This is a genomic window from Aeromonas intestinalis, from assembly GCF_054052485.1.
In genome coordinates, this window is record NZ_JBSTYK010000019.1 from 1 (window position 1) to 56,729 (window position 56,729).

A 56,729-nucleotide genomic window follows, 5' to 3' on the forward strand; every position below is an offset into this window, starting at 1 on the left:
CCGGCCCCCCCCGCGCCCCCGCCGCCCGGGCCGCGCCGCCCCCCCCCGCGGCGGTGACCGACTGCTGCAGGGCCAGCAGGCTCAGTTCGTCCGAGTAGGCGAAGCCGGTCTTCTCGCCGCTGACGGCGCGCACCCCGACCCCCTGATCGATGTTGTAGCTGCCATCCTTGACGATGCCGTCTTCCAGCATCCAGGACTCGTGCCAGCTGCGCTGGAAATAGAGGTCACCGAATTCCACCTGGTGGCTCATCAGGCTGCCGAGCAGTTGTTGCAGGCGTCCCTCATCGAGATCGTTCGGGGCCAACAGGGAGGCACTAACCTGGCTCAATAGACTCAATCTTCTTCTCCAATCTCGATATGAGATGTCATGACGATTCATTCATGGGGACCACAAGGTCAATCAGCCCATGGGGATCACCGCACGCAGGCATGGCTCGGTACCGGCAGGCGGCTGCGTTGCAATTCGCTTTATCCATCACAGCAGTCGGGCGTGGCTCGGTACCGGCAGACGGCTGCGTTGCAATTCGCTTTATACCCATCACAGCAGCCGGGCATGACTCAGCACCGGCATGGTGCGTTTCAGCTCCTCGACCAGTCCGCCATCCATCTGCGCCAGCACGGTGGCATTGCTCGATGGCTGGCAGGCCAGCACCCGGCCCCAGGGGTCGATCACCATGCTGTGGCCCCAGGTCTGGCGCCCCGTCTCATGGGTCCCCCCCTGATTGGCCGCCACCACGTAACACTGGTTCTCGATGGCGCGGGCCCGCAACAGTGGCTCCCAGTGCGCCTCGCCAGTCACGGCGGTGAAGGCGGCGGGCACCAGCAACACCCGGGCGCCGGCGAGGGCCAGCTGGCGATAGAGCTCGGGAAAACGCAGATCATAACAGATAGAGAGGCCGAGTGGACCAAAGGGGGAATCCACCAGGGCGGGCTCGTGGCCCGGGCTGAAGGTTTCCGACTCCCGGTATCGGCCGTGGTTATCCGCCACATCCACGTCGAACAGATGGATCTTGTGGTAATGCCCCTTGCACTCCCCATCGGGGGCGAACACCAGCGAGCTGGTGTGGATATGGCTCGAACCCGGGATCCGGGTCGGCATGGCGCCAGCCACCAGCCAGATCCCGTGAGTGCTGGCCCAGTCGGCCAGCTGTCTTTGAATGGGGCCATCACCGAGGGACTCGGCACCGTCCAGATAACCCTGCCGCTCGCCAAAGAGGGCGAAGTTTTCCGGCAGCAGGGCCAGCAGAGGGCGCTGCGCCGGCAAGGCTGCCAGCTCGGCTTCGATCCGTGCCTGGTTGTCCTGCCAGTGACGGCCTGAAATCAACTGAATGGCGGCTAACCACATGACGCGCTCCTTGTCGTTGGGCAAGCCATGGGATGGGGCTCCCTGTCGCTTGCCGGGGTCATTGCACTATGAGGGCTTTGGGGGCTTGGCGAAAGGGAAATGCATGCTCGGCCCTTGAGACTTTGCTCAACGCTGGCCCGAGCCCTGGTGCTTGGGATTGAGCAGGAAGGGGGTCACCTCTTGCGCCGGCAGACTGGGGGCCACCGCATCCACCGCCTCTTTCTGCTGCTGGTTGAGCTTGATGCGGGCGCGATCCCGCCCCGCCTCGATGAGTTTGGGATCGTCCAGCGGGCCCGAGACCCGAAAATCGATGCGGGTCACCACATCCACCACGGGTTCCAGCAGCTTGGAGAGCGCCAGCACATAGAGCCCGGTGATGGGGGTCAGGGAGAAGGCCGCCACCACCGGCAAGGTACCGCCGAGGTTGGGGGAGAAGCTCAGTTCGTAATCGAGGCGCCAGCGCACCAGGTCGGCGATGCCCTCCCCGCGCAGATTGCCCGCCGCCCCCTTCATGTAGAAGTCCTTGTTCTCGGCCACCCCCTGCTTGATCCGGGCCGAGGCGGACATGGACTCAAAATAGAAGCCCTTGTCGAACACATCACGAAAATCGAGGCGCAGCTTGCGCATCAGCGAGTCCAGACTGAGCAGGGAGAGCAGACGCGCCCCCTTGTCGTTGACCTCCCGCAATGTGCCCCCTTCCAGCTGATAGTCAGCCGTACCGGCCAGGGTCGGCAGGTTCAGGCGATAGGGTACGTCCTGCCAGTTCAGATCCAGCGCCAGCTTGCCCGGGGCGTCGCCGATGGGGGAGGTAAAGCCGAGGCGCTTGAGCAGCAGCTCGCTGTTCTGGGTGCTGATCCTGGCGCTGGCCCGTGTCTGCATCTGACCGGATTGTGACAGCCACTGCGCATTGCCCTTGAGGGTGCTGCCAGCGAGCTTCATCTCCAGTCCCTTGAGCGACAGGCTATTGGTGCCGGGGACCAGCTCCCCTTTGAGTTCCCCGAGGGGCAGTTTGCCGAAACGGCAATCCACGCAGCTGAAGCTGAGCCAGGGGATGGCATCCATGATGGCCTGATCCTGGCGGGGATCGGCCTTGGGGCTGAGATCCGACCCCTTGCCGGACCAATAGATGCGGGCAAACTTGGCATCGATGGGCTGCTTGTCGGTGACCGGCACCCGCACCACCCCCATCACGTCCGGGCTGTCGATCATCACCTCGGTGGCCTGGCTGACCGGCCCCACGGTAAAATGCACCGCCTTGAGGTTGGCACTGCCGATGTCGGCGCGGGCCAGCTGACCATCCACCCACCACTCTTCCGGCAGGAAGGAGGGGCCGACCACGGCGTTGCCGCCCGGGCCCTGCTCTGGCAGCCACTGATGGAGTCGCGCCAACCAGCCGGCCACGTCAGCCTGCTGCTGGTTGATGGCAAGCAGCATGGGCTTGTCTTGCAGCACCCTGGCCCCTGGCTGGCCGACATCCACCCGAACCCGGCTCAGATAAGGGGTCCCCTCGCCGTACACCAGGCGGCTTTGCATGTCCACGTCAGCCCCCAGCACGCCGCGGATGTCGGCGCTGCCGTCCCGTCCTCGTACCGTGACCTTGAGCGGCAACCGGCTGTCGGCGGCCTTGGTCAGCGGAGACGGCAGATCCAGCCCCATACCCTGCAGGTTGGAGTCCAATGCCAGCTGGAAGCTGAACGGCTTGTCATGGGGCAAGGTCAGCCCCAGGGTGCCGCTCCAGTTACTACGGCCCTTGAGCAGATCGAGCGCCGGGATATCCCGGCGCTGCTGGCTGCTGTCCCAGATCCCCTTGAGTTTGAGGTCGACCTGATAGTGATTCGGAAACTGCTTGCCCTGATAGTCCAGGGCCAGCGGCTGGTTCCAGAGACTGGCCTTGAGATTGCTGAAACGGGTGTGTTCGTTGTCATACTCGAGCTTGCCCTCGACCCCCTCCAGCGGCATGTCCAGGGTGGCAATCCTGACCTTGTTGTTGTGGAAGCTGGCATCCCCGCTGGCCTTCACCTTCCCCTCGCCATCGAGGGGAATATCCAGCTTGACGGTCCCCTTCATGGGCCCACGGATTTCGATCTCCCGCAAGGCCTGTCCGACCGAGTCCTTCAGCGGGGAGTCTTGCAGATAATCGCTGATGGCCTTGCCCTCGCCCGCCACCTTGGCATCCACGTAGAGATGGGCGCCGGGGGAGAGATCCGGGATCCAGGCATGCACCGAGTCCGAGCTCGCCTTGCCGAGGCGTGTGGAGCGGCTGTTCATGTCCAACCCCGCATTCTGGAACAGTAGGTCGATCTGCAGATCGGTGAGGGGTTGCCAACCGGGGAAGAATTCGTAGGTGGCCTTCTCGAGCGGCACCGCCACCTGGAAGATCCCCTGACCCTTGTCATAGGGGAAATCCCTGAACTCCCCGTACCAGAGCAGGTCTGCACTCTTTGCCTGCCCCCCCTTGATGGCGCCGCTCAGATAGTCCACCAAACCGTCGCTCATCACCGCCAGGGGATAGTAGCGATCCGCATGGGCCGCCGTCTTGACGTCGATGCGACCGGTGAGGGCGAGGAAGGGATGCTCGAACAGCTCGAGCCGGAAGCGGCTGGCCAGATGCAGATCCGGGTTGTCCAGCACGATATCCTGGCCATAGAGCACCCAGCCCTGTGGCGCCTGCCACCAGTCGAGCCGAGCCCCCAGACTGTCTACCGGGATGGGTTCCTTGAAGTGGCGGGCGGGATCCACCACGCCCTTGCCGAGGGTCAGGCGAGTGCTGCCCCCCGTCGGTGTCAGCCAGAACTCGCCGTTCAAGTCCTGCAGACCCGGAACATCCTGCCAGGCCTGGGTACCCAGCCCGACGAAACGCCCGCTGAGGGAGAGTCCCTGCCAATCCCCGCCCGCCTGCAGCTCCAGCTCCTGCAACTGGCCGGTGGGCTGGGTACGCTTGAGGGTCTCGGTCAGCTTGGGGTAGAGGCCGGAGACCAGCTGGCTCAGACTCGCCACCTGGTTGAGATCGATGGCAGGCACATAGCCCTGGATGCGATCCTTTACCCGCTCGAGCTGCAGCCGGCTGTGCAGCCAGGTCGTACCGTCGAGCTTGAAGATGACATCGTGACTGGCGAGCTGCCACCCCTCCCCCTCGCGGCGCAGCTGGATCTTGCCACCGCGCAGCTCGAGGCGATGGAGAGCCCCCTTGCGCTCGTCCCGCCAGACGAGGTGATTGTCACCAAACGCCAGCAGGGAGTTGCCCAGCTGACCACCGGCAAATTCGCTCCAGAGCTGGAAGTCGAGCTGGCCGGCCACCTTGGGCGCACCGGCGTGGATCTTGGCCAGCATGGGGCTGATATCGAGCTCGCTGGCCCCCAGGTAGAGCTGTCCCTTCAATCTGTCGAGGCGCACCTCGGGGGCATCCACATCCAGGATGAGATCGATGGTGCTCTCGCCGATGCCGTTGATGAGGTAGGCCTTGCCCACCCCCTGATGACGCTTGCCCCGGTTCTGCCAACGGAGCTGGGCGATGTTGAGGGCTCGCACTTCTCCCAGCGCCGTGGTGATGCTGAGGCGAGTGTCGTGGATGTCGAAGGTGGAGAGCTGGGTCAGCAGGAAACGCAGCAGCGCCTCCTGCTGGTCCGGGTTCTTGTCGCTACTCGGCGTCGTCGGCCGGGTCAGATCCAGCGCCATGTCCCCATCGCTCAGCATCAGCTGGCCAAAGACGGGTTTCCATTCGTTGAGGGAGCGCCAGAAGTCGAGGTGGGCCCAGACCTTGCCAAGGCGAACGGAGAAGCGGCCGGAGTCCGGGGAGATGGCGAGCCCTTGCAGCTCGATGGCGGGCCCGCGCTGGGTCCAGTCCAGGCCGACATGCTCGACGCTGATGTCGAGCTGGCTGTTGCCGGTCAGGGTCGCAATGAGTGCCTGTCTGTGCTGGTTGAGCAAGGGGCCGCCAAGACGCACCACACTGACCAGGATGGCCAGCAGCACGAAGAAGACCCCGAGGGCTAACCAGCCCCGACTCAACCAGCGATAGACCAATTACATCATCACCACATCGAATTGTTCCTGCCCACAGAGCGGTTCACTCACCACCCTGACCTGTTTGCCGATGAAGACTTCCAGCTCGGCCAGACTGTGGGACTCCTCCCCTCGCAGGTAATCCGCCACGGACGGTGCCGCATAGACGGTGAACTGATCCGCATCGTAGGCGCGGTTGACGCGGATGATCTCCCGCAGGATCTCGAAGCAGACCGACTCCACCGTCTTGACACGACCACGCCCCTTGCACTCGGGACACTCGGAGCAGAGTACATGCTCCAGGCTCTCGCGGGTGCGCTTGCGGGTCATCTCCACCAGGCCAAGCTGGGAGAAGCCATTGACGTTAGTCTTGGCCCTGTCTTTGGCGAGCGCCAGCTCCAGGCTGTGCAGTACCCGACGGCGGTGATCCTCGGACTGCATGTCGATGAAATCGATGATGATGATGCCACCGAGATTGCGCAGCCGCAGGTGGCGGGCAATGGCGGCCGTCGCCTCGACGTTGGTGTTGAAGATGGTCTCTTCCAGATTGCGATGGCCGACGAAGGCGCCGGTGTTGATGTCCACCGTGGTCATGGCTTCGGTCTGATCGATGATGAGGTAGCCACCGGATTTCAGCTCCACCTTGCGCTCCAGCGCACGCTGGATCTCGTTCTCCACGTCGTAGAGATCGAAGATGGGGGAGTCGCCGAGATAATACTCCAGCTTGCCGGCGAGCTCCGGCACGTACTCCTCGGTGAAGCGCTTGAGCTGATCGAAGCTCTGGCGCGAATCGACCCGGATCTTGTCGAGCTCGGTACCGACGAAATCACGCACCACCCGAAACGCCAGACTGGGATCTTCGTAGAGGATCTTGCAGGGGGGATACTTCTGTTTGCGCTCCAGGATCTTGCGCCACAGGCGCTTCAAGAAGGCGGCGTCCTGCTCCAGCTCCTGCTCCCCCACCCCTTCGGCGGCGGTGCGGATGATGTAGCCACCGAGATCGTCCACGTAGCCGGCCACGGTGCGCTTCAACCGCTCACGCTCGGCTTCCGACTCGATGCGCTGGGATACGCCGACGTGGGCGCTGCCCGGCATGAAGACGAGATAACGGGACGGCAGGGTAATGTCGGTGGTGAGGCGGGCACCCTTGGTGCCCAGGGGATCTTTGACCACCTGCACCATGATGTCCTGCCCCTGGCGCACCAGTTCGGCGATGTTGCCGGCCTGGAACTGCTCCTTCTCCTTGATCGCCACGCACTCGGTGTGGGGCACGATATCGGAGGCGTGCAAGAAGGCGGCCTTGTCCATCCCGATGTCGACGAAGGCGGCCTGCATGCCGGGCAGCACCCGGCTGATCTTGCCCTTGTAGATGTTGCCCACGATGCCGCGCTTGGCCTGGCGCTCCACATGCACTTCCTGCAGCAGGCCGTTCTCGACCAGGGCAACCCGGGTCTCCGAGGGGGTGACGTTCACCAGCAGTTCTACTGACATAAGTTACCTTGCCTTTCTAGTTTTGAATTCTGGCTGGCCATCTGGCACATGAATGCACGCAAGTGGTAACGCAGCAGGCGTCGCTGGACGGGTTATCGACCCTGTTCGAGCTGCTGGCGGATCAGCAGATCCGTCTCCAGCAGGGGCAGGCCGACCACGGCGCTGTAGCTCCCCTCGATCCGACTGACAAACTTGCCGGCAATGCCCTGAATGGCGTAAGCGCCGGCCTTGTCGCAGGGCTCACCGGTGCGCCAATAGGCCTCGATCTCGGCCTCATCCAGCTTGCGAAACGCCACATTGGTGGTGACCAGCCGCACGTCGCAGCGCTCCGGGGTGGCCAGCGCCACCGCCGTCATCACCTGATGGACCCGGCCGGAGAGTGCCTCCAGCATATCCTTGGCATCGAGCAGATCGGACGGCTTCTCAAGCACCCGCTCCCCCAGCACCACTATGGTGTCAGCGCCGAGCACGGGCAGCGCCGTCGGTGCCGCCGCCACACCGGCCATCGCCTTGTCACGGGCCAGACGGCAGACGTAGTCCTGGGGTTTCTCACCCTCGCCACGCTGCTCGGGCACATCCAGCCTGAGCACCTCGAAGCGGTAGCCCAGCTGGGTCAGCAGTTCGTGCCGGCGGGGGGAACCCGAGGCGAGATAGAGTTGCAGTTCGTTGTGCTTGTTCATATTCGCTTAGATGAGATGAGGTACGGTTACAATTTATTGTTTTTGCTCACATTCACTTGATATTGAAGTGACGGCGCACCTTGCGCAAGACCATAAAGATCCAGGGCCATATTAGCATCGTCGTCAACGTCGACCAAAAATAGGCGAAGTTGAGGCTGGCGCGGCTGAACAGGTGTTCGGCCCAGAACACGGTGATCTTCCCCACCAGGGAGAGCAGACCGATGATCAGCGCCTGCTGCCAGAGGGAGAAGTTACGGATCTTCTGGAACTGGAAGGCCGCCAGATAGGTGGTGATGGCCATGGCCATGGCGCGCACCCCGAGCGTGCTGCCAAGCAGCACATCCAGCAGCAGACCGGCTACCCAGGCGGTGCCGACGTTGGTTCTGTGGGGTAACGCCAGTGCCCAGTAGATGAGCACCATGGCGAGCCAATCCGGCCGGAAGGGCTCGAACTGAAAAGGAAGCGGCAGGATGGAGAGGCACAGGGCCAGCAGGATCGAGACCCAGATCCAGATCCTGCCGCTGGCAGGTTGCAGCATCAGCGGGTCGCCCCCGCCGCCGAGGTGGCCGAGGCAGCAGACGCTGCCGCGGGTGCATCCAGCGCCTCGTTGTCACGGACTTCCGGCTTCTTGTCGGTCCACAGCAGCAGCAGATAACGCAGCCTGTCCAGTGCCACCAGCGGCTTGGCCTCGATCTGGGCGAAGGGTTTGCCCTCCACATAGTCGGATCGGGTCACAGTCGCCACCGGATAGCCTTCCGGGAAACGGCCGCCGAGGCCCGAGGTGACCAGCAGATCCCCCACCTGCACGTCGGTGTTGCGCGGCAGATTGCGCAGCTCCAGCTTGTCCAGCTCACCACTGCCGGAGGCGATGGCGCGCAGGTCGTTGCGCAGCACCCGCACCGGAATGCCGTGGCTGGAGTCGGTGATAAGCAGCACCCGGCTGGTGGTGGAACCCACGTGCAGCACCTGGCCGACCACCCCCTGATCGTTGATCACCGGCTGGCCGTTGTAGACGCCATCCAGCGCCCCCTTGTTGATCAGCACCTGATGGCTGAAGGGGTCGGAATCCACCGACAGCAGCTCGGCCACCATCTTGCGAGACTCCTTGTGCACCGGCGAACCCAGCAATTCACGCAGGCGCTGGTTCTCGTGCTCCAGCTGATCCAGCTTGAGCAGACGGGAACGCAGGGTAAACAGCTGCTGCTCCTGCAGCTTGGTCTGTTCGATCAGGCTGGAGCGGGTCTGCACCTGGGTCGACATGGTGTCGAGCAGGGTACCTGGCGCGTTGGCAATGTATTGCAGCGGACTGACGAGGGAGCTCAGATAGACGCGGACGTGCGTGAACACACCGAAGCGGGAATCCGCGACGATGGCAGCAACCGAGATGATGACGGCGAGAAACAACCGTAACTGAAGCGAAGGGCCTCTACCAAAGATGGGTTTCATGAGTCGTCAAAAAAGAGCCGGCGCTCGGCCGGCTTTGGGTCTTATTCGTAGTGGAACAGATCGCCACCGTGCATATCGATCAGCTCCAGCGCCTTGCCACCGCCACGGGCGACACAGGTGAGCGGATCCTCAGCCACGACGACCGGGATGCCGGTCTCTTCCATCAGCAGACGGTCGATATCTTTGAGCAGGGCGCCACCACCGGTCAGCACCATGCCGCGCTCGGAGATGTCGGAGGCCAGCTCGGGCGGGGACTGCTCCAGCGCCACCATGACGGCGGAGACGATACCGGACAGCGGCTCTTGCAGTGCTTCCAGGATCTCGTTGGAGTTCAGGGTGAAGCTGCGCGGCACCCCTTCGGCCAGGTTGCGACCACGCACTTCGATCTCGCGCACCTCTTCGCCCGGATAGGCGGAGCCGATCTCGTGCTTGATGCGCTCGGCGGTGGCTTCCCCGATCAGGCTGCCATAGTTGCGGCGCACGTAGCTGATGATGGCTTCGTCGAACTTGTCACCACCGATACGCACGGACTGGGAGTAGACCACACCGTTCAGGGAGATGATGGCCACTTCGGTGGTACCACCACCGATGTCCACCACCATGGAACCGGTCGCTTCGGAGACCGGCAGGCCGGCACCGATGGCGGCGGCCATGGGCTCGTCGATCAGGTACACCTCGCGGGCGCCGGCACCCAGTGCGGACTCCTTGATGGCACGACGCTCAACCTGTGTGGAACCGCAGGGAACGCATACCAGCACACGGGGGCTCGGACGGAAATAGTTGTTGTCGTGAACCTGCTTGATGAAGTGCTGCAGCATCTTCTCGGTCACGTAGAAATCGGCGATGACGCCGTCTTTCATCGGACGAATGGCGGAGATGTTACCAGGGGTACGACCCAGCATCTGCTTGGCGGCATGACCGACAGCAGCGACCGATTTGGCGTTCCCGCGCTCTTGGCGAATGGCGACAACTGAGGGTTCGTTAAGGACGATCCCTTGATCTTTTACGTAGATCAGGGTGTTGGCAGTTCCCAAGTCGATCGACAGATCGTTGGAAAAGACGCCTCTGAGCTTTTTGAACATGGCTACGGGAAATCCTAAGAATTTGGAGGTGCAGAAAACCGGCTAACTTTACCAATGCCCACCCCAATCGGCAAGCGCTCAAACTGTCGCCAATCAATCAGGCGCGACAAAAATGCGAGTCATCACTCACCCGCACAGGCCGACAAAGACTAAGAAACAAGGAGATAAGTCGTCACTCAATATCAAACAGCCTCATTCCCCGTCAGACCCGTCCTATCAGGGCATCACTTCGCGGCGATAAATAATCCGATCATTGCCCCGATCCCGACCAAAAATCGCCTCCCCCTGCAGATGATCCGCCGTAGCGGGATCCGCCAACCAGACGGGTTGGGATGGCTGTTGCTCCAGCACGATCCGATAGGGAATGCGCACCGCCTGATTGGGCGGCGCGAAGTGGAACCGGGTCTCGCCTGCGTCGAAACCGGCCTGAGTGCCACCCGGTGCCACATTGCCGAGACCAAGGCGAATGCGGGTACCGTCTTTGAGGATCAGATCCCCCGTCGCGGCGTCATAGCGTTGCTCCGCATCGGTAAAGACGATGCCGCCACCCGCCAGGGAGATCTGGGTACAGATATCTTGCGAATTGGCTCGCCACAGGCCCCCTTCGAAATACTGCACCTGCAGGGGCAGCGCCAGCGGGGCGCTGTCGACCCCCTGACGGGTGCTGGCAAGCAGCCGGCCATAGTAGGCGATCATGGTATCGTCCGATCCCTTCGGAATGGAGAGCTGCCTGGCGGTGCAGTTCACCCCGCTCTGGCAGCTACCACTGACGGCCGGGTTCATGTCGCGGTTGGCGAGGAAGCTGGTCTCGCTGGCCTCACCATCCCCTACCTTGAGCCCCAGCCGCAGCAGCCGCAGTGGCTCCTCCGGCGCGGTCAGGCTCGGAGAGAGTTCACGCAGGCGCACGAAACGGCTCTGGCCATCGAAGCGGCTCTGCCCGCTCACCCAGTTTTGGCTCAGGGGATCCAGCCGGTTGGATCTGTCGACCCCATCTCGGTTGTTGGAGGCCACCAGGGAAACCACCCCCTTGGCGAAGGCATCCCGGTAGTTCTGGGTCACCCCTCCTTCCTTGTTGCGCGCCTGTACCGTCGTCTGCACCCCAAACGGCTGGCTCATATAGCTAAAGCCGCCGCAGGCCGGGGTGACAGTGCCGCTCACCATGTTGAAGTCCCAGGGCACGAAGCGCCCCATCGGCACGCTACTGGCGGCGGGTATGGTGTAGCCAAAGTAACCTGAGATCTGTGGCGTTGCAGTCATCCGGAAAACCCCAACCTCGTTCACCGACTGGGTGACGGTGTTGAGGTTGTTGCTGCCTTTCGCGTTGGAATGGTCATAACTCAGCTTGCTGACCGCCGCCTCGACACCGGACTTGGGGGCCACCAGCTGGCTGCCGAGGGCAATATTGGCCAAGGCGAAGTTCGGGGTCGTCAAGTTGCCGCTGCAGAAATCGGTATCGTTATCGGCCTGCCAGGCCACGGCTGCTATGGTCAGCGAGAACTCTTCCCCCGTCTTCCTGAACACAGGGCAGCTGGCATTCCCCGCCGTGCAGGCCCCCTGGGTAGGAGTGATGCAGAGCCCGGCCGGGCGGCTGACAAAGAGACCCGAGCCCGTCATCACCAAACCTGCGGTATCCCCGCTGCCATCATGGCGGGCATTGAGCCGCATCTGGCCCGCATCCGGGTAATTCACCGTCAGCGTGGTCTCACCCTTGGCATCGAAGCTCAAATTGCTGGTCACCGCCACCCCCTGCGAGGTGGCAATGGCGCTGCCGTTGACCGTTACCTTGCTGCCGAAGAGGTTGTTCGCCGGGCTGACATAGTCGCTCCAGAAGCTGATCGGCTTGCTCACGCTGGCGAAACTCGGCACACACTGCTGGGTCACGTTGTCCTTCCGGACCGCCTTCATCACCACCCGTTGGGGCTTGTTGGCAATGGTGTCCAGCGCATCGGTATCCGGCACATCGGTAGGCACATCGAACAGGAAGCCACTCTCGGCAAAGCTGAGGGTACAGGCAGCGGCACTCAGGGCCCCGCTGCCCGACCGGCAGAGAGTGGTACTGAGTGGTTTGGTGGAGGGCGTCGAGCCACTCACCCCCACCGTCATGGCGTTCGCCAGATTGTTGCGAAGCTGCAAGGTGGTGGTGCCGCCGCTGAAAGTCACGGTAGCTGTGTTGCCGCTATAGCTCACCTGGTTGCTGGCCACCCAGCCGTTGCTGCCATTTTTAAGCGGCGTCAGGGTGGCGCTGACCTGCTCAGTGACCAGCTGGCTGCAACTGGCGTTGGCACAGGCGCGTATGGTCAGGGTTTCCGGGTTGCAGGTCAGGGCATTGCCGCTGTGCTCGAACTCGAAGTGATCGATCTGGTTCCCCACCGGACTGGAGTTGAGGGCGCAGACCTGGAAGTTGTCTATCTGGTGCGCGTTGGTCGCGGCACCGGTAGATCCCGTCATGGAGAGCAGGAAGTTCTCCGGGATCGCCGCCTGACCGCTTTGGCTGAGCGCATTGAAACTGTCGATCAGGGTGCTGTAGCCGCTGCCGGTGTTGCGTTCCACCTTGACCAGAGACTGGCCACTGGTACGGGAATCCACGGTCAGGCGGTAACGATGGGGGCGGTTGCCGTCCGAGCCGCTGTCTACGGTCGGCGAGAGGCAGTTGCCACTGGTGCTGGTACTGCCGTTGTTGCAGGTACCCCTGAGGTAGTTGTAACCGCTGGTGCCCGAACCCGATCCCCGCACCGCCACGGACTGTTTGCGCCGTCCCTTGTTGGTCGCCCCGCCTTCGCCGGAGAAGTTGCCATACTCGTCTATCCCCACCCCGAGCCAGCCGCCGGCAAAGCCGTTGTTGCCCGCCGTGAAGCCATAGCCCAGCGGCCCGCCCGCGGCCCCTGGCTGGGGCGTTATCTTGGCGTCCGAGAGCACCACCGCCATGCCATCCGCTCCGTTGCCGCCATAGGCGTAGTGGTCGAACTCAATGGTCACCAGGTTGTTAGCGGCGGGGAACAGTCGCTGATAGGTCGTCGACGTGGCCTGGTAGGTACTGGCCTGGGTCATGCCGAGGCGGCCATTGACGATGGAGGGCGTGAAGTTGCCGCTGCTACGAGCCACGACCCAGTTGTTGCTGAGAGAACTGGCGGAGAAGTCGTCGTTGAAGCAGGCGAGCAGAGGCTCCCCGCCGTCATAGATGACCTTGCTGTTCCCCTTCAGATTGACGTTCTTGGCACTCAACTGGCCACGCAAGACCACCTGATTCTCGAAGGTGGCATCCCCTTCTGCATAGTAGGTGCCTGCCAGCTGGTCGCTACCGGTGAGCGTGATGTTGCCGACCACATAGGCCTTGAAACCGGAACCTGTCTGCAGTTGCGAGTCGTTGTGAGCTGCGATGCTGCCCTTGACATAAAACGAGGTCGTCCCGCTGCCGACCAGCTTGATGAAGCTGCCCCCGGTCAGGGTCAGATCCCCTTCGATGATATAGGTCTTGCCTGCGGTCAACGTCATGACGCCGCCGTTTTGCATGGTCAGGCTCTTGATGACATAGGTGCTGTAACTGTCCGAGAAGCTGACATTGCCAGCCCCGCTAGAACCGGTTGAACCGTCGATCATCAGGCTGCCCAGGTCCCAGCGACTGCTGCTGGCGGCCTTGCCGTAATTGGGGGTTGTTCCCAGTACGACGGTGGGGGTGGTCCAGTTGGCAACCGTATAGCTTGCGGAATCCGTCGTCCCCGGAAAGGTGGGCCGGGTCTGCTTCAAGCTGGCCACACCGGTGATCTGACACTTGCCCGCCCCACAGGCCTGCGTGCTCATCTCATTGTCGTAACCGGTGACCTGCCTGAAACAGACCTCCAGGCCATTGTAATTCTCCACCCGGGCACCGGACTGCATGTAAAGGGTGCCCGCCGAATCGTGACTCTGGATGGGGCCAGGGAAGATGCTGTTGCAGTCCAGCGCGGCCTGGGCAGGCAAACCAACCAACAACAAGACAATGACGGCACAGAGGCGGCGGATCATGGGTTCACTCCATCGAAGGCTTGTGCCACCAGAGTGCGGCTGACGGCAAAGTCCGGATTCGGGCCGCTGTTGGTTCCCGGGTCGCCGCAGCGCCCCTCGCTGCTGAAGTCATAGGCTGTCTGGGTGGCGCCAGCGGCACTCACCGACACCTTGTTGCAGGTGACGATGGCCTGACAGCCCGTCAGTCCCGCATCGGTGAAACTGAGACTGGTGCTGGCGGCGCATTGCTGTCCTTGCCACTGGCCGTTGGGATAGAGTCGATAGAGGGCAATTTCCAGCCCGCTCTGGGCCGCCATCAGGGCCCGCACTCCGCGCACCTCCGCCGTGTGCTTCTCAGCGCTGTCCACCAGGAAGCGGCCCATGGTCGCCGCCAGCAGGGCCATGATGACGATGACAAAGAGCGCGATCATGATGGCGCTGCCTCGCTGATGCTTGACAGAGGCGAGTTTAAGGGACATTGAGCACCTCCAGCTTGTGGTTGAAGCTGACGCTCTCGCCGCGCTGCTCAAACACAATCCCGAGCCCCACTTCGCTCTGATTGAAGGCGGCGGGATCCCGATAGAAGTAGCTGGTCGGTCGGATATGCTCGGCCATCAGGGCCGGGGTGCTCCAGAGGGCGCCAGTGCCGATGGCGGCGCTGGCCCGGGTCAGGGTCGTGCCCACCACGCAATAACGTACCTGCTGGTTGGCAAAATAGATGCGCTGGCCCGGGGAATCCTTGGTAACAGCGGCCGCCAGGGTCAGCGACAAGGCCCCTGAGGCAGGGCTCCCCACGGCAGTCACCCTGGCAGTGCAACGCCCCTGCAAACAACCAACATCCAGCGTATTGGTGTTGCCAATCGTGGCATCAGGCAGTGGATAGATGATGGCCAGGTCATTTTTGGCAGGCAATTTAGCGGGTGTGACAATGTTGAGGGCCGTGATCGCCGCCGGCCCCAGATAGCGACTGGTGGTGGCGATGGGCCAGAAGCGCAGGCAAGGCCCCTGCTCCTTCAAGCCGCCAGCGGCGTCCTCCACGCGCACAGAGCCGGGCACCGCATCGCGCAGCTCGCGGTTGAGCCGCTCCATGGCGAAGCGGGCATCACTCATCAGCTGCTCGCGGCTGCTGGCATCCCCGTAAATCTGGGTGCCGATGCCAATAAACTGGCTGGTGAAGGTCGCCATGACCCCGAGCAGCAGGATCACCATGACCAGCTCCACCAGAGTGAAACCCCGCGCCGTCCGCATCAGTAGTTCCCCCGATAGAGGGTAAAGGCCAGTTCGCTGCGATCCGGCAGCCGTACCCACAGCTCGACGCGCTTGCCGGTGAAGCAGGGGCCGCTGCAAGTGGACAAGTCATTCTTGGTCAAATCTGCCCCGCTCACCCGGATCCGGATCCCGAACTGGCGATACTCGCTCGCATCCAGACCAGCACCACTCCTGGCACCGAAGAAATTGGCCGGCACCCAGCCGCCGTCGCAGCTGGCCAACCCCTTGGCGCAGATGGCGCTGGTCTGGTAATCATCCACGTCATTGAACTGGTAGGGACGCGTCTCGCCACTGTCCGGGCTATAGCTGGTGCTGTCGGTGCAGGCCGGGTAGGCCACCGCCGGGCTTCCGGCCGTCTCGCCGCAGCGAAAACGCCCGCCATTGTGATCGGAATGCTCATCGAAGGACTTCTCCAGCACCTCGCTGAAGAGTCGCTGGGCCAGCTGGGCGGCCCGCACCTGCTGCACTGGATCCACCGCCTGGGGGGCCTGGTTGACAAGCAGCCCCAGGATGCCGGTGAGCGCCACCGCCAGCAGCACGATACCGACGATAAACTCGATCAGGGTGAAGCCGCGGCGGGCATTAGGGAAGGGCATGAATATAGCCTTCGGGCTCGATACGCAGACGGGCACTCTCCCCACCATCGCTCACCATCAGGTTACAACCGCTGATGCAGGCTGACGGGGATAGGGGGCGACCGCTGCGCTTGTCGAAAGAAAAGCTGCCCTGAGGCAGGGAGATACTGCCGGAGGCCTTGACCACTCGCCCCCGGACCTGCTCATTCTGCCCCCAGCCCGAGATGGCCTTGGGGGTACAGTTACCAAGCTGGGTCAGATGGCCGAAGTGCTTCGCTTCGACTACCAGCTGGGTGCAACGCGCCGGCCCTTCCTGCATGTTCATGGTCTGCACCAGCCGCAGCCGGGCCACCAGTTCATCGCGCAGGGTATGGGTTTCAAAGCCGCCTTTGCCCAGCCATTTGGGCACGGCAAAGGCGGCCAGAATCCCGAGTAACAGGATCACTATCACCAGTTCTATCAGGGTGAAACCACGACTTATTGTCATCGCAACCTCAGTAGAAAAAAGAAGCGAGGCTCAGAGCCTCGCGTTCTCCAATAATGAATACGTTATTTTCCGCACTCATCATTTACAGTAATGCTAGGCACATCGCCAGAATTCACGATCGCACCTTCATTGTCATACTTCACTTCGCACTTGCTGTTTGGTTCGTTACTCGGTTTGAAGGTCCCCGGAGTACCAGACACTTCACTCCAACCATCCAGTGCGACTGTTTTAGCAGCATCAGCATTTACAGGGTAACCAAAACGTGTGTCGATAGTTTGGCCAGCTACAGAGACAGCACCTGAGGAGCTTTCAATACCCTGAATAGCAGCCTTGCTATATACCAGTTGAGAAGAACTCTGAAGGGATGCTTTCACACCATTAGCTGCAGCCAGACGCGCATCATCCTGCAGATTCAGGAACTTGGGCGCGGCGGTGACCGCCAGAATGCCCAGGATGATGATCACGATCACCAGTTCGATCAGGGTAAAACCCGCCTGCTTTTTCATTACATTTTCCTCGGTTTATCAATTGATATTGGTAATGACCTGGCCGGAGGCCGGGCGATAACTGAAACTCATGAACTCACTCGTGCTCCCTTGCGGGTCTTGATAGCGTCCATCACTGCCTTTGCTCAGGCTGTTGACCAGATAGTAACGGCAAACCGAATCCAGTCCGTTGCTGCTCACCGTTGCATAAAACTTCAGGTCATTGCCGCTACCGCGCACTTCATCGAAGCTGGCAGTCGCCTTGGGAGGATTTTGCAGCAATCCCTCCCAAATATAGAGACAGCGCTGGGCCGTCAGATTGGCCGGATTTACATCGGCATTGCCGCTCGCAGACGTGTCCATAGGATACCCCGGGGAGAGCTCGCCGTTATTGACCTGAGTGTCGGTTGGCGTCGTCAAATAGAAACGCGACCCGTCGTAGAGTACGGTATTGAGACCGTCCTGCTTGGCGCGTCCTTCCGCTTCCCACTGGGCCCGCACCAGCGACACCCCGGTCGCGAAACCGCCGGATACCCCCTCCACGCTGGCCTTCTTCGCCTCGTCGGTGACGTCGAGGAAACGGGGCAATGCGGTGACCGCCAGGATCCCCAGGATCACGATGACGATCACCAGTTCGATCAGGGAAAAACCCGCCATCTGGCCGGGTCCGCGGCCGGATATCACTCTTGTTGCTGCCATGCTGCCTCCGTCATTGTCCGCATTATTTCATGCGGTTAGAAAAAAATCATGTCACAGGTTAAGTGTCATCTGGCTCAGGGCAGCAGTTGCACCCGCCCATCCCCGAACCGGTAGTGCAGCCGTTGGGCTTCCCAGCCGTACTCACAGCCTCCCCCATCCCGGCTGACCAGGGCTTCCAGCGGCGGCAGGTTCTGCCCCCCATCACCGATCAGGGTCAACCACAGCTGACGACAATCATCAGATGGGGATTGCAACGGCAATACCCCGAGGGGCCAGCCCCGCTCATCGAACTGCCAGGCGACCCCCTCGGCATGCAGCACCTCGGGCCGCCGCTCATCGAGCCAGCGCCCGTGCAGACGCTGGACTCGCTCAGCAAATTGCTCCCCCAGCAGCGTCACGCTCACCGCCAGCGCCTGTTCCCGGTGGCTGCGATAGCTCATGGCCAGGGTGGCGATGATGACCAACAGCAGGATCACGGCGGCCATCCGCCGATACCCTCCCAGCCAGCGCTCATCCTGTTCGGACTGTCTGCTCATCCCTGCTCCTACCGACCTTGACCACCCTTAAAACCGCGAAGATGTTCGCTACGCAGGCAACTCATGACTGACCACGCACCGCCCGCATCATGTCCCACATGGGCGTGAAGATACCGAGCGCCAGCACCAGCACCATGACGGCGACGATGCCGATCAGGATGGGTTCGATGCGGGCGGTGAGACTCTTGAGGTCGTAGTCCACCTCCCGCTCGTAGTATTCCGCCGCCTCGTGCAGCAGATCGTCCACCTGGCCCGTCTCCTCCCCCACCGCGATCATCTGCATCACCAATGGGGTAAACAGGCCGCTGCCACCTGCGATGCGCAGCAGGCTTTCCCCCCGCTCGATCCCGGCACGCATGTCGCGGATCCGGTCCGCCATCCAGGCGTTGTCCACCGCATCCGCCACCAGGGTCAGCGCCTGGTTCAGCGGCACCCCGGCCTTGAGCATCATGGAGAAACTGCGGGCGAAGCGCGCCAGCAGGGAGCGCTCTATGATGGTGCCGACGATGGGCAGGCGCAGCTGCCACCTGTGCCAGGTCAGCTTGCCCCGGGTCGTGGCGACCCAGCGCCGCCAGCCGATGACGGCACCCGCTAGGATGGCGAGCAGCAGCCACCAGTAGTGAACGAAGAAGTGGGAGGTAGCGAGCAGGATCCGGGTCGCCAGCGGCAGCTCCACCCCGAACTTGGCAAACATGCCGGCAAACACCGGGATCACCATGATGTTGAGGATCACCATGGCGATGGCGATGGCAGCCATCACGAAGCTGGGATAGCGCATGGCGGTCTTGATCCGCTTGCGGGTCTCCAGCTCCAGATCGAAATAGTTGGCGAGCTGCAGGAAGGCCTCTTCCAGCTGACCCGTGTTCTCCCCCACGTGGATGATGGAGACAAACAGGCTGCTGAACACCTTGGGATGGGATTGCATGGCGCTCGACAGGGGGCGTCCGTTGCCGAGATCTTCCCCCAGCGCGTGCAGCGCCCGCTTCAGCGGCTTGCTGTGGGTGCTATCCTCCAGCCCGGCGATGGCCCGCAGTATGGGGATGCCGGCCCGGGTCAGGGCGTACATCTGGCGACTGAACACCACCAGCTCTTCGAGCTTGACGCTGCCCTCCAGCAGCAGGGACCAGTCGATGCTGGCGGATTTCGCCCTGCCGGGTTTGAGCTCGGTCGGCATCACGCCACGGTGCATCAGCTGCTCGGCGGCCGCCATCTCGCTCGCCGCCTCCAGGCTGCCGCTGACGGCATTGCCCTGACTGTCGCGTCCCTTGTAGTTGAAGCTGCTCATGGCTTAGCCCAGATCCTCCGCGAGCCTGAGCACCTCGTCCACCGAGGTGATCCCCTCGCGGGCGTAGTCCAGTGCCGTCAGGGCCAGGGGCCGGTAGTGCTCGTGTTCGCGCGCCGCCCGGGCGAAGCCCTCCGCATCGTTGCGGCGCAGGGCATCCATCATGGGTTGATCCAGCTCCAGCAGCTCGTAGACCCCGATCCGGCCGGAATAACCGGTGAAGTTGCAACTCTGGCAGCCACGCCCCTTGTGATAGACATGCTGGCCCGGCGCCTCGCCGGAGAGCACGGAGAGCCAGGTGGCCTGCCCCTCGTCCGGCGGGCTCACCTCGACGCAGTGCTCGCACACCCGTCGCACCAGGCGCTGGGCCACCACGGCCCGCAGCGCACTCGCCACCAGATAGCCGGGGGCTCCCATGTCGATGAGGCGCAGGGCACTGGTCACCGCGTCGTTGGTGTGCAGGGTGGTCAGCACCAGGTGACCGGTGATGGCGCCGCGCAGACCGATCTCCACCGTCTCGTTGTCCCGCATCTCCCCCACCAGCAGGATATCCGGATCCTGGCGCAGGGTGGAGCGCAGCACCTGGGAGAAGGTGAGGCCGATCTTGGCGTTGACCTGCACCTGGTTGATGCGTGGCAACCGGTATTCCACCGGGTCTTCCACCGTGATGATCTTGTGGCTGGCCTGATTGAGTTCGGAGAGGGCGCCATACAGGGTGGTGGTCTTGCCGCTCCCCGTGGGGCCCGTCACCAGGATCATGCCGTGGGGGCGTTTGAGCTGACGCCGGAAGCGGGTCAGGATCGCCGGCGGCATGCCGGTATCCGCCAGCGACAAGATGCCGGAGGATTGATCCAGCAGACGCATCACCACGGATTCCCCGTACTGCACCGGCATGGTCGACATCCGCACGTCCACGTCGCGCCCGCGCACCTTCATGTTGAAGCGGCCATCCTGGGGCAGCCGTTTCTCGGAGATGTCGAGCCCGGCCACCAGCTTGAGGCGCAGCACCAGCGCCTGGGCGATGCGCACCTCGTTCAGCACGTTCTCGTGCAAGATGCCGTCGATCCGCTGGCGGATGCGCAGCACCTTCTCGTCCGGCTCGATATGGATGTCCGATGCCCCGACCTGCACCGCGTCCTCGAACAGGGAGCGCAAGAGCTTGGCCACCGTCGCCTCCCCCTCGTCGGCCCCGCCGTTGAGGTTGCTGGCCCCGAGCTCGAAGCCCGTATCCTGATGCTCCTCGTGCAGCTGCACCGCGAAGTTTTCAATCTCCCGGGTGCGCCGGTAGAGGCGGTCGAAATACTCCAGCAGCTGGCCTTCCCGCGCCACCGCCAGCACCAGTTCGCGCGGGCTCAGCAGGGCGGCGATGGCGTCGAGGGCGCTGAGGTCGGCAGGATCCGACATGGCCACCGTCACCTTGTCATCGCTCTGGTTCACCGCCAGCGCCCGGTAGCGACGGGCCTGCACCTCGGGCAACAGGGCCACGGCTGCCGCGTCTATGGTGAGATTGTTGAGGTCGAAGAAGGGCACATCCAGCTGGCGGGCGAGGAATTGCAGCAACTGCACCTCGCTGATGAAGCCAAGATCGATGAGGGTGGTCCCCAGCTTGCGGCCGGTCTGCCGCTGCTGCTGCAGGGCGAGCTGGAGCTGGTCATCGGAGATGATCTGCTCTTGCACCAGCAGGTCGCCGAGCCGCATTTTCAGTCTGGGTTGTGCCATGGCTACTCCGAAAAAGTGAACACTGCCCCTAGGGGGCGAGTTGGGCGATGCGCTGATCCAGCCACTGGCTGGAGGCTTCGCCGAGGTTGCCGTGCAACTGGGCATTGCGATAGGCATCCAGTGCCTGCTGGCGATGGCCCTGGCCATCCTCCGCCACGCCGAGACCGAGCCACCAGCGACCCTGATCCGGCTGCTGGCGCAGCAACTTGACGTAGAGATCCGCCGCCTGGGCATTCTGTCCCAGCTCCTGGGTCAAGCCGGCCCAGGTGGCGTAGTAATCGAGGTTGGCGGCAAGATCCGGCTGATAACCGGCCAGCCAGTCCAGCGCCTTCCGGCGATCCCCGGCACTGATGGCCACCCGCGCCAGCAGCAGGCGAAAATCGGCCTGCCGCGGCTCCAGTCTGAGCCCCTCTTCCAGCACCTGGTTCGCCTCGTTCAGGCGCCCCTCGCCGTAGAGCAGCGCCGCCAGCTGTTCGCGGGCCCCCTGGTTGTGGGGATCGTGCACCAGCACCTGGTAGTAGTTGTCCTGCGCCGCCCGCATATCCCCCTTGGCCATGGCCGTGGTGGCCTTGCGCTCGGCCAGGGTCGCCAGCTCCGGCTCGGAGAGGTCCACCTGTTCAATCCTGAGCACCCCGGGCTTGCGGGGCGGAGCCGCCGCCTCCCGCTCGGCTGCGAGTTCGGCCTGCAGATCCGGTTGCAACTCTTCGTCGCTCGGCACCGTCTCGCCTTCGGCCAGCAGTGCATCCCCGCTGGGGTCGATCCCCTCATCCGCCGGGGGAAGCGCCTCCCCGTCGGCCTCGTCCATTTCGCTCCGAGTCGTGGCCAGCGCCAGGGCTGCCGGGACGCCTAGTTCGCCTTCCGCTTCCGGCGGCTCAGCGGTGCTGGCGGCTGCCGACATCGGCACACCGGCCAGCGTTTTGGCAGCGGAAGATGCTGCCGGTGCAGATTCCACTGCGCTGACTGGCTGTGAAATGGCGGCCAAGGCAGCAGGAGTCTCTGCCTGATGGCTCTGCTGCCAGTAGATCCAGGTGCGCCAACCAAGGATCCCGAGTGCCAGTCCGCACATCAGGGTCAATGCCAGCATCCACCAGCCTTGCTGGCGAGGGGGCGCCACGTAGACGGCGGTTCCCTCCCCCGGTTGACGCTGCTCCAGATCCTTGAGCATCTGATTGATCACGCTCATGACCAGACTCCATAAGCCAGGGCTCCGCCCAGCAGCAACAGCAGCGGCCACCAGCGGATGAATGAAAAGTGGCTGGCATCCTCGGTATCCCGGATGGCGAGGCGCATCAGCTTGCCGCCTATCTGCCGCTCACCCCGGCCATAGGCCAGCATCAGGCACTTCTGGGCCAGCACGTTGATGAGGCGCGGCACCCCGCGAGACGCTCGCCACAGCAGACGCAGGGCGCGCCGACCGAAGAGGGATGCCCCGCGATAACCGGCGGCGTGCAGTCGATGCTCCACATAGGCACGGGTCTCGTCGAGGCACAGGGCCCGCAGGCAGTAGGAGAAGCCGATGCGCTGGCGCAGCTGGCGCAGATGGGGCTTGGCCAGGCGGGCATCCAGCTCGGGCTGGCCGAACAGCACGATCTGCAGCAACTTGCAGGACTCCGTCTCCAGGTTGCCGAACAGCCGGATCGCCTCCAGGGTGTCGTCCGGCAAGGCCTGGGCCTCGTCGATCAGTACCACCACCCGCTGACCCTGCTGGTGCAGAGCGATGAGATGGCGATGGATGCGATCGGTGAGATCCAGCTCGCTGCCATCCCGTACCGCCAGACCCAGCTCCAGCGCCAGGGCGATGCGCAGCTCGGCGGGGTTGAGGTGGGGGTTTGGCAGCCAGGCCAGACGCACGGGCTGCGCCTCCGAGCCGAGCTCGGTCAGCAACTTGCGGCACAGCAGGGTCTTGCCGGTGCCCACCTCGCCGGTCACCTTGATGAACCCCTCCCCCTGGGCCAGCGCCCAGTTCAGCACCTGCAGGGCCTCTTCATGGGGCGGCAGGCCGTAGTAGAGGCTGGTGTTCGGGGTGAGGGCGAAGGGCGCCTCCCGCAGGCCGAAGTGGCTCAGGTACATGAGGCCTCCCCGCACCCTTCACGGCCAGCGCGGCTCAGGCCAAAGGAATTCCCCCGCAGGCCGAAGTGGCTCAGGTACATGAGGCCTCCCGGGGCCGGGAGGCGGAAGAAGCGAGTCGCTGCACTCTCATGGCTTAGCCCTTGGGCGGGTACCACTTGTCGAGCAGTTCGGAGGAGCGCTGCAACTCGTTCTGCCAGGTGCCCTTCTCCACCACGGTGGGCTTGAGCATGATCACCAGCTCCACCTTCTTGGTGCTCTCGCGGCGGTTGGTGAAGGCTTCACCGACCCAGGGGATGTCGCCGAGCAGGGGCACCTTGCTGACGATCTCCTGCTTGTCGGTCTTCATCAAACCGCCGATGACGACGATGTCACCGTTGTTGGCCTGCACCACGGTATCCGACTCGCGGATGGAGCTCTTGGCCAGCGGCAGCACCAGAGGAGCGGCGGTGCCGACGTTGATGGTCTTGCTCTGCTCCTCGGTGTCGATGACCGAGGGGTGGATGTGCAGCAACACCCGGCCCGCCTCATCGATCTGCGGCGTCACGTCCAGGGCGATGCCGGAGAAGAAGGGGGTCAGCTCCACGTTGGGGGTGACGATGGGCGCGGAGTTGCCCGAGGTAGTGGTGGTGGTGGAGGCGTTGGTGACAAAGTATTCATCCGTCCCCACCTTGATCACCGCCTTCTGGTTGTTGGTCGCAGTCACCCGGGGGCTGGAGAGCGTGTTCACGTCCCCCTGGGTCTTGAGCAGGCTGACCGCCACGTTGAAGTTGCCGTCCGAGATGGTGAAGCCGGCACCGCCTCCCAGAGCCCGGAAGATCTGGTTCGGGGTGCTGGCGATGGGGCTTTTCAGCAAGGAACCGCCGCCGGTGATCCCCTTACCACCATCCCAGCTGGCGGAGAGGCCGCTCCAGTCCACCCCCTGCTCGTAGCCTTCGTTGAGGGAGACCTCGAGGATCCGCGCCTCCAGCACCACCTGGCGCTTGAGGTGTTCACCGGATTGCTCGAGGAACTCGCGCACCGCCTTGAGCTCCTTGGGGTAAGCCCGCACCGTCACCAGGCCGGCCTGAGGGCTGGTGATGATGGCCCGGCCTTCACCGTTGCCGACCAGGGTCTGCAGGGAGTCCCTCAGATCGGTCCAGTAGTCGTTGTTGCTGTCCGTCTCGATCCGGGTGCCGTTACTGTTGGTGTTGTTGTCACCGTTGTCGGAGGAGCCGAAGTTGTTGTTGCCGCTGTTGTTCAGGCCGTTGTCGAAGTTGTTGTTATTGCCGTTATTGTTGTTGTCGTTCGCGGTCACGCCGCCGGTACTGACCGAGGTGCGGGAGAGGCCACGGCGGGCCATCATCAGGTAGTTAACCGGGATGGTCTCGGTGCGAAGACCGGCGGGATAGATGTGGAACACGTTGCCCTTGCGCTGCACATCGAAGCCGTACATGTCCCCCACGGTGGCGAGGGCCTCCTGCAGGGTCACATCCTTGAGCTCCACCGAGATGGAACCCGCCACCCCGGGATGCACCGCCACGCTGTAGCGGGAGCCCTTGAACAGGGAGCCGAAGAACTCGACCGCATCCACGTCATGGGCCGCGATCCGCAGCCGTTTCTCGGGGATGGCCATCGGCTGCTGGGGGCGATTGAGCTGCAGCAGCTCGCTTTGCACCGAGGGGGGCAAGGTCGTCAGAGGGGTGGTCGGAGCCTGCTCCGCCATGGCCTGCTTGAGGGCATCCTTGGCCTGCACCGGCTCAGGGTGCTTGTAGGTTGTGCAACCCGCTACCGCCAACGCGAGGGGAAGCAGACAGAAATGGTGTTTTTTCATGTAATTAGCGCACCTGACTCGCAATTAAACTCGACAAACCCGGCCCATGACATCCCGCACGGTGCCGATTTACATCCGTATCTTGCTACCAAACAGGGTCAGCGACTGACGCTTGCCACCCTTCTCCAATACCACGGCATCGGCGCTGATGGCGACCAGCTGGTAACCCTCTATCCGCTGACCGACCCGGTAGCTCTGGCCATTGATCACCGCGAGGGCGGGACCGTTGCCGATGATGATGCTCTGCAGCCTCGGCACGCCGGCCGTGGCGGACGGGTTCGCCCCCTTGCCGGCACTCATTCCCGCCAGCGGGGCCGTCGGATCCTGCAATACCTCGGCCAGGGCCAGGGGGCTCAGCAGGCAGGTCCACAGCAGACACCAGGCCGAGCCTGACATCCATGGAATATTGTTTTTATTTATCAGCATGTTAGCCACGGATAAACTCCTTGCTGGTGCTGAGGGTGTAGATCTCCATCATCACCGCGGCCTTGGGGTGTTCCTCCACCCTGTAGTCGAACCTCTGCCAATAGAAGTGACGGGGCAATGCCTCCAGCGCCTTCAGATACTGGTAGACATCGAAGTAACCCCCCTCCAGCTGGAGACGGATCCCGTGTCTGAACAGGTTGACCTTCTGCTCTCCCGCCATCAGGGGTTCAGGTTTAAGCGAGGTCAGGGACAGCATGTGCAGATTGGCGGAGCGGGACAGCAGGGCCTCCAGCACGGCGGGCATCTCCCGGGCCGGGATCAGATCCACCGTCTGGGCCTTGAGCTCGGCATCCAGCCTGGCGAGATCCGCGTCTACCCGCGCCAGCTGCTCACGCACCTGAGCATTGGGATCCCGTGCCAGCCTGGCCTGCTTGCCCTGATTCTCGAGGTCGAGGATCTCCAGATCCCGCTGGGCGGCGGTCAGGGCGGCGCGATCCTGGCTCAGCCGGGTGTCGGCCGCATCCAGCCAGCCGTAGATCCCGATGGCCCCGGCCAGCACCAGGCCGGTCAGCAGGATCAGTACCCGCTCTCGCAAGCTGAGGGCGGCCACTTTCTGGGCCCATGCCTGCCACTGTGCTTTCAACTCCATCAGGGCTTCTCCTGCTCGATGCCGCTGAGCTGGAAGGCCAGTTGGCCCTCCTTGTCCCGGCTCAGGGTCAGCTCACCGAACTGCTTGCCCGCCAGGGACGGCGTCTGTTTGAAACGGTTCACCCAGGCGGGCACATCCTGACTGCGCTCGGCGAAGCCGGAGAGGTTGATGTGCCCCTCGCTGATCTCGATCCGTTGCAGGGAGAGACGGGCATCCCGCAGGCGGGCGAGATCCGCCATCAAGCCGGCGTAACCCTGGGATTTTTGCAAGGAGAGGTAGCCAAGCTGCTGCATCAGCCCCTGCCTGGCACTCAGCTCCTCCTGCCGGCTGACCAGCTGTTGTTGCAACTGGGTATCGGCCTGATGGCGGGCAAGCTCGGCGTCCAGGCGCTGGGCTTCCCCGCGTTTGACATCGAGCGCCACCCGCAGTTGTCCCAGCTCGCGGCTGACCCCCTGTTGCTGCCAGCCATAGAAGGCAGCGACGACGAGCAGCAGCAGCAGGGCACTGCCCCAGGCCAAGGCCATCTGGTTGAGGCTGGCCCACTGGCGCTTGGGCCTGAACTCGGCCCCGTATAGGTTGATATGACGCTTCATCATTCGCACCTGCCCAGGGCTGCGCCACAAGTCAAAAGAGACTCAACTCCGGCCGGGCATGTGCCGTTCAGGGTCGATGAATTGACAGCCTGCATCATCGCTCACCTCCCAGGGCGGCACCGTAGGCCGAGAGATACTCAACCCCGGCAAGGACCGCCTTGTTGGCCATGGCAGACACTGGGAAGCCGAAGGCCTGTTCCAGATGACGCACCAGATGGCCAATGGAGGAGGAGGCGATGGCGAGCTGCATCTGGCCGGGCTCAGGCAGCTTGAGCTGGCCGGCGAGATAGTCGATGGAGCGCTGGATCTCGAGGGCCAACCCATCGAGCAGATCGGGATCCGGCTCCTGGCCGCCGGTGAGGCTGCCGAAGCCGCGCAACTGGCGCGAGAAGCAGAGCCCCCCCTGATGAAACACCAGCAGTTGCAGATCCTGCCCCTTTGGCTGCCAGAGCAGGATACGCACCGTCTGATCCGCCTCGTACAGGGCCGTCATGGCCAGCTCGTCGCTGACGATGGCGTCCAGCCGCGCCACCCCGTTGACGGCATCCGCCAACTGTTGCACCCGGCTCTTGGGCAGGCAGATCACATTGACCCTGGGCCGGCCGGCCGGCGGGGTCGGCAGGTCCACATAGTCCATGGCAAGCTGGAGCACGGGTTCGTTGACGAAATCCTTGATGGCCCAGGGCAGGGCCCCCGCCATCTCGGCATCGGGCACGGCGGGTTTGTCTATCTGGATCTGTTGATAAAGGCTGGCGGCCAGCGCCACCCGCACCTTAGACTTGGCCAGCCCATGCTGGCCGAACAGCTCGCCCATGGCCTGGGCCCACTCGTGGGGGCCATTGATGGCACGGCTGATGAAGAGGGGGCGTGGCTCCACACAGGCCAGCAGGATGCGATCGCTGGCCAACAGGAGTCCGACCTGATGGCTGGGAAGCGAACGACGGAAAAGTGATTTCATCGAGACCGGTCCTGGCTGCGTGAAACGGATTAAACCTTAACATAAACAGGCTATTAGCTTCCATATTTATGAAAGATGATGCATGGCAGGGCACTGCGCTGCCCCAGACCGAGGCGCCCCTCATCCCCTCCCCTCTGTACCCCGTTCAGCATCCCTTGCTGGATGTCCACAGGGTCAGGCTCTGGTGCAAACGGGACGATCTCATCCACCCGACCCTCTCCGGCAACAAATGGAGAAAGCTCAAATACCATCTGTTGCAGGCAAAGCGGGAGGGGAAACATCACCTGCTCTCGTTTGGTGGTGCCTACTCCAATCACATCCATGCACTGGCGGCGGCGGGCCACCGCGCCGGACTGCGCACCACGGGCATCATACGCGGTGAAGCCGACTCAGTCAGCAACTCCACCCTTCGAGCCGCCAGCGAGTGGGGCATGACCCTCCAGTTCGTGGACCGACAGAGCTACCGGCGACGCCAGGACCCCGAATGGCTGGCTCAGTTTGAGACCCAAGATACCCTGATTGTCCCCGAAGGGGGAAGTAGCCCCCTGGCCATTCCCGGCGTGGCCGAACTGGTGGCCGAGGTGCCCTTCTCGCCGGATCTCTGGGTATTGCCCTGCGCCAGTGGCGGTACCCTCGCGGGGCTGGTTGCGGGCAAACGGGAAGCGGAACAGATACTGGCCATCGCCGTGCTCAAGGGTGGCGCCTTCATTCATGACGAGGTGTGCCGGCTTCATCCCCCGGCCGCCAGCACCTCGGGCTGGCGCATCGCACTGGATCACCACGACGGAGGCTATGCCAGATTCAGCCGGGAGATGTGGCAGTGGGTGCAGGCATTCGGTGCCCAGACCGGCCTGCCGCTGGAACCCATCTACAGCGGCAAGGCGATCTGGGGACTGTTTCGGGAGCTGGCGGCGGGTCACATTCCCCGTGGCAGCGAGATTGTCTTCATCCACACCGGCGGTCTGCAGGGGCTGGCAGGCCTGAGAGAGCAGGGTCGCCTCTGAAGGTTGCCCCAGACATGGCGGGCCCTTGAGAAGGTAACGCCGCCGAGACGGTTCAGACGCTGGCGGCTTCCGCCGGCAGCCGGCTGGGCTCGGCGAACCAGGGTCCCTGCCCCGCATGCACGCCAAGGTGGCGCAACATCTTCCACTCGTCGCCACTCTCCACCCCCACCGCAATCACCCGGGTCTGGGTATTGGCACAGCCCCCCACCAGGCTGCGCACCGCCATCTGGTTGACCTGACGCAGGTGGATCTCCCGCACCAGGCTGGGGTGCAACCTGAGGAAGTTGATCTCGAACTCCTTGATGTATTGGGTGCTCACCACATCCTGGCCCGCATGATCGATAGCCAGCTGGCAACCCAGCATGCGCAGTGCCCGCAGCGGTCGCTTGAGGGCCTCGTAGTGACGGGTCACCTGGGCCTCCGACAACTGCAACACCAGGGTCTGGTTGGTGCTGCGCGGCAGTTGGAACAGGTCGAAGAAGAGCTCGCGCTGGAACTCCCGGTTGAGCAGGCTCTGGGCACAGAGGGAGAGGCTGATGGGGCAACCGCCTTCCGGGCGCTGGCGCAGCAGACGCAAGGTGCGGGCGACCACCAGTTTGTCCAGCGGCAACAGCAGCCCGGCTTTCTCCGCCATCGGCATGAAGACCCCGGCCTGCAGCTCCCGCTCATGTTCATCCTGGATGCGGATCAGCAGTTCCTGCTGCAAGATCACCTGATCCTGCTCCTGCTGGACAGGTTGCAGATAGAAGTGGATCCCCTGCTCCTCGATGCGACGGGTGATCAGGGTCCGCCAGCGTACCGTCCCCTTGCTGCTCCCCTCCTCATCCAGGGATTTCTCGAACAGGAACCAACCACTGTGGCCCTGCAAGCGGGCACTCTTGAGCGCCAGTTCTGCTTCTTCCTGCACCTTGAGCAGTGAATCCTGTGCCTGATAGCAGACCGCGCCGAGATAAATGGCGGTTTCGACGTTGACCGCTTCCGGCCAATGCAGGCGCTGCAGGCTCTTGAGCAGCTGGCCGGCGCCATCGACCATCTCGCTCTCTGACATGTTGGGCAACAGCACGGCGAACACCTGGCCGGCATAGCGGGCCTGAAGAGCGCCGCTGTGCTTGCGCACGAAGGTACCGATGGAGGCGCTCGCCTCCATCAGCAGCTCCTGGCTGGGGCGCCCCGTCAGTTCGGGATCCAGCTCCTCCAGCCCGGCCAGTTCGATCAGCATGACACCACCGCTGATCACGCTCGCCTCCATGATGGCGCTCTCCATCCGGTTGTCGAAGAACAGGCGGTTGCCAATGCCGGTCACCTTGTCGACGAAGGCATTGCTGCGGATGAAGTTGTCGAAGCGGCTGCGCTCCTTGCGGGCATCGGCCAGATCCGCCAGCAGATGATTGAGTGCCTGGCTGGCGGAGACGGGCCACTCGTCGGCCGGATCGTGAGCCAGCTTGCCGAGTTTGCCATCCAGAATAAGCTGGGCCCGCTCGGCCAGGAGCTCGGCCCCGCGCAGTTGCAGCCGCAGCCAGCGAATGGAGTACCAGAGCCCGAACACGACTATGGTCACCCCGAGGGAGATACCGGACATGGCCTGCATGGAGTATTCAAACTCCTTGAACGGCCGCTCCAGCTTGAACTCGGCCCGCATGCCGCTCTGATGGGGGATCGCCTTGCTGTAGGGGATCAGCAGGCTCTCGTCGGTCTGCTGTTGCACATCGCGAAACCAGTAGACCCGCTGCTTGTCCTGGCGGATCTCCAGCTCGACCACGTGGGAGGCACGCAGCAGGGAGGGCAGCCAGCGGGCCAGATCCTGGGGATCGTCGGCGGCCCCCACCTGCTTGTCGATGATCTCCACCAGGGAGTCGACCCGGTTCTGCTGCAGCTCCATCCCCATCTGACGAAAGCTGAACACCCCGCCGAGCAGCACCATGGTCATGGCCAGGATCACGCACAGCGTAATAAAAGAGACGAGTTGAGTGGTCAGTTTCATGTGTCTTTCCGTAGCCGACGGCATCCATTAGGGCATCATGGTATCAGCCTTGGCCAAAACCCGCCTATGGATGAAGATCCCGCTTCGTAATTAAATGGCGGCAAGGAGACGAGCGTTGACGGTGCAGGCCAGACAGCAGACGGATGAGAGGGGAAAAGCGGGCAGAAAAATGGTCCCGCAGAGGGGACCAAAAGAAACACTCAATATCAAAACTAACACTCTGTGCTACTGACAAAAATAGATACAGGAGTATTGAACACACGGTGAGTCAAACCGCGGGGCTACTCTAAACCAGTTCGGATAAGCTGGACAATTGTCACTTATGACAGGTTCACGATTGAATCTTAACCACTAAATGCGACTAAACCATAATTTATCAATGACTTAGCAATTAAACACTCAAAGATTTTTTGCATTTATCAAATTGAAACAACTAATGAACCAGGGTGAGCCGCCTTGATGTTGCGCCTCCATGTTCAAGCAGGTTGATGTGAAACGCCTCACTTCTCGACTCAGCTTGCGGTAATGAGTCCTCCCCGCCCCCATCAACTCTCCATTTGCCCCCTGGCAATGACACTGTCCTCCTGGCTGCGGGATAGCGCCACTTTGTTGCCCACCCGCGGATACGCCGCAACGCATGCCCACCAGCGGATTTTGCACAGATCCCGCGGGAAAAATGCTGCGTCCTGCCGGCAACTACCCTTATCATGTGCGAATTCGCCATGGTCCATGACGGACTGTCCTGTCCCCGTCGGTCACCGCCGACCCGAGATGAGAACTACCGCCTATGAAGTCATTTATCCGGCAAGAGCTTGCCCTGCCCGTCAGCCTGCTGACCCTGCTGTTCTTCAAGACACAAGGCAGCGATCTGCTGACGGAGGCCACTCCCCTTGCCATCTATCTGCCGGTCTCCCTGGCCCTGCTCGCCATCGTCACCTGGGCCATCTTCTCCGTCGTGCGACACTCCGATGCCCTGGCCATCAAGCTGGGCGAACCCTTTGGCACCCTGATCCTGACCCTGTCGGTCATCTCCCTCGAAGTGGTGATGATCTCCTCCGTCATGCTGACCGGCAAACCCAACCCCGAGATGGCGCGAGACACCATGTTCGCCGTGGTGATGCTGGTCACCAACGGCCTGGTGGGTTTCACCCTGCTGTTCGGAGGCTGGCGCTACCACACCCAGAGCTTCAACCTCGACGGCGTGAAATCCTACCTGGTGGCCATCATCCCTCTGGCGCTGCTCTGTCTGGTGCTGCCGAACTTCACCGAAGGGGGCAACCTTGGCAGCATGTCCCGTGCCATGTCCTGGATGCTGATCATCATCTCCATCCTGCTCTACGGCGTCTTCCTGCTGATCCAGACCCGCAGCCACAGCCACTTCTTCGTCGACAGCGATCACGAGGATCATGAAGAGCACCACGGCCCGCTGCAGAGCAACGTCTACCACACCCTGCTGCTGCTCGCCTACCTGGTGGTGGTGATCCTGCTGGCCAAGACCCTCGCCATCCCCATCAATCACGGGGTCCATGTGATGGATGCGCCAGCCGCGCTGGGGGGCTTCATCGTCGCCTGTATCGTGCTGGCCCCCGAGGCCGTTGGCGCCATCAAGGCCGCCTTCAACAACCAGCTGCAGCGCGCCATGAACCTCTACTTCGGTTCCGTGCTGGCCACCATAGCACTCACCGTGCCCGCCGTGCTGTTCATCGGTACCCTGATAGATCAGGAGGTCCGCCTCGGCCTCTCTGCCGCCGACATGGTGCTGCTCATCACCACCCTCATGGTCTGCAAGGTCACCTTCAGCAGCGGCCGTACCAATGCCCTCCATGGCGCCACCCATCTGGTGCTGTTCGTGGTCTACCTGTTCCTGATGTTCGAGCGGAGCTGACCCGACCAACAATGAAAAGACCGCCCTCGAGGCGGTCTTTTGTTATGGGGCTCTCTTCCCCTCTCCAATCAAGAAAGAAAGAGGGAGAAAGCAGCTTAGAGACTGGGCAGTACCCCGGCCAGGATCAGATCGTTATAGCTGGCACGGCCCAGCAGGACGACGGCGGCTTCAATGTCCGGGGCGAAGTATCTGTCCTTGTCGTAGAAGCTGACTTCTGCACGCAGCCGGCCCTTGGCCAGTTCGATGAGTTCGGTGCTGCGCAGGGGTGCACGGAAATCCAACCCCTGGGCCGCCGCCAGCAATTCGACGGCCAGGATGCCGCGGGTGTTCTCGGCCATGTCCGCCAGACGGCGACCGGCGAAAGTGGCCATGGAGACGTGATCCTCCTGGTTCGCCGAAGTAGGCAGGCTGTCCACCGAGGCCGGGTGGGCCAGGGTCTTGTTCTCGGAGGCCAGCGCCGCCGAGGTGACCTGGGCAATCATGAAGCCCGAGTTCACCCCGCCGTTGTTCACCAGAAATGCCGGCAAACCGGACATGCGGGAGTCGATCAGCAGCGCCATGCGCCGCTCGGAAAGCGATCCTATCTCGGCGATGGCCAGTGCCAGATTGTCGGCGGCGAAGGCCACGGGCTCGGCGTGGAAGTTGCCGCCGGAGAGGATCTCCTCGTCATCGGCAAACACCAGAGGGTTGTCGGAAACCGCATTGGCCTCGCACACCAGCACCTCGGCAGCCTGACGGATCTGGGTCAGACAGGCCCCCATCACCTGGGGCTGGCAGCGCAGGGAGTAGGGATCCTGCACCTTCTCGCAGTTGTGGTGGGACATGCCGATCTCGCTGCCATCCACCAGCAGATGGCGATAGCAGGCAGCCGCGTCGATCTGGCCGCGCTGGCCGCGCACCGCGTGGATACGGGCATCGAACGGACGGCGGCTGCCGAGTGCCGCTTCCACGCTCATGGCACCGATAGTGATGGCGCCTGCGTAGAGATCCTCAGCGTGGAACAAGCCCTCCAGCGCGAAGGCGGTGCTGGCCTGGGTGCCGTTGAGCAGGGCCAGCCCCTCTTTGGGAGCCAGGGAGATGGGTGACAGCCCCGCAATCTTGAGCGCGGCAGCGGCATCCAGCAGCTCCCCCTTGTGGCGGGCCTTGCCCTCACCGATGAGCAGACAGCTCATATGGGCCAGGGGAGCCAGATCGCCAGAGGCACCGACTGAACCCTTCTTCGGCACCACGGGATAGACCTCGGCATTGATGAGCCGCATCAGGGCCTGCAGCACGTCCAGCCGGATCCCGGAGAAGCCGCGGGCCAGGGAGTTGACCTTGAGCACCATCATCAGCCGCACGGTGGCGTCATCCATGTACTCGCCGATCCCCGCCGCGTGGGACAGCACGATGGAGCGTTGCAGCTCATCGAGCTGCTCCACCGGGATGCGGGTGTTCGCCAACAGACCGAAACCGGTGTTGATGCCGTAGACCACGCGGTTTTGCTCGATCACCTTGGTCACGACCGCAGCCGAGGCTTCAATGGCGGGTCTGGCGGACGGATCCAGGCTGATATGAACCGGCTCGCGGCTGACGCGGCGCAGGGTGGCGAGGGTCAGCTCACCGGGCAATAGATTGAGTTCAAACATCTTGTTTCACCCCTTTGCCAGCTGAAGTCAGCATGGGCAGATCCAGTTTCGCCTCATGGGCACAATCGATGGCGATCTCGTAGCCTGCATCCGCATGACGCATCACACCGGTAGCCGGATCGTTGCGCAGCACCCGGCCGACCCGCTTGGCGGCATCATCCGTGCCGTCACAGACGATCACCACGCCGGAATGCTGGGAGAAGCCCATGCCCACGCCACCACCGTGGTGCAGGGAGACCCAGGTCGCACCGCCTGCGGTATTGAGCAGGGCGTTGAGCAAGGGCCAGTCGGAAACCGCATCCGAGCCATCCATCATGGATTCCGTTTCACGGTTAGGGCTCGCCACCGAGCCGGAGTCCAGGTGATCGCGACCGATGACCACGGGGGCCTTCAGCTCGCCGTTTTTCACCATCTCGTTGAAGGCAAGACCGAGACGCACCCGATCCTTGACCCCGACCCAGCAGATCCGTGCCGGCAGACCCTGGAAGGCGATGCGCTCGCGGGCCATGTCGAGCCAGTTGTGCAGATGAGGATCGTCCGGGATCAACTCTTTCACCTTCTGATCCGTCTTGTAGATATCCTCCGGATCCCCGGACAGGGCCACCCAGCGGAACGGGCCTATCCCTTCGCAGAACAGCGGGCGAATATAGGCGGGCACGAAGCCGGGGAAGTCGAAGGCGTTCTTCACCCCCTCCTCCAGCGCCATCTGGCGGATATTGTTGCCGTAATCCAGCGTCGCGGCACCGCGGGCCTGCAGGGTCAGCATGGCTTCGACCTGACGGGCCATGGAGTGGCGGGCGGCCTGGTTCACCTCCTGGGGCGCGGTTTTTTGCAGCTCACGCCACTGGGAAACGCTCCAGCCCTGAGGCAGGTAGCCGTGAATGGGGTCATGGGCGGAGGTCTGGTCGGTCACCACGTCCGGGGTGATGCCACGGGCCACCAGCTCGGCGAACACATCGGCAGCGTTGCCGAGCAGGCCGACGGAGACGGCAGTGCCGCTGCGTTTGGCCTCCTCGACCATGGCCAGCGCCTCGTCCAGGCTGTGAGCCTTCTTGTCCACATAACGGGTCTTCAAGCGAAAATCGATGCGGGTCTCGTCGCACTCCACCGCGATCATGGAGAAGCCCGCCATGGTGGCCGCCAGGGGCTGGGCGCCGCCCATGCCGCCGAGGCCACCGGTCAGGATCCAGCGACCCGCCGGCTTGCCGTCGAAGTGCTGGTTCGCCACCGCGAAGAAGGTCTCGTAGGTGCCCTGGACTATGCCCTGGGTGCCGATGTAGATCCAGGAACCGGCAGTCATCTGGCCGTACATCATCAAGCCCTTCTTATCGAGCTCGTTGAAGTGTTCCCAGTTCGCCCAGTGGGGCACCAGGTTGGAGTTGGCGATCAGCACCCGGGGCGCATCCTTGTGGGTCTGGAACACCCCGACCGGCTTGCCGGATTGCACCAGCAGGGTCTGATCCTCCTCCAGCCGCGTCAGCACCTCGACGATCTTGTCGTAACAGGCCCAGTTGCGGGCGGCGCGTCCGATGCCGCCGTACACCACCAGAGACTGGGGATGCTCGGCCACTTCCGGATCCAGGTTGTTCATCAGCATCCGCAGGGGCGCCTCGGTGAGCCAGCTCTTGGCGGTCAGCTCGGTGCCGCGCGGGGCGCGGATCACGCGGTTCGGATCGTGGCGGGGATCCTGATGTTGTACAGACATAGACACTCCTTGTTTATCGATACGGTCAGGCGATGCGGCGCATCGCTACTTGGTTAACTGGTGGACCAGACGCGCGGCCACGCGGGCGCTGCGGTTGTCCTGATCCAGACTCGGGTTGTACTCGGCCAGATCGGCGAGCCTGAGCTTGCCGCTGGCCCGGATATGGGCGATCAGGGGTTCGATGACTGCCAGCTCGACCCCACGGGCGGCGGGAGCGCTCACTCCCGGCATCACGGCCGCCGGCAGCACATCGAGATCGATGGTGAGATAGAGGTGATCGCAGCGGGAGATAAAGGCGTCCAGCCCGTTCAGCAACTCGGGCAGCTCGGACGGGGTCATGGCCTCATCCAATACGTGCCAGACCCCCAATGCCTGAGCTCTGGCAAAGAGCGCCGCCGTGTTGGCGGTCTCCGCCACTCCGAGGCAGGCGTAGTGGAACGCCGAGCCCTGGGCGGCGCACTGCTCGGCAATCTGGAAGAAGGGGGTGCCGGAGCTCGCCTGCTCCCCTTTCATGCGCAGGTCGAAGTGAGCATCCAGGTTGATGATCCCCACTCTCCCCTGCTGCTCCAGATGACGATTGAGGCCGCTCCAGCTGCCAAAGGCCACCTCGTGCCCCCCGCCGAGCACCAACGGAAAATGTCCCTCACCCAGCAGACGGGCAACCCGCTCTGCCAGCCGGTCGTGGGCGACGTCGAGATCGCCGTCTTCACAGGCCAGATCCCCGCTGTCGTAAACCGGTTGGCTCAGATGCCAGGCGCTGTTGGCCAACATTTTGCGGATAGCCTGAGGCGCAGCAGCGGCGCCCACTCGCCCCTTGTTGCGGCGCACCCCTTCGTCGCAGGCGAAACCCACCAGGGCCACACCGGGAGCTGCGTCCTCTTGCCAAGGCAAGACGTTGTCATGCCAGCGTCGTGCCAGCTCGCCATCTTCCGGATCCTGACGCCCCTGCCAGACCGACATGTCGACCGGATAGTGCTTATCCATGAAGCGTCTCCTCGCCGTTGAATACCCGGCAGACCAGCTGATCGACACCGACGAGATAGCTGATCTCTGCCGGATGGGCACAGTTCCAGACGAGGAAATCGGCCTGCATGCCCACTCTCAACTGGCCCAGCCGCTCCTGCTCGCCGAGAGCCCTGGCCGCATGGCGGGTCACCCCGGCCATGGCTTCGAGCGGCGTCAGACCGAACAGAGTGCACGCCATGTTCATGGCCATGCGCAAAGAGACGATGGGAGCCGTGCCCGGGTTGATATCGGAGGAGACCGCCATGGGCACCCCGGCCCGGCGCAGCGCCTCGACGGGGGGCAGCTTGGTCTCTTTCAGGAAGTAGAACGCAGTGGGCAGCAGGGTTGCGACCACCCCGCGGTGGGCAAGCGCCTGGATCCCGGCAGAGTCCAGATGCTCCAGATGATCCACCGACAGCGCGCCGAAGTGGGCGGCGAGCGTGCTGCCCCCCAGGTTGGAGAGCTGCTCCATGTGCCCCTTCACCGCGAGATCGTATTGATTGGCCGCCAGATAGACCTGCTCGGTCTGGGCAAGGGAGAAACCGATGTGCTCGCAGAAGACGTCCACCGCATCCGCCAGCCCCGCCTCGGCGGCGGCCGGGATGATCTCTTGGCAGATGGTCTCCACCCAGGAGTCGGGATCATCGCGATACTCGTGAGGCACCGCATGGGCCGCCAGCAGGGTGGTCTTGACCCGGATGGGCTGCAACTCCCCCAATCTGCGGGCAACCCGCAGCATCTTGAGCTCATCCGCCAGGGTGAGGCCATAGCCGGACTTGATCTCCACCGTGGTGACCCCTTCCCGGATCAGGGACTTGATCCTCGGCAGTGCCAGCTCATAAAGCTGATCCTCGCTGGCGGCGCGGGTGGCCCGCACCGTGCTGAGGATACCGCCCCCCTTGCGGGCAATCTCGGCATAGGGCACACCCTTCTGACGCTGTTCAAACTCCTCGGCGCGACTGCCGGCAAAGATGAGATGGGTATGGCAATCGATGAGGCCCGGCGTGACCAGCCGGCCCTTCATATCGCGCCAGTGAGCCGGATAGGGCCCCTTGCTGACGAGGGGAAGGTCCTGCATGGGCACCAGGGCGTGGATCTTGCCGTCATGGATCCCCAGGGCATGGGGTTCCAGCAGGCCGTAGTCCGCCAGATCCGGGCGCAGGGTGGCGGGCGTCACGTTGAGCCAGACCCGCTCGCAGTTCAACAGTTCCTTGTTCATAGCGACCTCAAATGTATATACAATAATTTATAGCCGATCTCGAACGAGAAAGATAGGATCTATTTCACATCTTGATAACAGCCTGTTGATTAGAGTTTAGGCACAAAAAAGCCCACCGGATGGGTGGGCTTGTTTAGTACTATTTGTATATACAGCTAGCTGAGTTGAGTCTTTGAACTCAACTTGTAGCGAGAACCGGGTGACAGCAATCTGGCGTAGGAAACCAGATAACCGTCCGACCAGGTACGCCTGTGCAGCAGCAGGCAGGGTGTATCGACCCGCACCTGCAGCAACCCCGCTTCACCGGCGCTCGGCAACACGGCCTCCACCACATGCTCCATCTCCGAGAGAGGGCAGACTTCCATCAGATAGCTGTTCGGGGTCTGGCGAGTGAAGTCCTGACCGCCATAGTCCGGCAGGCGCTCCGCATCGACGAAACGCTCCTCCAGCTGCAACGGCTCCCCATCCGCCTGATGGACGATGAGGCTGTGGAAGGTGGGTGCCCCCACCCGCAACCCGAGCCGCACCGCCACCTTCTCGTCGGCAACCTGGCGCTGCAGACGAATAACCCGGGCGCTGTACTGGCTGCCCCGCTCGGTGATCTCGTCGGCGATATTGCGAATGGCCAGCAGCGGGGATTCTGCCCGTCTGTCCGCCACGAAGCTGCCGGAACCGGCGGTACGCACCAGCCAACCTTCGGCCACCAGCTCCCGCAGTGCCTTGTTGACCGTCATCCGGCTCACGGCAAACTGCTCACACAGGGCCGCCTCGGTCGGGATCCTGTCCCCCGCCTGATAGTGGCGTTCGCGGATCCCGTCGAGGATATGTTGCTTGATCTGCAGATAGAGGGCTGGAGCCAAAGACGGGATCCTCAGCGGCGGCGGGGCGGACGGGTGTCCGGCCAGGCGCGGTAGACGTCGGCAATCTGATCCGGGCCGCTGATGCAGAGATCCAGATCGTGCAGCAGGCCGTCCTTGATCCCGTAGATCCAGCCGTGCACCGCCAGTTCCTGCCCCTTGCGCCAGGCGTTTTGGATGATGGTGGTGTGGCAGACGTTGGCCACCTGCTCGGCCACGTTCAGCTCGCACAGGTAGTCGTGGCGCTCGTGCTCGTCTTCGATGGCATCGAGCTGCTCACGGTACTTGAAGTAGACATCCTTGATGTTACGTAGCCAGTTGTCGATGAGGCCCAGCTCAGTGTTCTTCATGGCGGCCAGCACACCGCCACAACCGTAGTGGCCGCAGACGATGATGTGTTTCACCTTGAGCACCTCGACCGCATATTGCAGCACGGAGAGGCAGTTGAAGTCGGTGTGTACCACCAGGTTGGCGACGTTGCGGTGAACGAACACGTCCCCCGGTAACAGCCCCATCAGCTGGTTCGCGGGCACCCGGCTGTCGGAGCAACCGATCCAGAGATATTCAGGCGCCTGCTGGGCGGAAAGGGTCGCGAAGAACTCGGGATCCTCGGCCTTGATCTGCTCCGCCCACTCGCGGTTATTGGTAAACAAGTCGTTTAACAGTTTCACTTCAACTCTCCCTAGAGTGTTAACGACGGCAACATAACACATTCAAGGCCATTGGGGGCACAGCGTCACCACTGATCCGAGCTGGTAACGCAGATACAAAAACAGGGCCATCAGGCCCTGCTTCGTCTCGGGAGTGCCCTCAGGCATCCATGGCATCTTTCAGCTTCTTGAGCGCATTCTTCTCGAGCTGACGCACCCGCTCTGCGGAGACGCCATAGGTATCGGCCAGCTCCTGCAACGTGGTCTTGCTCTCTTCATCCAGCCAACGAGCGCGGATGATGTGTTGGCTGCGCTCATCCAGGGTCGCCATAGCCGCACTCAGACGACGGGTGGCGTGGTTGTCCCAGTTGTCGTTCTCGATGGTGGCAGCGAGATCGGAAGATTTGTCTTCCAGATAGTGAACCGGGGCGAAGCCACCCTCGTCTTCATCGTCGCCGACCAGATCGAAGGCCTGATCGTAGTTGCTCATCCGCGCTTCCATCTCGGTCACGTCGGACGGAGACACGCCCAGCTCGGCAGCAACGGCCTGCACCTCGTCATGGCTGAACCAGCCCAGACGCTTCTTGGATTTGCGCAGGTTGAAGAAGAGCTTGCGCTGGGCCTTGGTGGTCGCCACCTTGACCATGCGCCAGTTGCGCAGCACATATTCGTGGATCTCGGCCTTGATCCAGTGCACGGCGAAGGAGACCAGACGCACGCCGACACTCGGGTCGAAGCGCTTGACGGCCTTCATCAGGCCGATATTGCCTTCCTGCACCAGATCGGCCTGGGGCAGACCATAGCCGGCATAGCTCTTGGCCACGTGAACAACAAAACGCAGGTGAGACATGACCAGCTGACGGGCAGCCTCGAGATCGCCACCCTGCTGCAAACGCGTCGCCAGTTCACACTCTTCCTCTGCGCTCAGCACAGGAATCGAGTTAACTGCCTGGATATAGCCTTCCAGACTACCTTGCGGGATCAGGGCCATAGTGCGTTGCAATGAAGTTCCCATGTTCTACCTCTTACTTTTCAATCGAATCAGTCTAACACCCTGAGAGGGTCTGTCTACTGACCGGATGCCATTCTGGGGCCTGAATCAAACATCGGCGGCCACAGCGCGAACCCGGCTTATCTTAGGACTGGGGGATGAATCATAAATGAACAATCAAAAAAAAGGGGTCACAGTAAAGGACCCCTGAAAAGTAGCATGCTAAGTCCATTGTTGCGGAGCTCGCAACCTTCACATGCTTGCCAAGTCAGACGAGCAAGGCAGAGGGGCCATACCCGTATACATTCTGTCGCACTTAATAGACTGCTTATAAATCAAAAGGTTCACGGGACTCAGATAAGATCCTGCGATCAGGTATCATTCAGATTACTCTGAGAAACTGGCCCGTGCCAGAAACGGGCCCTTCTTTTACTTGATCCAGTTCTCAAAATCCAGCGCTTTGCATCGCTGGTAAATCAATCAGGAGGGTTCTATGTCGCGAATGTGTCTGTGTACCGAAAACCAGGACGCAATCAGCCCCAACAAGGCCCCCAGCAGTATCAGATTGAAGCCATCGATGGCCCCCATTCCCACCAACCGGAAATTGCTGTTGTAGAGACCGGCCAGCTCCTTCACCACGCCCTCGCTCCAGATCACCATTACCTCGGTCAGCCACCAGGCCAGCATGCCGCCGATGACCCCGAACCAGATGCCGGTATAGAGGAAGGGACGATGGATAAAGGCATCGGTCGCCCCCACCAGTTTGAGCACTTCGATCTCGGATCGCTGGTTGAGGATATTCAGCCGCAACGTGTTGCCGACAATCAGCAGTACGGCGGAGAGCAGCAACACGGCGATACCGGTGATGGTATGGCGCAGCAGGTTCATGATCCCCTGCAACCGGGTCAGCCACTGCAGATCCAGCTTGCCCTGCTCGACACCTGGTTCGTTTTCCAGCTTGGCGAGCAGCTCGGCGGCCCCTTCCGGGTTCTGCCAGCGGGGATCCGGGATCACGCTGAGCACAGGGGGCAAGGGGTTGCTGTCGAGGTAGTCGAGGGCATCGCCAAAGCCGGAGATCTCCCGAAACTCCTTCAGCGCCTCATCCCGGTTCATGTAGGTGACGGACTCCACCTCGGGGTAGAGCAGGACGCGCTGCTTCATGTCGAGGATGCTCTGCTCCGGCAAGTCCTTGCGCAGATAGAGAGAGATCTGGGAACTGGTCTGCCAGCTGCCCTCCACGATCTCGGCGTTTTTCAGCAGCACGTGGAAACAGGAGGGCAACGCCAGGCTGACCCCGAGCACCGCCAGGGTCATCAGGGAGGCGAGCGGATTGCGCCACAGCTCACCCATGCTGGCAAACGCCTGACGCAGGTGATCCACCCAGTACATGACGAGGCGGCGCAACAGCGGCTGTTTATGACGAACGATGGCCATCAGTAGCCCTCCCCGTTTCGTGAGACAGTGACCACTAACCAGGGTTGTTCATGGCGGCTCATGGACATCACGCCTCCTCCTGCTCTTGCGAATACATGCGACCCGCCTTGAGGGTCAGGGTGCGATAGCGCATGCGGGCGATGAGGCCCAGGTCATGGGTGGCGATCAGCACCGAGACGCCGAAGCGGTTGAACTCCTCGAACAGTCGCATGATGTCCATGGAGAGCTGTGGATCCAGGTTGCCGGTAGGCTCATCCGCCAGCAGCAGTGGCGGCTTGTTGACGATGGCACGAGCGATGCCGACCCGCTGCTGCTCACCACCGGAGAGCATGCGTGGCTGGTAACGCTCCTTGCCGAGCAGCCCCACCTTGTCCAGTGCCGCCGCCACCCGCTTGTTGATGTCCCCATGACTGTAGCCATCGATCACCAGAGGCAGGGCCACGTTGTCGAACACGGTTCTGTCCATCAGCAGCCGGTGATCCTGGAAGATCATGCCGATCTGGCGACGCACATAGGGGATCTGGCCCCGCTTGATCTGGCTGACATCATCCCCGTGGAAGAAGACCCGGCCATCGGTCGGCCGCTCCATCACGCTGATGAGCTTGAGCAGGGTACTCTTGCCTGCCCCGGAGTGACCGGTCAGGAAGGCCATCTCTCCTTTGCGCAAATGGAAGCTGACTTTCTGCAGCGCCTGATGACCGCCGCTGTATACCTTGCTGACCTTATCGAAACGAATCATTCGGCTCCCTCATATTGACCAGTCCCGACCGGGATTGAAGCTCGGGATGCTCATTCAATGGCATCACCTGACAGCTTGCATGCCGTCACCGCGACCGTACACCTTGTTGATCTTGTCCCTGTGAGCCATCACAAACCCTGATAGCGACATGCCCCGATCGGGGTCGGGGCATGGCACAGGTTCATCACGACGGGACTTACTCGTCCCGGCTGAACAGCGCCTCGATAAAGTCGTTGGCGACGAAGGGACGCAAGTCGTCGATCCCTTCGCCCACCCCGATGTAACGGATCGGGATCTGGAACTTGTCCGCCACCGCGAAGATGACCCCGCCCTTGGCGGTACCGTCCAGCTTGGTGAGGGTGATGCCAGTCAGGCCCACCGCCTCGCTGAACAGCTTGGCCTGGCTCAGGGCGTTCTGGCCGGTGCCCGCGTCCAGGGTCAGCATGACCTCGTGGGGGGCTTCCTCGTCCAGCTTCTTCATCACCCGCACCACCTTCTTGAGCTCTTCCATCAGGTTGCTCTTGTTCTGCAGGCGGCCGGCGGTATCGGCGATCAGCACGTCGGCACCACGGGAGCGCGCCGCCTCGATGGCATCATAGATGACGGAGGCGGAGTCGGCGCCGGTGTGCTGGGCGATGACCGGAATGTTGTTGCGCTGACCCCAGACCTGCAGCTGCTCGACGGCGGCGGCGCGGAAGGTGTCACCGGCGGCCAGCATGACGTTCTTGCCCTCGGCCTGGAACTGCTTGGCCAGCTTGCCGATGGTGGTGGTCTTGCCCACCCCGTTGACGCCGACCATCAGGATCACATAGGGCTTCTTGCTGGTGTCGATGACCAGAGGCTGCTCGACCTTGGTCAGCATCTCTCCCATGTCCTGCTTGAGCAGACCGTAGAGCGCCTCGGCATCCTTGAGCTGCTTGCGATCCGCGTGCTGGATCAGGCCGTCAATGATACGGCTGGTAGTATCCACCCCGAGATCCGCCGTCAGCAGCTGGGTCTCCAGCTCCTCGAACAACTCGTCGTCGATCTTCTTGCCACTGAACAGGCCGAAGAAGCCGGAACCGATGTTCTCCTTGGTACGCACCAGGCTGCGCTTGAGGCGGGCGAAGAAACCCTCCCGTTGCGGCTTCTCCTGGGTATCGTCATCGACCTTGGCAGCCAGTGGCAGCGCGGCCAGGGCGGCAGCTTCCGCCTCCATCGCGGCGACCAGGCGCAGATCTTCCGCTCGCTGGGCCTCTTTGGCGATACGAGCTTCTTCGGCAGCCTGCGCTTCAACAGCAATACGGGCTTCCTCGGCAGCCTGGGCCTCAGCGGCAATGCGAGCGGCTTCGGCAGCCTGCGCTTCAGCGGCAATGCGCGCTTCTTCGGCAGCCTGCGCTTCAGCGGCAATGCGCGCTTCTTCGGCAGCCTGCGCTTCAGCAGCAATGCGAGCTTCTTCGGCAGCCTGCGCTTCGGCGGCAAGGCGAGCCTCTTCGGCAGCCTGCGCCTCAGCGGCAAGGCGAGCCTCTTCGGCAGCCTGCGCCTCAGCAGCGATACGAGCTTCTTCGGCAGCCTGCGCCTCGGCGGCAAGGCGAGCTTCTTCGGCAGCCTGCACTTCAGCAGCAATGCGAGCTTCCTCGGCAGCCTGCGCTTCAGCAGCAATACGAGCCTCTTCAAGAGCCTCTGCCTCAGCGGCAATGCGAGCGGCTTCGGCGGCCTGCGCCTCGGCAGAAACGCGGGCAGCTTCCTCAGCCTTTTGACGCGCGGCCTCCTGGGCCTCGGCCGCCTCTTCAGCAATCAGGGCCTCGTTGACGATGACGGGCTCCAGTTCGGAGGCGCACTCTTCCACCACTAGCGGACCTGCGTCCGGCGTTTCGGGGAACTCTTCGGCGATAGTAACGGCTGCCTCGGGCAGGGGAGCATCAGCAACGGGAGCGGGGGCGGCACTGCCCTCGGGCTCTGCGATCACCGGGGTGGCTGCGGGGGCCTCTGATGGGGCGACCTCGGCCTCTTCTTTCTTGCGGCCGAAACCCAGCCAGGAAAACAAACCTTTTGCCATCTAAAAAATACTCACTTCGTTGGCTGACTGCTAAGATAGCCGTCCCTCGGTGGGCCGGCATAAAAATGAACCGGCTTATACTACCACTTTATTTTCTGACGACGAAACGCGATGCCCAGAGTGAAAACCAGCCGTAACAACCCCAACCCCAAGCCCTCCTCACAAGGCAAAAGCGGGTTCGTAAGAATCATCAGCGGCCAATGGAAGGGGCGTAAACTGCCGGTCAGGGACCTGGATGGACTCAGACCCACCACGGATCGCGTCAAGGAAACCATCTTCAACTGGCTGGCCCCCCATGTGCGTGGTACCCGCTGTCTCGACCTGTTTGCCGGTAGCGGCAGCCTGGGGCTGGAGGCGCTCTCCCGCTATGCCGAGCAAGTGACCCTGATCGAGATGGACAAGGGGGCCGCCGAACAGCTTAGAAAGAATCTGGCGGTGCTCGGCAGCCAGCAGGGCAGTGTCATCCAGGCCGATGCCGTCAGCTGGTTGCAGGGGCCTGTGACCCCCTTCGATCTGGTGTTCCTGGATCCACCCTTTCGCCGTGAGCTGCTGCCCCAGGTGTGTGACCTGCTGGAGCAGCGGGGCTGGCTGGCGCCGGATGCCCTCATCTATCTTGAACGGGAAAAAGAGATGGCCGATCTGGCGCTGCCCGCCAGCTGGCAGCTGTTCAAGGACAAACAGGCCGGCCAGGTTTGCTATCAGCTCTATGTACGGGACACCCAGCATGACGCTGCGGTGTGAATGCCGGTGGAAGGCGGGCGCTGGGCCCTCCCCGTCCAGGCGGACAACGACTCAAGAACAAGCAGACCGATCGGGTCTGCTATCAACACTATGTGCGGGAGGTAAACGATGAAGCGGGTGTTCAATCTGTTGGCGATGGGCGTATTGCTGTTCTTCTGGCTCGGCGTGATCCTCGCGCTGCTGGGTACCCTGCCGGGCAAGCTGAACGGCTTCCTGCCGGTCTGCGGCCTGATCGTGGCCCTGATGCACTGGGTACAGGCCAGCCTCATCAAGGCCGCCTGCAAGCCCTACTTCGCGGTCACCCGGCTCGAGTTCACCCAGGTGCTGGTCTTCGGCGTTTTCGGCATGATGGAGATCCGCGCCAAGCTGCAAGCCATCATCGACGCCAAGCAGAAAGGCACGCCCCCGGAGGGCAACTGATCTTTCATCCCGCTTTTCAGCCCCGCAAAGGAGTGATTCGTCACTCCTTTGCTTTTTTCCCCACGCTGATGCCGAGTTTGATGGAGAGCACCGCCAGCAGCAGCAACATGGTGATCAGGGAGAAGAAATTGCTGCCAAGCTCCGGGTATTGCACCTTGATCAATGCTGAATGGCCGAAAACACCGATGAAAAAGCTGAGAAGCATGCAGGTCGGGGTATTTCCCACCATGGGTTCATGACGATAGTGCTGGTAGAGCTGATAAGCCGCCAGTACCAGGGCAATCAGGGGGAAGAAGGAGAAAGGCACGGCCGACTCGGTCACCACCGACAGGAAGGCATCACCACAGATGCCCACCAGCATCGCCAGCAGCAGGGGTTTCTTCGGGATAGGGTTCGGTTCATGCATGTCAGTCCATCCTTGCGTTAAGAGAGTGATTCACGACGCTTGCGATTCAGTACCTCGGCACCCATGGCGATCATCCGCAACTGGCTGATGGTGCGATCGGAGAGGGCCTTGCACTCCTCGCTGGTCATGTCGAGGGCATCTGCGCCTGCACTGAAGACGATGGTGACCATGGCCTCGGCCTGAATGAAGGCTTCCTCCCGCGGCGCCTCCGTGGTCGCCTCCAGGTAATCGGTCAGCTCGGCGATGAAATGCTGGATCTCCCGGGCCACCGCCTGACGGAAAGCCGCCGAGGTGCCGGAGCGCTCGCGCAGCAGCAGGCGGAAGATGTTCGGGTTGTTTTCCACGAATTCCATGAAAGTCTGCACCGAGGTGCTGATGACGCTGCCGCCCCCGGCGATGCGCTGACGCGCCTGACGCATCAGCTGGCGCAGGGTCAGCCCGCCCTCGTCCACCAGGGTCAGCCCCAGTTCTTCCATATCACGGAAATGACGGTAGAAGGAGGTCGGCGCTATGCCCGCCTCCCGCGCCACTTCCCGCAGGCTGAGGTTGGAGAAGCTGCGGTTGGCACAGAGTTGACTGAATGCAGCCTCGATCAGCGTACGCCGGGTTTTTTCTTTTTGTTGCGCGCGAATACCCACGAAAACAGTCACCTTGAGGTTAGCGAGGCCAAATGATAACCCGAAGGCAGGGCCGGGATCAGGTTTGTCTCCCACTTTTTTACCATTGACCCACATTCCGGCTCAATGGAGAATAGCGCACAGCTGTTCGCTGAAAGGAACCGAGTGAAATGGAACGTCCCCCGATCATCATGACCAACACCCTGCTGTTCACCCTCTCCGGGCTGACGGCACTGATTGCTGTGCCCTGGTACGGGCTGACCCATGGCTACGACCTCTGGCAGTGGCTCAGCTTCCTGCTGCTGTTCTGCTATTGCGGCATCTCCATCACCGCCGGTTATCACAGGCTCTGGTCCCACAAGGCCTACAAGGCACATCCGATCCTGCAATGGATCTTCGCCATCGGCGGTGCCCTCGCCCTGCAGAACTCGGCCCTGCACTGGTCCTCGGATCATCGCCGCCACCATCGTCACGTGGATGACAACCATCAGGATCCCTACAGCGCCGGTCGCGGCTTCTGGTACTCCCACATCGGCTGGATGCTGCGGGAGTATCAGGGCGAGGTCTACCACGACTACAGCAACGTGCGGGATCTGCAGAACAACCCCGTCGTCGCCTTTCAGCACAGGCACTACCTGGCCCTGACCCTCGGCACCAACATCGGCATCCCGCTGCTGCTGGGGCTCATCCACGGGGATCTGCTCGGCATGCTGCTGCTGGCCGGGGTGCTGCGCATGGTGATGACCCACCACACCACCTTCTTCATCAACTCCCTCGCCCACATCTGGGGCAGCCAGCCCTTCACCGATCGCAACAGCGCCCGGGACAACGGCATCCTGGCCTTCTTCACCTTCGGCGAGGGGTATCACAACTTCCACCACCTGTTCGAAAACGACTACCGCAACGGCATCCGCTGGTGGCAGTTCGATCCCACCAAGTGGCTGATCCGAAGCGCCGCCTGGTGCGGGCTGGCGAAGGATCTGCGCTCCTGCCCGGAGGAGCGCATCGAGCAGGCCAGGTTGCAGATGCAGTTGAAACGGGCCCAGGCCAGGTTGCACAAGCAGGATGACAGGGAGCTGTGGCAGGCCTTGCTGCAGGAGGAGTACGACAAGCTGAGCCAGCAGATCCAGCACTACTACGCGAGCCGCAAACGGCTGCTGGAGCTGCGCAGGCGCAAGGCGCTGGCCCGTTACGACAGGCTGAAGCTGCAGCTGGAATACCGCACCCTGCGCGATGGCTTCATCGCCAGCAAACGCAACTGGAGCCGATTGCTGGCTGGCATCGCCTGAGGCAAGTCCCACAAAAAGACCGCCAGTTGGCGGTTTTTTTGTGGGCGACACGCCAGACAGGCATAAAAAATGGGGCGACATTCGCATGTCACCCCCTCGCAAATAGCATGTTCCATATTGGGTTCCGAGCCTTGGGAGAGACTGTTTCACCTCACGGGTTTCCGCTCCCGATCCGAGGTGACGCCTGCCGGAGCAATCCGGTCGACCCATTCCCTCCCACTCTCTTCGCCCACACGACGGCACGCCGCCGTGTTTGTCCTTGCGCTTGAAATAGTACGCAGTTGGATAAAATAAAAAACCGTTTTGTGGGGCTCGATATGCAAACCACCACCAGGCCTACTGCTTTCACATCAAGCAAAATACGATTAAAAACAAAGCGATAAAAAGACCAAGAGAGATTGGATGGCAAACGTTATCCACCAAGGCGCACAAGGCTTTGCGAGATCTCGCACAAGAGCGCCGTCACAGCCAGGGATGCAATGGCAACCAGTCGCTCAGCTTCGCCAGCAGACGCCGCATCGCCGACGGGGCAGCAACCCGCTGGACGGAGACCTGCAGCCAGCGCTCTAGCCACTGCTGCAGCTCGGCGCACAGCGAGGGGCTGTGCAGGTGCAGCATCAGCTCGGTGTTGAGCATCAGGGAGCGGGGATCCAGGTTGAAGCTACCGATCAGCGCCTCTTCCTCCCCCATCAGCACCAGCTTGGCGTGCAGGCTCAGGGCCTCATCATTCAGCTCGAACAGCGCGATCTGCTGGCGCGCCAGCCAGGGTTTGTGCCGACGATAGGCTCCATAGACCAGGGGCATGTCCGTGCTGGCCAGGGAGTTGGTCAATATGGTGATGCTCACCCCCGCCTCCCGCTGCCGTCTGAAACTGCGCCGCAGGCTGCGGGTCAGGATCAGGTAAGGACTCACCAACCGCAACGCCCCCGGATTGCTGAGCAGGCGACGACTCAGCTCCCGCGCCATGGTTGGCCGGGCCACCAGCCCCTTGCCCGGTCTATCGAAGCAGAGCTCGCCCTGCCCCCCATGCCAGCGCAGGGGGACGGGCTCATCGTCGAACAGGGTGGCGGGCAGATCATAAAGAGCAGCCACCCCGGGTTCGGTCAGGGTGAGCAGGAAACCATTGACCGCCGTCACCTCGGCGGGCAGCAATTTTCGCCGCAGCAGACGGCGGATGGGGCGACTCCAGCGGCTGCGCCAATAGAGTGAAAAACCCTGCTCGGCCTGCCGGCAGATGGCCCCCCGGCAGGCCAGATCCAGATCGACGAAGTGAGGGGCCTCCCCCAATCCGAAGTAGCGATCGCCGATGTTGCGACCCCCGATCACCCCCTGACAGCCATCCACCAGCAACAGCTTGTTGTGCATGCGGTGGTTGATCCGTCGAAAACTCAGCAGCCCTTCGAGCAGCAGGGTCAACCGTCGCCAGCCCCGCAGCCAGAAAGGGTTGAACAGGCGCACTTCGATCCCCGGTTCATGGGCCACCATCTCCAGCAGGCGGTTGTCACCGACATAGAGATCGTCGATCAGCAGTTGCACTCTCACCCCGCGCCTGGCGGCGTGCAGCAGCTCGGCCAACAGCAACTTGCCACTGCCATCCTCGTCCCAGCTGTAATACTGGGCCTGGATCCGGCTGCGGGCACTGCGGATCAGCTGGCAACGCAGCTTGAGGGCGGCGCCAGGATCGTCCAGCAGGGCAAATTCAGCGGGGATCAAGGTTCATCTCCTTGTCATGAGGTCGTGGCATAACCCGGGCAAGAGCCCCAAACACACTGTGCCAAGGAGTCGATCATGGAGCTTAGTGACAGCCCCACCCTCAGCCACAGACCTCAGCTTTGCCAGCCGGAGCCCGTCACCAGAGTGCTGTCTCCCTGGTATCTGCAGCACAGGGATCGGGGCTGGGATGAGGATCAGGGTCGCGCCGCCTCGATGGCCTCGGTCTTGCCCTCCAGCTGAGGCAGGCTGAAACGATAGGCCACGTAATACTTGTAGATGGTGCCGACGTAGTTGATGGGCCCTTGTCCCACCTCGTTGGCCACCAGTTGTTCCACGTTGCCAAACCAGACATTCGGATCCAGCCCCCTGGCTTTCGCCTTGGCCTGCAGCGCCTGCACCCGGTTGGGCCCTGCATTGTAGGCCGCCAGCGCGAACAGATGGCGGTTGAGGTTGTCCATTGCAGGGTCGTTGAAATAGATGTCCAGGATGTGGCGCAGGTAGCGGCAGGCCGCCTCCACATTGCCCTCCAGGCTGGTGAGCCTGGCCCCGCGGATCCCGACGGCACCGCCGGTGCTCGGCAGCAGTTGCATGATGCCGACCGCCCCCTTGTTGGAGCGGACATTGGGGTTGAGCCCCGACTCCTTGTAGCCAAGGGCCGCCAGCATCAGCCAGTCCAGCTGGTATTTGCCTGCCTGGGTTTCTATCACCTTGCGGATGGTCGACAGCCGCCCCAGGGGATCCGGCGCCAGTATGTTGCTCATCTGCTCGCTTCGGGCCAGCAGGCGACGCAGTGTCATGTCGCTGTAGAGGGTGCGCTTGCTCGCCTCCGAGATATAGGCGTTCACCGCCTTGAGCAACTCGGGGTCGTTCTTGCGCAGGGCCCAGGCGCTGCGGCCCTTGTCCCGCAGGGGGATCAGCTTGTGGGCCTTGAGCCCCCCTATCATGTCGAGCCAGATCCGCCCCTTGAAACTGTCGGTCACGGTGAGCGGTATGATGCCGGCCGCCACCATCTCCATCAGGTCGCCATCTTGCAGGTATTCGGGCACCGTCTCGATATAGACGGGGGGCAACCCCAGCTCGCGGAACAGCCAGTTCAGCTGGGTCAGGCTCTCATGGTAGCTGGAGCTGGCACGCACCCAGATCCGCCGCCCAGAGAGCTGGGTGATGCGGTTGAAGGCGGGCAGATCCCGCTGGCTCACCACCCACTCCTCGATCGGGGCGATAAGGGGCTGGGAGAAGGTCACCTGTTCGCGTCGGGTCGGGGTCACCGTCATGTTGGCGGCCACCAGATCCCCGCGCCCCTCGGTGAGGTAGTCCAGCAGCTTGTCCTGACGCACCGGGATATAGATGATCTTGAGTTTCAGTTTCTCGTTGGCGAGATAGGTCTTGTTCAGCCAGCGCTCGAAGCCCTGCAGCTGATTGACCAGAATGCCGTACTGGGTCCCCTTGTCGAAGAAGAAGAAGCCCCGCTCATAGACCACCAGGGCCCTCAGTTCTTTCTTTTCCAGGATGTGGGCAAGATCCCCGGGCTGGGGCAGGAGTTTGGGCCTGACGTCCACAACCCGAGACGCGGCCGCACTGGATGGAGGGGCGGGATCCGCCGCCTGCAAGGGAAGGGAACAGAGTGCCAGCAGGAGCCAGATCCATAGCCGCATGTCATCTCCTTCTGCTGGCCGACGCCCGGAACAGGGGTTACCCACGGGATAACTCAATATAGAACGGGAGAAGCGGCTGGAGGTCAAGACGGCAGGCGAGCCTGCCGTATCATCACTGGGCTCAGAGGGAACGGGCACGCATCTCGAAGATCAGCTTCTCGGCGGTGCAGGTGAATTGCAGACGAGCCTTGAGGATCACCCCATCGGCGCCTTGCGTCAGCTCACTGTGGCACTCGGCCTCGGCACTGACCTGTTTGGCCAGCGCTTCGTAGCCGGCCAGCTTGGCGCGAGCGTCGGCTTCTGCCGCGGCCTCGATCACCAGCTCCATCACATCATCACCTTCCCCGATGATGGTTCCAATCTCGGCCATGCTGCCGCAGCTGTCACAGGTTTCCAGCACTTCATCTTTTACAGACATCATTCAACTCCTACTTATTTCGGCTGCGTATCATCGTCACGCAAAGCCTTGCGAAAGTCCTTGATGGCGGTACCCAGATCCTCGCCGGCACCGGCCAGGCGCTTGCTGCCAAACACCAGCACCACGACCAGCAGCAGGATCAACAAATGCCAGATATGAATTCCACCGAGTCCCATCGGGATACTCCTGACTGATAGATACCGATTGTTTGTATCAAAAGAAAGCGTAGAGATTGTTGGGCGAAATCAAGACAGGTGCAAGTTTGCGAGTCAATCGGCAAAAAAATACGGCGACCATGGCCGCCGTACGAGTCAGTGCTACTTGTCCCCTCAACCGCTACATCCTGTACCAGCCGCCACAAGGCGAGAGACAGGATCGAGCATAGGGTCGCCAAGATATGAAAACAAATGGTATAAATTCATCTGAGAATTGACGAGGATTCATATCATGTTGTTGGAACAGCTCGGGCGCATCGACCTTAATCTATTGATAATTCTTCAGGTATTGCTGGAGGAGCGCAACGGCAGCCGGGCCGCCCGTCGGTTGCACCTGAGCCAGTCCGCCGTCAGCAAGGCCCTCGGCCGCCTGCGGGAAACCTTCGACGATCCCCTGTTCGTGCGCTCCGCCTACGGGCTGGATCCCACCCCCCGCGCCCTGGATCTGCAACAACAGCTGCAGCCCATACTGCTCTCCCTGGACAACCTGATCCAGCCGCCCGCCTTCGATCCCGCCAGCACGGAGCGAGAGTTCGTCATCGCCAGCATGGACAGCGCCTTCACCCTGTTTGCCCCCCTCTACCTGAGCGAACTCAAGCGCCAGGCCCCCGGCATGCGGTTGCGTTACGAGGAGTGGACAGAGCACAGCCTGACCGAGATGAGCCAGGGCCAGGTGGATATCGCCTTCACGGTGCGGGAGAACTGCATCAACTCGGATTTTCGCCTCGATACCCTGCCCAACGCCATCTGCCAGCGCTTGCTCGCCATCGATGACCTCACCTGTCTGGTGCAGCCGGATCACCCGGCGCTGCAGGAAACCGACTGGGATCTTGCCCGCTATCTGGCCTATCCCCATGTGCAGACCTACTGCGAAGGGCGGGATCGCTGGATGCTGGATCACAAGCTGGCGGAGCAGGATCTCTATCGCCGGATAGAGGCCACCGTGCCCACCTTCGAGGCGGCGCTGCGCATGGGCATGCACTCGGACATGATAGTGACCCTCTCCCGGCTCTACGCCCGCCACGCGACCCAGGTCTATCCGCTGGTGCCGCTGCCCCTGCCGGTGGCGCTGGAGAGCATCTCCCACCTGCTGATCTGGCATCAGCGCCACGACGCAGATCCGGGTCATCGCTGGCTGCGGGAGACCCTGCTCACCCTCATCATGGGCAAGCTGGAGACCCCGACGGTCGAGGCCGCCTGAACAGGGCCCCGCTTCCGGGCGGGGCTTATCCCTTGCCGGTCACTTCCAGGTAGTGGTGTACCCCGTCCAGCAGCATCTGCACCGAGATCATCACCAGCAGCATGCCCATCAGCCGCTCAAGGGCGGTGAGTCCTCGCTCACCCAGCAGCTTGTTGAATACCTCGTAGAACATCAGGATCACGGCGCTGGCCCCCCAGGCCATCAGCAGGGCCAGGGACCAGTCCGTCATCCGGGTCGGCTCCTGGTTCGCCAGCAGCAGCAGGGAGGCGAGGATGGAAGGGCCCGCGATCATGGGGATGGCCATGGGCACCAGGAAGGGCTCCTCACCGGCGGCCAGACCAGTTACCCCACCCGGGGTCGGGAAGATCATCTTGATGGCGATGAGGAAGAGGATGATGCCACCGGCGATGCTCACCGCCTCCTGGCGCAGGTTGAGGAAGCTCAGGATCTGCTGACCGGCGAACAGGAAGGCCAGCATGATGGCCAGGGAAAAGAGCAGCTCGCGGATCATCACCTTGCGGCGCCGCTTGGGATCGACGTGGCGCAAGATGGAGAGGAAGACCGGCAGGTTGCCCAGCGGATCCATGATCAGAAACAACATGACGGCAGCGGAGAAAGTATCCATACAACGCCCTGGCTAAGCCTTCAGCAGGAAAAGAGAGGGCGGAATACTAACAAAGGGCGGGAGATTGCGCGAGCCACCGGGGGCGGCTCGCCGTCGGCCTCAGCCGTGATTGCAGATCTTGTCGGCGCTGGTCTGGAAACCCTCTCCGGATTCGATGAACTTGCCGCGCTTGGCCAGAAAATCGATCAGGGCCTCGGCATCCATCTCGCTGGCGCTGCAGGTGTGAAAGCGGGCATCGGCACCGAAGTGCTGACCGATCGCCTGCTTGAGGCTGGCACGGCTGAACTGCCCCCCCTGTTCCAGCATCATTTCCATCACTTCGTGACCATGTATCGATTGGGACATCTGAAACCTCGTTAATTATCATGTCAGATGTCAATTAAACCCCCGACGACCATTCCCGATCTTGATGTAGACCAATAAATTGCCCTTTTTCATGCTACCGGGCTGGTCGTGGCCGCCGCATTGTCGATAATGTGGCAACTCGATCGAGGGATGGCTACACTAGCGCCCCTTTTTGCCCTCGCAGTCAGAAAATAAGGACATTGGCGTCATGCTGTTCCATGGATGGGCCTTCAAGCCCTGGCGGATCTGGACCCGCCGCCCGCTCTGGTTGAAGACCCTGCTCGGCATGCTCGGCGGTATCGGGCTCGGACTCTGCTTCAGCGAGCAGGCGTTGCTGCTCAAGCCCATCGGCGTGCTCTTCGTCAACACCATACAGATGCTGATGGTGCCCCTCATCTTCTGCTCCGTCATCGCCGGCCTGACGGCCCTGCTCAGAGGCAAGGCCCTGGACAGGATCAGCGGCAAGGCCATCACCCTCTATCTGTTCTCCACCGCCATCGCCATCTGCATCGGCCTGATGATGGGCTGGCTGCTGGAGCCCGGCATGGGTGCCAACATGGGGCCCTACGAACGGGTCGGCGCCATGGCACAGCCCACCCTGGCCAGCGTGCTGAGCCATCTGGTACCCCGCAATCCCATCCAGGCCATGGTGGATGGCAAGGTACTGCAGGTATTGGTCTTCGCCATCGCCCTGGCCCTGGCCCTCAATGCCAGCGGCCGGCGCGGTCGTTCCGCCATCCGCTTCTTCGCCTCATTGGCAGAGGGCATGTTCACGCTGACCCAGATGGTGATGGTGCTGGCCCCTTACGGCGTCTGTGCCCTGATGGCCTGGATGACCGGCAAGTACGGTCTGGATCTGCTGCTGCCCCTGCTCAAGGTGATCGGCGCCGTCTACCTCGGCTGCCTGTTGCACGTGCTCGGGGTCTACAGCAGCCTGCTGCTTCTGCTGGCCCGCCTCAATCCCCTGCACTACTTCAAGAGCATCCTCGATGCCCAGGCGGTGGCCTTCACCAGCAGCTCCAGCAGCACCACCCTGCCCATCAGCCTGGCCTGTGCCGAGCGCAGGCTGGGGGTCTCCCCCGCCATCACCGCCAAGGTGCTGCCCATCGGCGCCACCATCAACATGGACGGCACCGCCCTCTATCAGGGGGTCACCGCCCTGTTCGTGGCCCAGGCTTTCGGGGTGGATCTGCACGTGGTGGATTATCTGACCATCATCAGCATCGCCACCCTGGCCAGCATCGGCACGGCGGGAACCCCGGGCACAGGGCTGATGCTGCTCACCCTGACCCTCACGGCCGTGGGCCTGCCCCTGGAGGGCGTCGCCCTCATCGCCGGCATCGACCGTCTGCTGGACATGGCCCGCACCACGGTCAACGTCTCCGGGGATATTCTGGTATCCGTGCTGATCGCCCGCAGCGAGGGGGAGCTGGATCTGGCGACCTATCACGACGCCAACGCAGGTGAGGACATCGACTTCACCCTGCGCTGAGGTGTCACGGGTACAGGCGAACGCCTGAGGCTCCTCTGTTATCCAAGAGGAGCGAGGAGTGGAAGGGAGATCAGTGGTCGTGGGGATCGTGGTGGCAGTGCCAGCAGATATCGAAGTTGGCGCCATTCTCCTCCCCGCACTGACCGCAGAGCCAGCCGTTGCCCTGACGCTGCTGATAACGCTCGATGATCCGCCCTGCCCGGCTGCGATCCGCCTCGCACACCATCAGGGTCACCTGCAGCAGATCCACCGGCAACTCCCCCAGCGCCCCCGACAATCCTTCCCCGCTGAGCCGCACCCGCACTCCCTCGACCTCCAGCGCCCCCTTCAGGGCGTGAGCCTCCAGGGAGTGAGAGGCCCGGTACAAATTGATCCACTCTTCCATCGCGTCTCCTCCATGCAGCCTGTCGATGCCGCAGCCATTCACAACAGGTTGTCGATGCCGTAATCAGGCCCGTTCGCAACCAGAAAATCGATAAAAACCCGTAACTTGCGAGGCATCAGCCGTCGCTCCGGGAACAGAAGATAGATCGGCACCTTGGGCTGACGCCAGTCGGGCAAGAGGGCGACCAGGGCGCCACTCGCCAGCTCATCATGGCACAGCATGGCAGGCAGGGAGGCCAATCCCAGCCCGGCCTTGGCCGCTTCCCGGGCACAGGTAATGTTGTTGACGGTGAATCTGGCAGGGGGATCGACCAGCACCTCCCGACCATCCAGTTCAAAGCACCAGTGCGATGCAAGAAACCCGGTGCTCACCGCTATCCGTTCATGGCGCACCAGATCCTCAGGCCGCTCCAGACCCGGGTTGCGCGCCAGGTATTCGGGGCTGGCGCAGAGCAGGCGCTCCGTGCTCCACAGCCGGCGGGCCGCC

The 56,729-nt window shown here is 62.4% G+C and carries 53 protein-coding genes (1 of these 53 running past the window's edge); 7 read left to right on the forward strand and 46 right to left on the reverse strand.

The genetic code is table 11. From position 1 onward, the window contains the following. The 25 genes from ACW5W7_RS18910 to ACW5W7_RS19030 form a co-directional block, all read right to left on the reverse strand. On the reverse strand, positions 1–337 hold a 337-nt coding region (locus ACW5W7_RS18910), incomplete at its 3' end, for a PmbA/TldA family metallopeptidase (protein ID WP_456502705.1). Between the two features lie 201 nt (positions 338–538). After that, the gene (locus tag ACW5W7_RS18915; protein ID WP_456502706.1) at positions 539–1,345 is read right to left on the reverse strand and encodes a carbon-nitrogen hydrolase family protein; all 807 of its coding nucleotides are present in this window, start codon (positions 1,343–1,345) and stop codon (positions 539–541) included. 126 nt (positions 1,346–1,471) lie between these two features. After that, positions 1,472–5,368 (reverse strand): YhdP family protein, encoded by a 3,897-nt coding sequence (locus tag ACW5W7_RS18920; RefSeq protein ID WP_456502707.1) that lies wholly within the window; start codon positions 5,366–5,368, stop codon positions 1,472–1,474. After that, complete coding sequence (gene rng / locus ACW5W7_RS18925; protein WP_349920713.1) at positions 5,369–6,838, reverse strand: ribonuclease G; 1,470 nt, start codon at positions 6,836–6,838, stop codon at positions 5,369–5,371. It lies immediately after the preceding gene. A gap of 92 nt (positions 6,839–6,930) precedes the next feature. Then, positions 6,931–7,518, reverse strand: a complete 588-nt coding sequence (locus ACW5W7_RS18930; protein ID WP_434665221.1) for a Maf family nucleotide pyrophosphatase — start codon at positions 7,516–7,518, stop codon at positions 6,931–6,933. A 52-nt stretch (positions 7,519–7,570) separates the two neighbouring features. Further along, entirely contained in the window at positions 7,571–8,056 is a 486-nt protein-coding gene (mreD, locus tag ACW5W7_RS18935; protein ID WP_332503961.1) for a rod shape-determining protein MreD, read from the reverse strand. Further along, positions 8,056–8,964: a rod shape-determining protein MreC gene (mreC, locus tag ACW5W7_RS18940; RefSeq protein WP_349920711.1), complete on the reverse strand. Its 909-nt coding sequence runs from the start codon at positions 8,962–8,964 to the stop codon at positions 8,056–8,058. Before mreC ends, mreD begins: the two co-directional genes overlap by 1 nt. Before the next feature lie 41 nt (positions 8,965–9,005). Further along, the gene (locus tag ACW5W7_RS18945; protein WP_005308111.1) at positions 9,006–10,046 is read right to left on the reverse strand and encodes a rod shape-determining protein; all 1,041 of its coding nucleotides are present in this window, start codon (positions 10,044–10,046) and stop codon (positions 9,006–9,008) included. Positions 10,047–10,262: 216 nt separating this feature from the next. Continuing rightward, a complete protein-coding gene (locus tag ACW5W7_RS18950) occupies positions 10,263–14,048 on the reverse strand; it encodes a DUF6701 domain-containing protein (protein WP_456502708.1) in 3,786 nt (1,261 codons plus the stop codon). Next, a complete protein-coding gene (locus ACW5W7_RS18955; RefSeq protein ID WP_456502743.1) occupies positions 14,045–14,458 on the reverse strand; it encodes an MSHA biogenesis protein MshP in 414 nt (137 codons plus the stop codon). The genes ACW5W7_RS18950 and ACW5W7_RS18955 overlap by 4 nt, the downstream gene beginning before the upstream one ends. Positions 14,459–14,495: 37 nt before the next feature. Further along, positions 14,496–15,275, reverse strand: coding sequence for a PilW family protein (locus ACW5W7_RS18960; RefSeq protein WP_456502709.1), 780 nt, complete (start codon positions 15,273–15,275; stop codon positions 14,496–14,498). Continuing rightward, positions 15,275–15,892: a type IV pilus modification PilV family protein gene (locus ACW5W7_RS18965; RefSeq protein WP_456502710.1), complete on the reverse strand. Its 618-nt coding sequence runs from the start codon at positions 15,890–15,892 to the stop codon at positions 15,275–15,277. Before ACW5W7_RS18965 ends, ACW5W7_RS18960 begins: the two co-directional genes overlap by 1 nt. After that, entirely contained in the window at positions 15,879–16,358 is a 480-nt protein-coding gene (locus ACW5W7_RS18970; protein ID WP_456502711.1) for a pilus assembly FimT family protein, read from the reverse strand. Before ACW5W7_RS18970 ends, ACW5W7_RS18965 begins: the two co-directional genes overlap by 14 nt. 62 nt (positions 16,359–16,420) lie before the next feature. Beyond that, positions 16,421–16,864 (reverse strand): prepilin-type N-terminal cleavage/methylation domain-containing protein, encoded by a 444-nt coding sequence (locus ACW5W7_RS18975; RefSeq protein ID WP_456502712.1) that lies wholly within the window; start codon positions 16,862–16,864, stop codon positions 16,421–16,423. A gap of 18 nt (positions 16,865–16,882) precedes the next feature. Next, on the reverse strand, positions 16,883–17,542 hold the full coding sequence (locus ACW5W7_RS18980) for a type II secretion system protein (RefSeq protein ID WP_349920704.1): 660 nt from the start codon (positions 17,540–17,542) through the stop codon (positions 16,883–16,885). 74 nt (positions 17,543–17,616) lie between these two features. Next, complete coding sequence (locus tag ACW5W7_RS18985) at positions 17,617–18,078, reverse strand: hypothetical protein (protein WP_456502713.1); 462 nt, start codon at positions 18,076–18,078, stop codon at positions 17,617–17,619. 61 nt (positions 18,079–18,139) lie between these two features. Continuing rightward, complete coding sequence (locus ACW5W7_RS18990) at positions 18,140–19,363, reverse strand: type II secretion system F family protein (RefSeq protein WP_456502714.1); 1,224 nt, start codon at positions 19,361–19,363, stop codon at positions 18,140–18,142. 3 nt (positions 19,364–19,366) lie between these two features. Next, on the reverse strand, positions 19,367–21,079 hold the full coding sequence (mshE, locus tag ACW5W7_RS18995) for an MSHA fimbrial ATPase MshE (protein WP_456502715.1): 1,713 nt from the start codon (positions 21,077–21,079) through the stop codon (positions 19,367–19,369). A 28-nt stretch (positions 21,080–21,107) separates the two neighbouring features. Then, complete coding sequence (locus ACW5W7_RS19000; protein WP_456502716.1) at positions 21,108–22,262, reverse strand: tetratricopeptide repeat protein; 1,155 nt, start codon at positions 22,260–22,262, stop codon at positions 21,108–21,110. Beyond that, the gene (locus ACW5W7_RS19005) at positions 22,259–23,149 is read right to left on the reverse strand and encodes an ExeA family protein (protein ID WP_456502717.1); all 891 of its coding nucleotides are present in this window, start codon (positions 23,147–23,149) and stop codon (positions 22,259–22,261) included. The genes ACW5W7_RS19000 and ACW5W7_RS19005 overlap by 4 nt, the downstream gene beginning before the upstream one ends. Before the next feature lie 133 nt (positions 23,150–23,282). Then, complete coding sequence (mshL, locus tag ACW5W7_RS19010) at positions 23,283–24,959, reverse strand: pilus (MSHA type) biogenesis protein MshL (protein ID WP_349920698.1); 1,677 nt, start codon at positions 24,957–24,959, stop codon at positions 23,283–23,285. A gap of 69 nt (positions 24,960–25,028) precedes the next feature. Further along, a complete protein-coding gene (locus tag ACW5W7_RS19015) occupies positions 25,029–25,385 on the reverse strand; it encodes a SctD/MshK family protein (RefSeq protein WP_456502744.1) in 357 nt (118 codons plus the stop codon). A 1-nt stretch (position 25,386) separates the two neighbouring features. Further along, on the reverse strand, positions 25,387–26,034 hold the full coding sequence (gene pilO / locus ACW5W7_RS19020; RefSeq protein WP_349920697.1) for a type 4a pilus biogenesis protein PilO: 648 nt from the start codon (positions 26,032–26,034) through the stop codon (positions 25,387–25,389). Next, positions 26,034–26,627: a PilN domain-containing protein gene (locus ACW5W7_RS19025; RefSeq protein ID WP_456502718.1), complete on the reverse strand. Its 594-nt coding sequence runs from the start codon at positions 26,625–26,627 to the stop codon at positions 26,034–26,036. Before ACW5W7_RS19025 ends, pilO begins: the two co-directional genes overlap by 1 nt. A 94-nt stretch (positions 26,628–26,721) precedes the next feature. Next, complete coding sequence (locus ACW5W7_RS19030) at positions 26,722–27,585, reverse strand: MSHA biogenesis protein MshI (RefSeq protein ID WP_456502719.1); 864 nt, start codon at positions 27,583–27,585, stop codon at positions 26,722–26,724. 68 nt (positions 27,586–27,653) lie between these two features. On the opposite strand from ACW5W7_RS19030, the gene ACW5W7_RS19035 reads away from it, so the two are divergent. Continuing rightward, positions 27,654–28,589: a 1-aminocyclopropane-1-carboxylate deaminase/D-cysteine desulfhydrase gene (locus tag ACW5W7_RS19035; protein WP_456502720.1), complete on the forward strand. Its 936-nt coding sequence runs from the start codon at positions 27,654–27,656 to the stop codon at positions 28,587–28,589. 52 nt (positions 28,590–28,641) lie between these two features. Here the strand turns inward: ACW5W7_RS19035 and ACW5W7_RS19040 are convergent, their stop codons facing one another. Further along, a complete protein-coding gene (locus ACW5W7_RS19040; RefSeq protein WP_456502721.1) occupies positions 28,642–30,570 on the reverse strand; it encodes an EAL domain-containing protein in 1,929 nt (642 codons plus the stop codon). Positions 30,571–31,357: 787 nt separating this feature from the next. Between ACW5W7_RS19040 and ACW5W7_RS19045 the strand changes: the two genes are divergently transcribed. Then, positions 31,358–32,455: a calcium:proton antiporter gene (locus tag ACW5W7_RS19045; RefSeq protein WP_456502722.1), complete on the forward strand. Its 1,098-nt coding sequence runs from the start codon at positions 31,358–31,360 to the stop codon at positions 32,453–32,455. Positions 32,456–32,550: 95 nt separating this feature from the next. Here ACW5W7_RS19045 and hutH read toward each other — a convergent pair whose 3' ends face one another. From hutH to ftsY, 10 genes are all read right to left on the reverse strand, one after another. Further along, positions 32,551–34,083, reverse strand: a complete 1,533-nt coding sequence (gene hutH / locus ACW5W7_RS19050) for a histidine ammonia-lyase (RefSeq protein WP_456502723.1) — start codon at positions 34,081–34,083, stop codon at positions 32,551–32,553. Then, positions 34,076–35,788 carry a urocanate hydratase gene (gene hutU / locus ACW5W7_RS19055; protein ID WP_456502724.1) on the reverse strand — a complete coding sequence of 571 codons (1,713 nt, stop codon included), beginning with the start codon at positions 35,786–35,788 and terminating at the stop codon, positions 34,076–34,078. Before hutU ends, hutH begins: the two co-directional genes overlap by 8 nt. 45 nt (positions 35,789–35,833) lie before the next feature. Then, positions 35,834–36,772, reverse strand: coding sequence for a formimidoylglutamase (gene hutG / locus ACW5W7_RS19060; RefSeq protein ID WP_456502725.1), 939 nt, complete (start codon positions 36,770–36,772; stop codon positions 35,834–35,836). Further along, a complete protein-coding gene (gene hutI / locus ACW5W7_RS19065; protein ID WP_456502726.1) occupies positions 36,765–38,012 on the reverse strand; it encodes an imidazolonepropionase in 1,248 nt (415 codons plus the stop codon). The genes hutG and hutI overlap by 8 nt, the downstream gene beginning before the upstream one ends. 155 nt (positions 38,013–38,167) lie before the next feature. Further along, on the reverse strand, positions 38,168–38,872 hold the full coding sequence (hutC, locus tag ACW5W7_RS19070) for a histidine utilization repressor (RefSeq protein WP_456502727.1): 705 nt from the start codon (positions 38,870–38,872) through the stop codon (positions 38,168–38,170). An 11-nt stretch (positions 38,873–38,883) separates the two neighbouring features. Then, positions 38,884–39,540, reverse strand: a complete 657-nt coding sequence (gene can, locus ACW5W7_RS19075) for a carbonate dehydratase (protein ID WP_349920686.1) — start codon at positions 39,538–39,540, stop codon at positions 38,884–38,886. Between the two features lie 139 nt (positions 39,541–39,679). Then, positions 39,680–40,534, reverse strand: coding sequence for an RNA polymerase sigma factor RpoH (rpoH, locus tag ACW5W7_RS19080; protein WP_456502728.1), 855 nt, complete (start codon positions 40,532–40,534; stop codon positions 39,680–39,682). 456 nt (positions 40,535–40,990) lie between these two features. Continuing rightward, on the reverse strand, positions 40,991–41,944 hold the full coding sequence (gene ftsX, locus ACW5W7_RS19085; protein ID WP_349920684.1) for a permease-like cell division protein FtsX: 954 nt from the start codon (positions 41,942–41,944) through the stop codon (positions 40,991–40,993). Positions 41,945–42,011: 67 nt separating this feature from the next. Beyond that, a complete protein-coding gene (gene ftsE, locus ACW5W7_RS19090; protein ID WP_434665168.1) occupies positions 42,012–42,683 on the reverse strand; it encodes a cell division ATP-binding protein FtsE in 672 nt (223 codons plus the stop codon). 196 nt (positions 42,684–42,879) lie between these two features. After that, positions 42,880–44,721: a signal recognition particle-docking protein FtsY gene (gene ftsY / locus ACW5W7_RS19095; protein WP_456502729.1), complete on the reverse strand. Its 1,842-nt coding sequence runs from the start codon at positions 44,719–44,721 to the stop codon at positions 42,880–42,882. Positions 44,722–44,832: 111 nt separating this feature from the next. On the opposite strand from ftsY, the gene rsmD reads away from it, so the two are divergent. Next, positions 44,833–45,462, forward strand: a complete 630-nt coding sequence (rsmD, locus tag ACW5W7_RS19100; protein WP_456502730.1) for a 16S rRNA (guanine(966)-N(2))-methyltransferase RsmD — start codon at positions 44,833–44,835, stop codon at positions 45,460–45,462. 108 nt (positions 45,463–45,570) lie between these two features. Then, entirely contained in the window at positions 45,571–45,882 is a 312-nt protein-coding gene (locus ACW5W7_RS19105; RefSeq protein ID WP_456502731.1) for a DUF1145 domain-containing protein, read from the forward strand. Positions 45,883–45,922: 40 nt separating this feature from the next. On the opposite strand, the gene ACW5W7_RS19110 is transcribed toward ACW5W7_RS19105, so the two are convergent. Beyond that, positions 45,923–46,288, reverse strand: coding sequence for a YijD family membrane protein (locus ACW5W7_RS19110; RefSeq protein ID WP_349920679.1), 366 nt, complete (start codon positions 46,286–46,288; stop codon positions 45,923–45,925). A gap of 17 nt (positions 46,289–46,305) precedes the next feature. Beyond that, positions 46,306–46,926 (reverse strand): HTH-type transcriptional repressor FabR, encoded by a 621-nt coding sequence (gene fabR / locus ACW5W7_RS19115; RefSeq protein ID WP_349920678.1) that lies wholly within the window; start codon positions 46,924–46,926, stop codon positions 46,306–46,308. A gap of 149 nt (positions 46,927–47,075) precedes the next feature. On the opposite strand from fabR, the gene ACW5W7_RS19120 reads away from it, so the two are divergent. Further along, positions 47,076–48,194 carry a fatty acid desaturase gene (locus ACW5W7_RS19120; RefSeq protein ID WP_434665163.1) on the forward strand — a complete coding sequence of 373 codons (1,119 nt, stop codon included), beginning with the start codon at positions 47,076–47,078 and terminating at the stop codon, positions 48,192–48,194. Positions 48,195–48,656: 462 nt separating this feature from the next. Here the strand turns inward: ACW5W7_RS19120 and ACW5W7_RS19125 are convergent, their stop codons facing one another. The 4 genes from ACW5W7_RS19125 to tatA all read right to left on the reverse strand — a co-directional run bounded on the left by ACW5W7_RS19125 (position 48,657) and on the right by tatA (position 52,156). After that, the gene (locus ACW5W7_RS19125) at positions 48,657–49,907 is read right to left on the reverse strand and encodes a phospholipase D-like domain-containing protein (protein WP_456502732.1); all 1,251 of its coding nucleotides are present in this window, start codon (positions 49,905–49,907) and stop codon (positions 48,657–48,659) included. Positions 49,908–50,101: 194 nt separating this feature from the next. Continuing rightward, positions 50,102–51,562, reverse strand: coding sequence for a transglycosylase SLT domain-containing protein (locus tag ACW5W7_RS19130; RefSeq protein WP_456502733.1), 1,461 nt, complete (start codon positions 51,560–51,562; stop codon positions 50,102–50,104). Positions 51,563–51,683: 121 nt separating this feature from the next. Beyond that, positions 51,684–51,980 carry a YfcZ/YiiS family protein gene (locus tag ACW5W7_RS19135; protein WP_349920674.1) on the reverse strand — a complete coding sequence of 99 codons (297 nt, stop codon included), beginning with the start codon at positions 51,978–51,980 and terminating at the stop codon, positions 51,684–51,686. Between the two features lie 14 nt (positions 51,981–51,994). Beyond that, positions 51,995–52,156 (reverse strand): twin-arginine translocase TatA/TatE family subunit, encoded by a 162-nt coding sequence (gene tatA / locus ACW5W7_RS19140; protein WP_434665156.1) that lies wholly within the window; start codon positions 52,154–52,156, stop codon positions 51,995–51,997. Positions 52,157–52,427: 271 nt separating this feature from the next. On the opposite strand from tatA, the gene ACW5W7_RS19145 reads away from it, so the two are divergent. Next, entirely contained in the window at positions 52,428–53,396 is a 969-nt protein-coding gene (locus ACW5W7_RS19145) for a LysR substrate-binding domain-containing protein (protein WP_349920672.1), read from the forward strand. A 25-nt stretch (positions 53,397–53,421) separates the two neighbouring features. On the opposite strand, the gene ACW5W7_RS19150 is transcribed toward ACW5W7_RS19145, so the two are convergent. Together ACW5W7_RS19150 and ACW5W7_RS19155 are read right to left on the reverse strand one after the other, a co-directional pair. Beyond that, positions 53,422–54,021, reverse strand: a complete 600-nt coding sequence (locus ACW5W7_RS19150; RefSeq protein ID WP_456502734.1) for a YhgN family NAAT transporter — start codon at positions 54,019–54,021, stop codon at positions 53,422–53,424. Positions 54,022–54,120: 99 nt separating this feature from the next. After that, entirely contained in the window at positions 54,121–54,366 is a 246-nt protein-coding gene (locus tag ACW5W7_RS19155) for a YecH family metal-binding protein (protein WP_456502735.1), read from the reverse strand. 208 nt (positions 54,367–54,574) lie between these two features. Between ACW5W7_RS19155 and ACW5W7_RS19160 the strand changes: the two genes are divergently transcribed. Beyond that, the gene (locus ACW5W7_RS19160) at positions 54,575–55,858 is read left to right on the forward strand and encodes a dicarboxylate/amino acid:cation symporter (protein WP_456502736.1); all 1,284 of its coding nucleotides are present in this window, start codon (positions 54,575–54,577) and stop codon (positions 55,856–55,858) included. 70 nt (positions 55,859–55,928) lie between these two features. Here the strand turns inward: ACW5W7_RS19160 and ACW5W7_RS19165 are convergent, their stop codons facing one another. Next, a complete protein-coding gene (locus ACW5W7_RS19165) occupies positions 55,929–56,243 on the reverse strand; it encodes a putative signal transducing protein (protein WP_349920668.1) in 315 nt (104 codons plus the stop codon). A 38-nt stretch (positions 56,244–56,281) separates the two neighbouring features. Continuing rightward, a protein-coding gene (locus ACW5W7_RS19170; RefSeq protein WP_456502737.1) for a LysR substrate-binding domain-containing protein crosses the window boundary here: on the reverse strand, positions 56,282–56,729 show its 3' portion. It continues 455 nt past the right edge of the window; only the last 448 of its 903 coding nucleotides appear in the window; its start codon lies beyond the right edge, outside the window; its stop codon occupies positions 56,282–56,284.

What these genes read in the sequence shown, in the direction of transcription:
- ACW5W7_RS18915 (WP_456502706.1), bottom strand. Translation starts at nt 1,345, where the DNA reads ATGTGGTTAGCCGCCATTCAGTTGATTTCAGGCCGTCACTGGCAGGAC.
- rng (WP_349920713.1), bottom strand. Translation starts at nt 6,838, where the DNA reads ATGTCAGTAGAACTGCTGGTGAACGTCACCCCCTCGGAGACCCGGGTT.
- ACW5W7_RS18930 (WP_434665221.1), bottom strand. Translation starts at nt 7,518, where the DNA reads ATGAACAAGCACAACGAACTGCAACTCTATCTCGCCTCGGGTTCCCCC.
- mreD (WP_332503961.1), bottom strand. Translation starts at nt 8,056, where the DNA reads ATGCTGCAACCTGCCAGCGGCAGGATCTGGATCTGGGTCTCGATCCTG.
- mreC (WP_349920711.1), bottom strand. Translation starts at nt 8,964, where the DNA reads ATGAAACCCATCTTTGGTAGAGGCCCTTCGCTTCAGTTACGGTTGTTT.
- ACW5W7_RS18945 (WP_005308111.1), bottom strand. Translation starts at nt 10,046, where the DNA reads ATGTTCAAAAAGCTCAGAGGCGTCTTTTCCAACGATCTGTCGATCGAC.
- ACW5W7_RS18950 (WP_456502708.1), bottom strand. Translation starts at nt 14,048, where the DNA reads ATGATCCGCCGCCTCTGTGCCGTCATTGTCTTGTTGTTGGTTGGTTTG.
- ACW5W7_RS18955 (WP_456502743.1), bottom strand. Translation starts at nt 14,458, where the DNA reads ATGATCGCGCTCTTTGTCATCGTCATCATGGCCCTGCTGGCGGCGACC.
- ACW5W7_RS18960 (WP_456502709.1), bottom strand. Translation starts at nt 15,275, where the DNA reads ATGCGGACGGCGCGGGGTTTCACTCTGGTGGAGCTGGTCATGGTGATC.
- ACW5W7_RS18965 (WP_456502710.1), bottom strand. Translation starts at nt 15,892, where the DNA reads ATGCCCTTCCCTAATGCCCGCCGCGGCTTCACCCTGATCGAGTTTATC.
- ACW5W7_RS18970 (WP_456502711.1), bottom strand. Translation starts at nt 16,358, where the DNA reads ATGACAATAAGTCGTGGTTTCACCCTGATAGAACTGGTGATAGTGATC.
- ACW5W7_RS18975 (WP_456502712.1), bottom strand. Translation starts at nt 16,864, where the DNA reads ATGAAAAAGCAGGCGGGTTTTACCCTGATCGAACTGGTGATCGTGATC.
- ACW5W7_RS18980 (WP_349920704.1), bottom strand. Translation starts at nt 17,542, where the DNA reads ATGGCAGCAACAAGAGTGATATCCGGCCGCGGACCCGGCCAGATGGCG.
- ACW5W7_RS18985 (WP_456502713.1), bottom strand. Translation starts at nt 18,078, where the DNA reads ATGAGCAGACAGTCCGAACAGGATGAGCGCTGGCTGGGAGGGTATCGG.
- ACW5W7_RS18990 (WP_456502714.1), bottom strand. Translation starts at nt 19,363, where the DNA reads ATGAGCAGCTTCAACTACAAGGGACGCGACAGTCAGGGCAATGCCGTC.
- mshE (WP_456502715.1), bottom strand. Translation starts at nt 21,079, where the DNA reads ATGGCACAACCCAGACTGAAAATGCGGCTCGGCGACCTGCTGGTGCAA.
- ACW5W7_RS19000 (WP_456502716.1), bottom strand. Translation starts at nt 22,262, where the DNA reads ATGAGCGTGATCAATCAGATGCTCAAGGATCTGGAGCAGCGTCAACCG.
- ACW5W7_RS19005 (WP_456502717.1), bottom strand. Translation starts at nt 23,149, where the DNA reads ATGTACCTGAGCCACTTCGGCCTGCGGGAGGCGCCCTTCGCCCTCACC.
- mshL (WP_349920698.1), bottom strand. Translation starts at nt 24,959, where the DNA reads ATGAAAAAACACCATTTCTGTCTGCTTCCCCTCGCGTTGGCGGTAGCG.
- ACW5W7_RS19015 (WP_456502744.1), bottom strand. Translation starts at nt 25,385, where the DNA reads ATGCTGATAAATAAAAACAATATTCCATGGATGTCAGGCTCGGCCTGG.
- pilO (WP_349920697.1), bottom strand. Translation starts at nt 26,034, where the DNA reads ATGGAGTTGAAAGCACAGTGGCAGGCATGGGCCCAGAAAGTGGCCGCC.
- ACW5W7_RS19025 (WP_456502718.1), bottom strand. Translation starts at nt 26,627, where the DNA reads ATGAAGCGTCATATCAACCTATACGGGGCCGAGTTCAGGCCCAAGCGC.
- ACW5W7_RS19030 (WP_456502719.1), bottom strand. Translation starts at nt 27,585, where the DNA reads ATGAAATCACTTTTCCGTCGTTCGCTTCCCAGCCATCAGGTCGGACTC.
- ACW5W7_RS19035 (WP_456502720.1), top strand. Translation starts at nt 27,654, where the DNA reads ATGAAAGATGATGCATGGCAGGGCACTGCGCTGCCCCAGACCGAGGCG.
- ACW5W7_RS19040 (WP_456502721.1), bottom strand. Translation starts at nt 30,570, where the DNA reads ATGAAACTGACCACTCAACTCGTCTCTTTTATTACGCTGTGCGTGATC.
- ACW5W7_RS19045 (WP_456502722.1), top strand. Translation starts at nt 31,358, where the DNA reads ATGAAGTCATTTATCCGGCAAGAGCTTGCCCTGCCCGTCAGCCTGCTG.
- hutH (WP_456502723.1), bottom strand. Translation starts at nt 34,083, where the DNA reads ATGTTTGAACTCAATCTATTGCCCGGTGAGCTGACCCTCGCCACCCTG.
- hutU (WP_456502724.1), bottom strand. Translation starts at nt 35,788, where the DNA reads ATGTCTGTACAACATCAGGATCCCCGCCACGATCCGAACCGCGTGATC.
- hutG (WP_456502725.1), bottom strand. Translation starts at nt 36,772, where the DNA reads ATGGATAAGCACTATCCGGTCGACATGTCGGTCTGGCAGGGGCGTCAG.
- hutI (WP_456502726.1), bottom strand. Translation starts at nt 38,012, where the DNA reads ATGAACAAGGAACTGTTGAACTGCGAGCGGGTCTGGCTCAACGTGACG.
- rpoH (WP_456502728.1), bottom strand. Translation starts at nt 40,534, where the DNA reads ATGGGAACTTCATTGCAACGCACTATGGCCCTGATCCCGCAAGGTAGT.
- ftsX (WP_349920684.1), bottom strand. Translation starts at nt 41,944, where the DNA reads ATGGCCATCGTTCGTCATAAACAGCCGCTGTTGCGCCGCCTCGTCATG.
- ftsE (WP_434665168.1), bottom strand. Translation starts at nt 42,683, where the DNA reads ATGATTCGTTTCGATAAGGTCAGCAAGGTATACAGCGGCGGTCATCAG.
- ftsY (WP_456502729.1), bottom strand. Translation starts at nt 44,721, where the DNA reads ATGGCAAAAGGTTTGTTTTCCTGGCTGGGTTTCGGCCGCAAGAAAGAA.
- rsmD (WP_456502730.1), top strand. Translation starts at nt 44,833, where the DNA reads ATGCCCAGAGTGAAAACCAGCCGTAACAACCCCAACCCCAAGCCCTCC.
- ACW5W7_RS19105 (WP_456502731.1), top strand. Translation starts at nt 45,571, where the DNA reads ATGAAGCGGGTGTTCAATCTGTTGGCGATGGGCGTATTGCTGTTCTTC.
- ACW5W7_RS19110 (WP_349920679.1), bottom strand. Translation starts at nt 46,288, where the DNA reads ATGCATGAACCGAACCCTATCCCGAAGAAACCCCTGCTGCTGGCGATG.
- ACW5W7_RS19120 (WP_434665163.1), top strand. Translation starts at nt 47,076, where the DNA reads ATGGAACGTCCCCCGATCATCATGACCAACACCCTGCTGTTCACCCTC.
- ACW5W7_RS19130 (WP_456502733.1), bottom strand. Translation starts at nt 51,562, where the DNA reads ATGCGGCTATGGATCTGGCTCCTGCTGGCACTCTGTTCCCTTCCCTTG.
- ACW5W7_RS19135 (WP_349920674.1), bottom strand. Translation starts at nt 51,980, where the DNA reads ATGTCTGTAAAAGATGAAGTGCTGGAAACCTGTGACAGCTGCGGCAGC.
- tatA (WP_434665156.1), bottom strand. Translation starts at nt 52,156, where the DNA reads ATGGGACTCGGTGGAATTCATATCTGGCATTTGTTGATCCTGCTGCTG.
- ACW5W7_RS19145 (WP_349920672.1), top strand. Translation starts at nt 52,428, where the DNA reads ATGTTGTTGGAACAGCTCGGGCGCATCGACCTTAATCTATTGATAATT.
- ACW5W7_RS19150 (WP_456502734.1), bottom strand. Translation starts at nt 54,021, where the DNA reads ATGGATACTTTCTCCGCTGCCGTCATGTTGTTTCTGATCATGGATCCG.
- ACW5W7_RS19155 (WP_456502735.1), bottom strand. Translation starts at nt 54,366, where the DNA reads ATGTCCCAATCGATACATGGTCACGAAGTGATGGAAATGATGCTGGAA.
- ACW5W7_RS19160 (WP_456502736.1), top strand. Translation starts at nt 54,575, where the DNA reads ATGCTGTTCCATGGATGGGCCTTCAAGCCCTGGCGGATCTGGACCCGC.
- ACW5W7_RS19165 (WP_349920668.1), bottom strand. Translation starts at nt 56,243, where the DNA reads ATGGAAGAGTGGATCAATTTGTACCGGGCCTCTCACTCCCTGGAGGCT.